The 57671-nt window shown below is 41.4% G+C and carries 50 protein-coding genes and 1 pseudogene (2 of these 51 running past the window's edge); 43 read left to right on the top strand and 8 right to left on the bottom strand.

Features of this window, described 5'->3' with window-relative positions; genetic code table 11:
- The 8 genes from CZ434_RS11985 to CZ434_RS11950 form a co-directional block, all read left to right on the top strand.
- A protein-coding gene (locus CZ434_RS11985) for an ABC transporter substrate-binding protein (RefSeq protein ID WP_077625172.1) crosses the window boundary here: on the top strand, positions 1–670 show its 3' portion. 635 nt of this gene lie to the left of the window's left edge; 670 of the gene's 1305 nt are visible here — the last part of the coding sequence; its start codon lies beyond the left edge, outside the window; it ends in the stop codon at positions 668–670.
- Between the two features lie 71 nt (positions 671–741).
- A complete protein-coding gene (locus CZ434_RS11980) occupies positions 742–1605 on the top strand; it encodes a carbohydrate ABC transporter permease (protein WP_077623358.1) in 864 nt (287 codons plus the stop codon).
- Complete coding sequence (locus CZ434_RS11975; protein WP_077623357.1) at positions 1602–2528, top strand: carbohydrate ABC transporter permease; 927 nt, start codon at positions 1602–1604, stop codon at positions 2526–2528. Before CZ434_RS11980 ends, CZ434_RS11975 begins: the two co-directional genes overlap by 4 nt.
- Positions 2529–2784: 256 nt before the next feature.
- On the top strand, positions 2785–3615 hold the full coding sequence (locus CZ434_RS11970; protein ID WP_095742919.1) for a sugar phosphate isomerase/epimerase family protein: 831 nt from the start codon (positions 2785–2787) through the stop codon (positions 3613–3615).
- Positions 3609–4628 carry a Gfo/Idh/MocA family protein gene (locus CZ434_RS11965; RefSeq protein ID WP_077623356.1) on the top strand — a complete coding sequence of 340 codons (1020 nt, stop codon included), beginning with the start codon at positions 3609–3611 and terminating at the stop codon, positions 4626–4628. The genes CZ434_RS11970 and CZ434_RS11965 overlap by 7 nt, the downstream gene beginning before the upstream one ends.
- Positions 4625–4993, top strand: a complete 369-nt coding sequence (locus CZ434_RS11960; RefSeq protein ID WP_077623355.1) for a sensory rhodopsin transducer — start codon at positions 4625–4627, stop codon at positions 4991–4993. Before CZ434_RS11965 ends, CZ434_RS11960 begins: the two co-directional genes overlap by 4 nt.
- Before the next feature lie 33 nt (positions 4994–5026).
- Positions 5027–5944 (top strand): AraC family transcriptional regulator, encoded by a 918-nt coding sequence (locus CZ434_RS11955; RefSeq protein ID WP_077623354.1) that lies wholly within the window; start codon positions 5027–5029, stop codon positions 5942–5944.
- Between the two features lie 13 nt (positions 5945–5957).
- Positions 5958–7355, top strand: a complete 1398-nt coding sequence (locus CZ434_RS11950) for a sulfatase family protein (protein ID WP_077623353.1) — start codon at positions 5958–5960, stop codon at positions 7353–7355.
- Between the two features lie 299 nt (positions 7356–7654).
- Here the strand turns inward: CZ434_RS11950 and CZ434_RS11945 are convergent, their stop codons facing one another.
- The 4 genes from CZ434_RS11945 to CZ434_RS11930 form a co-directional block, all read right to left on the bottom strand.
- A complete protein-coding gene (locus CZ434_RS11945) occupies positions 7655–8164 on the bottom strand; it encodes an NUDIX domain-containing protein (RefSeq protein WP_077623352.1) in 510 nt (169 codons plus the stop codon).
- A gap of 115 nt (positions 8165–8279) precedes the next feature.
- Positions 8280–9677, bottom strand: a complete 1398-nt coding sequence (locus tag CZ434_RS11940; RefSeq protein ID WP_077623351.1) for a sulfatase family protein — start codon at positions 9675–9677, stop codon at positions 8280–8282.
- A 103-nt stretch (positions 9678–9780) separates the two neighbouring features.
- Positions 9781–10410: a YesL family protein gene (locus CZ434_RS11935; protein WP_077623350.1), complete on the bottom strand. Its 630-nt coding sequence runs from the start codon at positions 10408–10410 to the stop codon at positions 9781–9783.
- Between the two features lie 132 nt (positions 10411–10542).
- A complete protein-coding gene (locus tag CZ434_RS11930; RefSeq protein WP_077623349.1) occupies positions 10543–11802 on the bottom strand; it encodes a C40 family peptidase in 1260 nt (419 codons plus the stop codon).
- Between the two features lie 261 nt (positions 11803–12063).
- Here CZ434_RS11930 and CZ434_RS11925 point away from each other — a divergent pair, with 261 nt between their 5' ends.
- From CZ434_RS11925 to CZ434_RS11820, 22 genes and pseudogenes are all read left to right on the top strand, one after another.
- Entirely contained in the window at positions 12064–12825 is a 762-nt protein-coding gene (locus tag CZ434_RS11925; protein WP_077623348.1) for a YveK family protein, read from the top strand.
- On the top strand, positions 12800–13492 hold the full coding sequence (locus CZ434_RS11920) for a CpsD/CapB family tyrosine-protein kinase (RefSeq protein WP_077623347.1): 693 nt from the start codon (positions 12800–12802) through the stop codon (positions 13490–13492). Before CZ434_RS11925 ends, CZ434_RS11920 begins: the two co-directional genes overlap by 26 nt.
- 180 nt (positions 13493–13672) lie before the next feature.
- Positions 13673–14434, top strand: a complete 762-nt coding sequence (locus CZ434_RS11915; RefSeq protein WP_077623346.1) for a tyrosine-protein phosphatase — start codon at positions 13673–13675, stop codon at positions 14432–14434.
- Positions 14435–14626: 192 nt separating this feature from the next.
- Entirely contained in the window at positions 14627–15394 is a 768-nt protein-coding gene (locus tag CZ434_RS11910) for a tyrosine-protein phosphatase (protein ID WP_077623345.1), read from the top strand.
- Between the two features lie 270 nt (positions 15395–15664).
- Positions 15665–16543 carry a UTP--glucose-1-phosphate uridylyltransferase GalU gene (galU, locus tag CZ434_RS11905; protein ID WP_077623344.1) on the top strand — a complete coding sequence of 293 codons (879 nt, stop codon included), beginning with the start codon at positions 15665–15667 and terminating at the stop codon, positions 16541–16543.
- A gap of 17 nt (positions 16544–16560) precedes the next feature.
- On the top strand, positions 16561–17886 hold the full coding sequence (locus CZ434_RS11900) for a UDP-glucose dehydrogenase family protein (RefSeq protein WP_077623343.1): 1326 nt from the start codon (positions 16561–16563) through the stop codon (positions 17884–17886).
- Positions 17887–17949: 63 nt separating this feature from the next.
- Positions 17950–18606, top strand: a complete 657-nt coding sequence (locus tag CZ434_RS11895; RefSeq protein ID WP_245831069.1) for a sugar transferase — start codon at positions 17950–17952, stop codon at positions 18604–18606.
- Between the two features lie 41 nt (positions 18607–18647).
- Complete coding sequence (gene pssD, locus CZ434_RS11890; protein ID WP_077623341.1) at positions 18648–19121, top strand: PssD/Cps14F family polysaccharide biosynthesis glycosyltransferase; 474 nt, start codon at positions 18648–18650, stop codon at positions 19119–19121.
- Complete coding sequence (gene pssE / locus CZ434_RS11885) at positions 19118–19603, top strand: PssE/Cps14G family polysaccharide biosynthesis glycosyltransferase (RefSeq protein WP_077623340.1); 486 nt, start codon at positions 19118–19120, stop codon at positions 19601–19603. The genes pssD and pssE overlap by 4 nt, the downstream gene beginning before the upstream one ends.
- A gap of 10 nt (positions 19604–19613) precedes the next feature.
- On the top strand, positions 19614–20618 hold the full coding sequence (locus CZ434_RS11880; protein ID WP_077623339.1) for a glycosyltransferase: 1005 nt from the start codon (positions 19614–19616) through the stop codon (positions 20616–20618).
- 232 nt (positions 20619–20850) lie between these two features.
- Positions 20851–22365 (top strand): O-antigen ligase family protein, encoded by a 1515-nt coding sequence (locus tag CZ434_RS11875; RefSeq protein ID WP_077623338.1) that lies wholly within the window; start codon positions 20851–20853, stop codon positions 22363–22365.
- On the top strand, positions 22346–23356 hold the full coding sequence (locus CZ434_RS11870) for a polysaccharide pyruvyl transferase family protein (protein ID WP_077623337.1): 1011 nt from the start codon (positions 22346–22348) through the stop codon (positions 23354–23356). Before CZ434_RS11875 ends, CZ434_RS11870 begins: the two co-directional genes overlap by 20 nt.
- 13 nt (positions 23357–23369) lie before the next feature.
- Positions 23370–24869 carry an oligosaccharide flippase family protein gene (locus CZ434_RS11865; RefSeq protein ID WP_179107256.1) on the top strand — a complete coding sequence of 500 codons (1500 nt, stop codon included), beginning with the start codon at positions 23370–23372 and terminating at the stop codon, positions 24867–24869.
- Between the two features lie 102 nt (positions 24870–24971).
- A complete protein-coding gene (locus CZ434_RS11860) occupies positions 24972–26339 on the top strand; it encodes a sugar phosphate nucleotidyltransferase (RefSeq protein ID WP_077625170.1) in 1368 nt (455 codons plus the stop codon).
- Between the two features lie 76 nt (positions 26340–26415).
- Positions 26416–27114, top strand: a complete 699-nt coding sequence (locus CZ434_RS11855) for a triple tyrosine motif-containing protein (protein WP_179107255.1) — start codon at positions 26416–26418, stop codon at positions 27112–27114.
- Positions 27115–27355: 241 nt separating this feature from the next.
- Entirely contained in the window at positions 27356–29032 is a 1677-nt protein-coding gene (locus CZ434_RS11850; RefSeq protein WP_077623334.1) for a hypothetical protein, read from the top strand.
- A gap of 418 nt (positions 29033–29450) precedes the next feature.
- A pseudogene (locus CZ434_RS22740) lies at positions 29451–29943 on the top strand (UDP-glucose 6-dehydrogenase family protein); the annotation flags it as partial.
- Between the two features lie 244 nt (positions 29944–30187).
- Entirely contained in the window at positions 30188–30916 is a 729-nt protein-coding gene (locus CZ434_RS11840) for a MurR/RpiR family transcriptional regulator (protein WP_179107254.1), read from the top strand.
- 133 nt (positions 30917–31049) lie between these two features.
- Entirely contained in the window at positions 31050–33017 is a 1968-nt protein-coding gene (gene mngA / locus CZ434_RS11835; protein WP_077623332.1) for a PTS 2-O-a-mannosyl-D-glycerate transporter subunit IIABC, read from the top strand.
- Between the two features lie 16 nt (positions 33018–33033).
- The gene (mngB, locus tag CZ434_RS11830; RefSeq protein WP_077623331.1) at positions 33034–35652 is read left to right on the top strand and encodes a mannosylglycerate hydrolase; all 2619 of its coding nucleotides are present in this window, start codon (positions 33034–33036) and stop codon (positions 35650–35652) included.
- 69 nt (positions 35653–35721) lie between these two features.
- Positions 35722–36852, top strand: a complete 1131-nt coding sequence (locus tag CZ434_RS11825; RefSeq protein ID WP_077623330.1) for a glycerate kinase — start codon at positions 35722–35724, stop codon at positions 36850–36852.
- Positions 36853–37117: 265 nt separating this feature from the next.
- On the top strand, positions 37118–38398 hold the full coding sequence (locus CZ434_RS11820; RefSeq protein ID WP_179107253.1) for an Nramp family divalent metal transporter: 1281 nt from the start codon (positions 37118–37120) through the stop codon (positions 38396–38398).
- Positions 38399–38521: 123 nt separating this feature from the next.
- Here CZ434_RS11820 and CZ434_RS11815 read toward each other — a convergent pair whose 3' ends face one another.
- A complete protein-coding gene (locus CZ434_RS11815; RefSeq protein WP_077623329.1) occupies positions 38522–38707 on the bottom strand; it encodes a hypothetical protein in 186 nt (61 codons plus the stop codon).
- A gap of 424 nt (positions 38708–39131) precedes the next feature.
- On the opposite strand from CZ434_RS11815, the gene CZ434_RS11810 reads away from it, so the two are divergent.
- The 10 genes from CZ434_RS11810 to CZ434_RS11765 all read left to right on the top strand — a co-directional run bounded on the left by CZ434_RS11810 (position 39132) and on the right by CZ434_RS11765 (position 50227).
- Positions 39132–40199, top strand: a complete 1068-nt coding sequence (locus tag CZ434_RS11810; RefSeq protein WP_245830978.1) for a TRAP transporter substrate-binding protein — start codon at positions 39132–39134, stop codon at positions 40197–40199.
- 83 nt (positions 40200–40282) lie between these two features.
- Positions 40283–40780 (top strand): TRAP transporter small permease, encoded by a 498-nt coding sequence (locus CZ434_RS11805; protein WP_077623328.1) that lies wholly within the window; start codon positions 40283–40285, stop codon positions 40778–40780.
- Positions 40781–40791: 11 nt separating this feature from the next.
- Positions 40792–42069, top strand: coding sequence for a TRAP transporter large permease (locus CZ434_RS11800; RefSeq protein ID WP_077623327.1), 1278 nt, complete (start codon positions 40792–40794; stop codon positions 42067–42069).
- An 11-nt stretch (positions 42070–42080) separates the two neighbouring features.
- Entirely contained in the window at positions 42081–43691 is a 1611-nt protein-coding gene (locus tag CZ434_RS11795) for a PucR family transcriptional regulator (protein ID WP_077623326.1), read from the top strand.
- Between the two features lie 100 nt (positions 43692–43791).
- Positions 43792–45045, top strand: coding sequence for a Zn-dependent hydrolase (locus CZ434_RS11790; RefSeq protein WP_077623325.1), 1254 nt, complete (start codon positions 43792–43794; stop codon positions 45043–45045).
- Complete coding sequence (locus tag CZ434_RS11785; RefSeq protein WP_077623324.1) at positions 45042–45824, top strand: dihydroorotate dehydrogenase electron transfer subunit; 783 nt, start codon at positions 45042–45044, stop codon at positions 45822–45824. The genes CZ434_RS11790 and CZ434_RS11785 overlap by 4 nt, the downstream gene beginning before the upstream one ends.
- The gene (locus CZ434_RS11780; RefSeq protein ID WP_077623323.1) at positions 45821–46735 is read left to right on the top strand and encodes a dihydroorotate dehydrogenase; all 915 of its coding nucleotides are present in this window, start codon (positions 45821–45823) and stop codon (positions 46733–46735) included. The genes CZ434_RS11785 and CZ434_RS11780 overlap by 4 nt, the downstream gene beginning before the upstream one ends.
- 18 nt (positions 46736–46753) lie before the next feature.
- Positions 46754–48175 (top strand): allantoinase AllB, encoded by a 1422-nt coding sequence (gene allB, locus CZ434_RS11775; protein WP_077623322.1) that lies wholly within the window; start codon positions 46754–46756, stop codon positions 48173–48175.
- Positions 48172–48918: an oxygen-insensitive NADPH nitroreductase gene (nfsA, locus tag CZ434_RS11770; RefSeq protein ID WP_077623321.1), complete on the top strand. Its 747-nt coding sequence runs from the start codon at positions 48172–48174 to the stop codon at positions 48916–48918. The genes allB and nfsA overlap by 4 nt, the downstream gene beginning before the upstream one ends.
- 25 nt (positions 48919–48943) lie before the next feature.
- Entirely contained in the window at positions 48944–50227 is a 1284-nt protein-coding gene (locus CZ434_RS11765; RefSeq protein WP_077623320.1) for a CapA family protein, read from the top strand.
- Between the two features lie 79 nt (positions 50228–50306).
- On the opposite strand, the gene CZ434_RS11760 is transcribed toward CZ434_RS11765, so the two are convergent.
- On the bottom strand, positions 50307–50747 hold the full coding sequence (locus CZ434_RS11760; RefSeq protein ID WP_077623319.1) for a hypothetical protein: 441 nt from the start codon (positions 50745–50747) through the stop codon (positions 50307–50309).
- Positions 50748–50976: 229 nt separating this feature from the next.
- Here CZ434_RS11760 and CZ434_RS11755 point away from each other — a divergent pair, with 229 nt between their 5' ends.
- Together CZ434_RS11755 and CZ434_RS11750 are read left to right on the top strand one after the other, a co-directional pair.
- Positions 50977–51789, top strand: a complete 813-nt coding sequence (locus tag CZ434_RS11755) for a coiled-coil domain-containing protein (RefSeq protein WP_077623318.1) — start codon at positions 50977–50979, stop codon at positions 51787–51789.
- Between the two features lie 309 nt (positions 51790–52098).
- Complete coding sequence (locus tag CZ434_RS11750) at positions 52099–53343, top strand: metal-dependent hydrolase family protein (protein ID WP_077623317.1); 1245 nt, start codon at positions 52099–52101, stop codon at positions 53341–53343.
- A gap of 49 nt (positions 53344–53392) precedes the next feature.
- On the opposite strand, the gene CZ434_RS11745 is transcribed toward CZ434_RS11750, so the two are convergent.
- Entirely contained in the window at positions 53393–54691 is a 1299-nt protein-coding gene (locus CZ434_RS11745) for a Zn-dependent hydrolase (RefSeq protein WP_077623316.1), read from the bottom strand.
- A 72-nt stretch (positions 54692–54763) separates the two neighbouring features.
- Complete coding sequence (locus CZ434_RS11740; protein ID WP_077623315.1) at positions 54764–55951, bottom strand: hypothetical protein; 1188 nt, start codon at positions 55949–55951, stop codon at positions 54764–54766.
- A 1359-nt stretch (positions 55952–57310) separates the two neighbouring features.
- On the opposite strand from CZ434_RS11740, the gene CZ434_RS11735 reads away from it, so the two are divergent.
- Positions 57311–57671, top strand: the 5' end (the start) of a protein-coding gene (locus CZ434_RS11735) for a LacI family DNA-binding transcriptional regulator (protein ID WP_077623314.1). The gene runs 728 nt beyond the window's last position; the window shows 361 of its 1089 coding nt (coding positions 1–361); its start codon is at positions 57311–57313; the stop codon falls past the right edge of the window.

The raw sequence follows: 57671 nt of genomic DNA, 5'->3' as shown, positions 1-57671 counted from the left end.
AGAGGTGCCGACATTTGCTGAAGAATATACGGCAGGTGAAGCAAAATATGCTACCACTCCAGAGGCTTTGAGAGGGTTTGAAAGAATCCAGGAGCTTAGTGAAAGAGGTTTTATGAATGAAGATTATAATGTAGCTTCCTATGACCAGGGCATGAAGATGCTTGCCGAAGGAACAGGTGTCCATTACCCGATGCTAACACAAGTCCTTCCAGTCATAGCGGAGAATCATGGGGAGCTGGTCAATGATATCGGTGTATTCCCGCAGCCGAGCGATTCTCCAGACACGAACGGTCTGACTGCATGGATGCCCGATGCGATCATGATCAACAAAGAAAGTGAAAATGTCGACGCGGCTAAAAAGTGGTTGGAGTACTTCATTTCTGATGAAGCGATCGAACTTTATACGGCTGAAGAAAAAGCGATCGGGCCATTCGTTCTGGAAGGTGTGGAACTACCGGAAGATTCTTATCCGGCGGTAAAAGAAATGGCTGCATACTTTGAAGAAGGCAACGTGGCACCGGCATTGGAATTCGTATCGCCAATCAAAGGGCCGAACCTTCCGCAAATTTGTACATCGATCGGAAGCGGTACGATGAAAGCCGATGAAGCCGCCAAAATGTACGATGAAGATGTCGAGAAGCAGGCGAAACAGCTCGGCCTCGACTGGTAATCCGACTAAAAAAAGAGAAGAACTCTGTATAGAACGGATACAGGGTTCTTCTTCATAAAGGAGCGTAGCCGATGATCAATTCGAGAAAAATGTATCCTCTTTACTTTTTGCTGCCAGCCGGTATTATCTATTCTGTCTTTTTCCTTGTGCCGACAGCGATGTCTTTCTTCTACAGTATGACTTGGTGGACGCTGGATGACTGGGAGTTCATCGGGTTTGATAACTTCATCCAATTCTTCCAGGAACCTTCGTTACGGATCGGGTTTCGCAATACATTGATTTTCGCTTTCACGACAATGGGCGGTAAGGTGGTTATCGGCCTGCTCTTGGCCGTCTTTCTCTGTTCCAAAATCCGGAATAAAAATTTCCTCCGGTCGGTCGTCTTTTTTCCTGTTCTGCTCAGTACGATTGCTGTCGGTGTCACCTTCAAAACGATGATGCACCCGACAACAGGATTGATCAACACGGCATTGGCCAAAATCGGCATCACCGGGCCGAACTGGCTAGGTGACTCAAGCATCGCCCTTTTGTCCGTCGCCATGACAGATATTTGGAAAGGCGTCGGAATCGCGACTGTCATCTTTATCGCCGGAATCATGGCGATTCCGGGCCACTATTATGAAGCACTCAAAATCGACGGCGGAAATGCTTTTCAAGGCTTTTGGCATGTGACCCTGCCGCTTTCCCGTCCGGCATTGAACACGGTCATCATCCTTGCCTTGATCGGCGGCCTCAGGACATTTGATTTGGTATGGGCGATGACTGGAGGGGGTCCAGGTTTCAGTACAGACTTGCTGGCATCGATTGTTTACAAACAATATGCGGGCGGTTTTTATGGACTGGCTACAGCAGGAAACGTTTTGTTGTTCTTGTTTGTCGGACTAATTGCCTTTCCGATCTTCAAACTGCTTAACAGGAAAGAGGTGGACCTATGAGTTTGAAAAACGAAGGAAGCAATGCCCTGAAAGATTCCCAAGTGTACCCGGCTAAACCGGAAAGCGAAGCAAAACCGCAAACAAACAAAAAGAAGAAAAAGAAAAATCCCGGACTGCTTGCGACTGAAATAGGTGCCGTACTGGCCGCCATCCTGTTCTTCGGCATCCCGTTTTACTTCGTCATTGTCAACTCCTTCAAAACGAGCGGGGAAGCTGCAGCGATGAATATCTCATGGCCGAGCACCTTCCAGGCAATCGAAAATTACCGGGAAGTGCTGACCTTGAATGACGGGGTGGTCATCCGGGCGTTTATCAACAGTACGATCATTACGGTTGGAGCCATTATCACCCTGATTATCATCTGTTCGATGGCTGGATTCGTCTTGCAGCGCCGGCAGGGACTATCCAAGAAACTGAACTATGTCATTCTGGCCGGACTGATGATTCCGCCTTCCATCGTACCGACGATCTGGGTTTTGCAAACAATCGGTGTGTTCAAAACAATGCCCGGCATCATTTTTCTTGAATCTGCTTTGCATTTCTCATTTGCGGCGCTACTGTACACAGCCTTTGTGGCCACGATACCGAAGGAGTTGGACGAAGCGGCCCTTATCGATGGTTGCGGCCCGTTCAGTTTGTTTTTCCGGATTATTTTTCCGTTGTTGAAACCTGTGACATCGACCGTTATCGTGCTGTCGTCGATCCAGATTTACAACGATTTCGAAAACATGCTTTATTTCTTCCCGGGAGCAGACAACGCTACCGTGCAATTGACGCTTTACAACTTCACCGGCCTGTACGGGACTTCTTATCATCTGTTGTTTGCCGATGTGATCATGATTTCGATCCCGCCGCTCATTTTGTTCATTTTCTTCAACAAAAAGATTGTTGCAGGAATGACAGCCGGCGCGGTGAAAGGATAATAACCAGGAAAAGCGAGGGAACGGGAAAAAGCTTTATGCTGTGTTCCCTTTGCTGCTTTTCGGGTGTCTGCACACATTTTTGTCCCAATTGGCTATGCAGTGGGCTCAATGGACAATGAAGGCGGCTGCGTGAACATGCTATGCTAAACAAAAATAACCAGAGGGAGGGAATGTAAAGTCCATCGCGCTATAATAATCCCAAAATTGTAAGCGCTTAACAAATATTCGGAGCTACCAAAACGAGGAGGAGATTGGATTGAAATTAGGAGTGAATTCGGTTTTATTCGGGGGATATGACTTGGCGACAGCTGTGGAATATATCAAGTTTTCCGGTTACCAGGGGATCGAGCTGGCCTCGATCGAAAACATGGCCGTCCATTTAAGCGATACGGCAAGCGATGAAGAATTGGCGGACATCCGGAAATCGGTGGAAGAGGCAGGACTTGAATTTTATTGTGTCGAAGCGGCAACAGACATTTTGGTCCCGGAAAATCGGGAGCGGACGAAACGGGTCTTTGAGCGGGCAGCCAAGCTTGGCATCCCGATGGTGACATCCGGCAGTGCCGGCGAGTCGGACAACGAGGAGAAAACGGAAGCTTCCATCCTTGCGATTGAAGAGCTGGCCCAGGCAGCAGGGGATGTCGGCATTAAATATGCACTGAAACTCCATTACGGCCAAAGCATATACAATACTGCAACCGCCAAGCGGCTCGTGCAAGAAGTTACCCATCCGGCATTGGGATTGAACTTTGACGCCACCCACGTCAGCCGTGTGGGCGATGATCCGGTCCGGGCAATCGAGGCATTACAGGACCATATCATTCATACCCACATCCGCGATACATTCATCGAACAGTTGAAAATAGCTGCACCAGAATACCAGATTGCCGGAAGAGGCACCGTACCGTTGAAAGACGTTGTCAACAAAATGGTCGAAACCGGTTATCAGGGTGCGACCGTGCTGGAAATCATCGGTGCCGGTAGCTATCCGCTGCCAAAGGTGACAGCGATTGCTGCCGAAAGCCATGGCTATTTGAGCCGTTTATTCCAGGAAGCCAATGAAAGAAAGGAGCAAGTTCAATGGTAAAAGTTGCAGTCGTAGGGGTTGGGAACATTGGGAAAATCCACTGCCGGTATTACAGTCAAAACCCGGATGCTGAGCTGGTGGCAGTATGTGATTTGATCGAAGAGCGCGCACAGGCGATGGCCGATTTATACGGTCCGAGAGCTTATACCGATATGGAAGTCATGCTGCAAAAAGAAGAAATCGATGTGGTCAGCATCGCCACTGCCGGAAAAGAAAACGGCGGCGACCACTTCGACCCGGCTGTCATCGCCATCGAAGCCGGAAAGGATGTACTCGTCGAAAAACCGATCTCCAACAATATCGAACAAGCACGGGAAATGGTCCGGCTGGCAGCAGAGCGCAACGTCCGCCTTGTCAGCAACTTGAATCACCGGTTCGTCCCGGCAGCCTACAAAGGCAAGGAGCTTATCCAAAAAGGCGATTTGGGATCCCTGCTGTTTTTGAATATGAAACTCACCATCCAAAATCCGAATGAAACGAGCCCATGGTTCCACCTCCGGGCCTTGCATCCGCATTCGGTCGATGTGCTACGTTATTTTGCCGGCGATATCAAGCGTGTCCAGGCGTTTATGACGAAAGCGCCGGGAAGGGAGATCTGGTCAACTGCTTCCATTAACTTGGAATTTGCCTCCGGTGCTGTCGGCCATTTGACCGGAAGCTATGACATGGCCGGACGCCACCCGATCGAATATTGCGAGGTCGCGGGTGATAAAGGCCGCTTCACGATCGACAATGTCTATGAAAATTTCACCTTCTATCCGCATGAAAGCGACGAACTGGTTGTGCTGCGCAATTCGATCATGACCGGTGTCGGCAGCTTCCAGGAAACGTTCAAAAACAGGATCGATCACTTTATTAAACAAGTAAAAGACGGAGTGGCACCAAGCGAGATGGAAGCCTCCGGAGCAGACGCCCTGGCCGGCCAGGAAGTTATCGAAGCAGCCATCCGTTCCCAACAGGAAAATGGAGCTGTCATTGATGTTCCAGCGGTCAGCAAGGAAATTGTCTTATGACCGGGAAGAAGAATTGGATCATCCCGGATGGTTTCCTACAGCCTAAAAGCCTCGGCGATCAAGTCAGTCATGAAGCGGTCTGTGTCCTGAATCTGACCGAAGAAGCGGCGGACATCAAGCTTACTTTCTACTTTGAAGACCGGGAGCCGATGGACCAATTCGTCTCAAGCTGCGGGGCAAGAAGGACCCATCACATTCGCCTTGATAAAATCACTGACAAGACAGGCGAGGAGGTGCCACGGGGAGTTCCCTATGCAATCAAGGTCGACAGCAGTGTCCCTGTCGTCGTCCAGCACAGCAGACTGGACACTTCCCAGGAAGCTTTGGCTTTGTTCACCACGATTCCATATTCTTTGGAAGTGTAGAAAGCTCAGAAGAAAAGGAAGGGCGGAGGTTCCATGAAGTTAAGAAGCAGCGAGTTTATGAGCGAGAAGAAATTCCCTTTCTGTATAAACCGCAAAATTCATACACAGCGAAACTTACCGCCGGTTCACGGCCATGATTTTATCGAATTGGTCTATGTCCTAGAGGGAAAAGCGGAACACGTTTTTGAAGGGGAAGGCTACGAGATATCTGCGGGCGATGTGTTCATCATCAATCCAGGCGAAGTTCATACGTACCGGATTGAACCAGGCGGCAGGTTCGAGATCATCAACTGCCTGTTTATGCCGACCCTGTTCGACGAGGGCTGGCTGAGAGGTCTCGGAATCTCGGAATCGATGGACTATTTTTATGTCCATCCTTTCCTTACGACGAACGACCGGTTCCATCACTGTCTCAATTTGCGCGGGGAAGATGCGATGACTGTCCTCACCTCGTTTGAAGGGATCATCGAAGAGTTCGATGAACGGCGCAGTGATTACATGACTTTGATCCGCTTGAAGCTGGTTCAGCTCCTTCTGCAGTTATCCAGGTATTACGGGGAACAGGCTGTATTCCCGTGCCAGGCCAAGCGCCGCAAGCAGGAACGGAAAATATTCATCCAGCGGATTTGCGGCTATATCGAACGCCATTATAACCAAAAACTGTCGCTCGCCATTTTGTCCGATTTGTTCAATATCAGCTCCCGGCACCTGAACCGCATCTTTAAAGAAGAAACCGGAAAAACGGTGATCGAATACGTCCACCATGTCCGCATCACCAATGCCAAGAAGCTGTTTAACGATACAAACGAAAAAGTCCTGACGATCGCAATGGAAGTAGGCTATGACGACCCCGCCTTTTTTACCAGATTATTCACGCGGGAAGTCGGCTGCTCACCTGGCAAGTTCCGCGATTTGGATCAGGAAGATCGACTGCTTGTAAAAGAACATTAAAGGAGGAAGGAAGATGGGAAAGAAACCTAATGTGATATTGTTCGGGATTGATAGTTTGCGAAGGGACATCATGAGCAGCTACGGCTATCACCATCAAACCACCCCGCATATCGATAAGTTTGCTGAAGAGGGGGTATTGTTCGAAAAGCATTTCAGCCCAAGCATTCCGACGACGCCTGCATATGCCTCGATGCTGTCTGGCCGTGACTGTTTCGGTACGGATGTCGTGGCGCTCCGCCATCAAGGCCCGATGGGGGAAGGGATGAAAACACTCGCTGAAATACTGGGGGAAAATGATTACAACACGACTTGTGTCGGCTTCTCCAACAATCCATCGTCACGCGGCTTCCAGAAATACTTGGATTACGAAGCATGGCTGCCGGACGAGACAGGCAGATGCCCGAAAGCCCAAAACTTGAACGATGTAGCAATCCCGGAATTGAAGCGCTTGGAAGCGGACGACAAACCATTCTTCCTGTTCCTGCGCCATATGGATCCGCATTCCCCGTACCTGCCGCCGCGCCCGTTCGAGCGGATGTTCTATGCAGGTGATGAAAAAGATCCGGAAAACAAATCGATGGAACCTGTCTATAACTTCAAGCCGCACGCCGACTTCATGAAATCGTGGATTCCGGAAGGCGTGACGGACAAAGATTACGTTATTGCCCAGTACGAAGGCGCTGTTGCCTATATGGATGCCTGTATCCAAAACATCTTCGCCCAAGTGGAAGAGCTCGGAATTGAAGAAGAAACATTGATCGTTGTCACCTCCGACCACGGCGAAACTTTATATGAGCACGACTGCTTCTTCGACCATCACGGCATGTATGACAACTGCCTGGTCGTCCCGCTTATCTTGAAGTATAAAGGGAAGCTGCCGGAAGGAAAACGATTCTCAGATGCGACGTTGATCCAGGATATCACACCGACCATCCTTGAACTGCTCGGCATCGAAGCAGACCTTGAATTCGAAGGGCGCAGTCTCGTCAACATGATCAAAGGAGATGCACCAGTACCGGTTTCCGAATTTTACATTACCGAGTGCACATGGATGCGCAAGCACGGCTGGCGCACACCTGAGTGGAAACTAATCCAGGCCCTTGAGCCTGACTTCCACTTCAAACCGGAAATCGAGCTTTATAACCTTGTAAAAGATCCAGGTGAAAATCATAATGTCGCAGAGGAAGAGCCGGAAGTCGTGAGCTTGCTGCAGAAACGGATGAAGGATTATATCGCGAAGAGAGAGCAGCAGACAGGCAGGGTGAACCCGATTTACACGAACACCGATTACCATGGGCATGGCGATGAGCCGTTGAAGGATTCGCAGCAGGCGTATGATACGCTTTATTTGGGATCTATTACGAATGCGAGAGGTTTGCAGGCGGATGATAAGAAGAAGACTGTTAAATAGAGGAGGCCGGACCCTGGGTGGGTCCGGTTTTTAAGTGCAGCGGGTTGCCAAAGCATTATTCATCCATCTTCTGCTTTCCGCAAATAATGCACTTGCCTGTATAATAATTGTATCGGTGCTTCTTAAAGATACGGCAATCAATCCAGTGTTTAATCTTTTTCATCTAATCACCTGTTTCATTTGCATATGTGGATAGTTTTCCCTTTTTAATGTAGCTATTATGCAAGTGATATAGGATATTCGTATGAATTCGGCTGGATATGTCGGTGGTTTATAAAACTTTTGATTTAAAAAAGCTTCTAATTATTAATTAATCCCTTTATTTTTCTTAATGCATAGGTTTCCCGGACTAGCCATTCATTATGGCCGGGCCGGCTTAAAATCTTTTCATTTTGTTTTATAGCTTTATCTATAGAAACCCAGTGAGGCTGAAATCCCTGCGAAGCCTCATAATCGTCTAAGTATAGATCAGTCTTGTTTTCATTCTTTAAATCACATAAATAATAATCGGAGACCATTTCAAACATAGCTGTTTGATCGAATTCATCTCTTTTTCTTTCTATTATTCTGCCTATTTTTTCTTTCCCGATTCCATTTATATATCCAGTTTCTTCTCTTATTTCGCGAAGTAATGCATCATAGGAGTCTTCTCCATCAACTCCTCCTCCAGGCAATTTATAATCACATTTGTTAGAGAGAATTAAGAGGATTTTGTTTTCTTTTAATAAAACCCCACGTACAGCTATCCTTTGAATGATTTTGCCATTACTATCTTGCGCACTCTCCGCAATAAATTCTTTATAAAACAAAAATTAACACCTACCTTAACTACTAAATATACTCCAATAGGATAAATCCTGAAAACTTATTGCAAGCTTAATTAACAAAAAAACAGACCGCAGCGCAGTCTGTCCCTAATCATCACTATGTTTGCAGCAAGAGTGACTCCAGCCTCTCCCTCGAAGGATTCTCCTTCCACTCATCCCAGGTAAGACCTACTCCATTCAATATCTTCTCGATCCGCTTGCGGAAAGGCAGGCCTTCCATTTTCAACTGATGCATCATCGGATCTTCTTTTCCCTGCAAGATACTATCCACCCATGCGTTCAGCTCGTTTTCAAATTGATGAGCCAGCTCGGGTGAAGTGTCAGCTAGATTGTTTGTTTCTTCCGGGTCGGCCTTCAAATCATATAGTTCTCTAGGTGAACGGGTGAATGGGCCGCTGTCATAGTTGCGGATGAATTTGTAGCGGTCAGTCCTAAGACCGCGGGCTGCCTGCCAGGCGCATTCGCTTAAGTACACTCTTGACTGTGTACCGTTTTCCTGACCATGTATAGTAGGCCACAGGCTTTTTCCATCGATTCCCTCTGGTACAGCAATTTTCTTGCCGTCAGATGCTTCGATTGCTTCCAGAATCGTCGGCATTAAATCGACTTGCTGAACAAATCCATTCACACGTTTTCCGGCCGGAATCTGATCAGGCCAACGCAAAATCAACGGAACCCTGACCGTCTGTTCATACAGGCCGCAATGATCCCAGTAAATATCATGTTCCGTCAAGCTTTCCCCGTGGTCTCCGAACAGGACAAGCAATGTATCCTCTTTGATGCCGAGTTCTTCTAAATAATTATCGATCTCTTTCAATCTATCATCCAAATAACGAACCTCTGCGTCATACAGGGCATTAACATATTCAGCATCTGTCACAGGGCCGATCAGGTCGAAGTGATGGTGTTTGAAAAATGGATAAGCCAAATGATTGTAAGCATCGTCCATGCTTTTATTGTTCGGATCATACGGATTTCCGCTTCCTTCATAAAATTGTTTGTATTCATCGGGTGGCAGGTAAGGGGTGTGAGGATCCCAATAATGAAGAAACAAGAAAAAGTCCTCATCCTTATGGTCACGAAGCCACGGCTTGGCCAGTTCATTGACCGTTTTGCCATCAATCCAGCGATTATCGCCGACACTATTGATGTAATAGCGGAACCCTCTGGCAAACCACTCTTTCAACTGGTAGAGATTGTCTACAGCGCCAGTGGTAAACCCACTCTGACGCAGCATATTCGGCAGCCACTCGGTTGTTCTTGGAAGATGGGTAAGCGTTGAACCGTGGGAAACAATCCCTGTGCGGAGGCCGATTTTCCCGGTAAATATCGAAGTATGGACAACTTCCGTAGGTATGTCTTGTGAGTAAGCGCTTTCAAACAATGCGCCTTCAGAAGCAATTTTATCTATATAAGGGCTTGTCGGTTTAGCATATCCGTAGCTCCCTAACCGGTCAGCTCTCAGGGAATCAAGTGAAATCATGATTATTTTCAATTGAAATGCCTCCTTCAATGGGGGAGTAAATTACTGTTATTGTACTAATCGGCAAAAGTTTTCTCGATACCGATTAAGCCAACTTTATGGTCAATCCGGACATTCAGGAAGCGGTCTTGTAGGTCTTATTTTTCCGGTCAATATTCTGAAAGGATATATACGCCGACGACATGGCCAAAAAGGAAACAAGACTCGCTCCGAAAATAGGAAGAAACCCCGGAAATTTGAGAATGACAACATAAAGGATGATCGTACCGGCAATCATCATAATCGTTGATAGCGGGGAGACAATCATCACGAATAAAGCTGTTTTCAATACTTGTAATACATTTAATTCATAATGGACGAAAACCGGAAAAGCATATAAAAGCGTTAAGATATACATGGAAGTGAGGATCAACAGCAAGTAGTGAAGCCAATGGAAAGTGCCGACGCCGGCCTGGTCAAGAAGCTGGTAGTCTAAATATAATGTGTAGCCAACAGCGGTAAGGATAAAGCCCAGTAGGTTGCTCTTGATGAAGTCCTGTTTGTAAAATCGCCAGAAGGTGGGTAGTACTGGGGTATCTGCCTCACCCAATAGCCACTTTCGCACAACAGCAAACATAGCTGTTGTAGCTGGAAATAAACCGAAAATGATGCCTCCCAGCAGGGAAAAACAAACCCATAACAGGTTCACATAAGCAAACTTTACGATCCATTCCGGAATTTTAAGAAATCCAAGTCCAGATTGCATATTAAACCCTCCGATTCAATTTTGTAAGCGTTTAACATATTATATCAGACTGCAGGTGGTTACTGAATAGCCTGGCAGCAACTAAACGAAAAAACCGGCCAAGACAGATTGTCCCGACCGGTTGATGCTTGATTAGTATAAACGTTTGTATCCTTCAAAACGCTTGCTCCAATAAGAGCTGTTGCTTAACTTTGTGATCTGTACCCCGCTTGACGCTGCATGGATGAATTGGTCATTGCCGATATAGATTCCCAAGTGAGAGATGCCGGAGCGGTATGTACCCGAAAAGAAAACAAGGTCGCCTACCTGTGGATTGTTCACATAATAGGAACGATTGTAGTATCCGTCACTTGATAATCTACCAATGCTTTTACCCGCTTTGTTGTACAAATAATAGATGTAACCGCTGCAGTCAAACCCGGTCGCAGGACTTGATCCGCCCCAGACGTATTTCTGCCCGAGGAACTTCTTCGCTTCATTTACCAGGATGGTAGGGTTATAGTCGACTTCCTGGGATGCGACCTCTTTATTAGGAGTCTCTGTTTTAGAACCGCTGGAACTTCCGTTTGCATTCACCTTTAATGTTTGTCCGGCGTATATCAGGTTGGAAGAAAGTCCGTTCCATTTCTTTAAATCGCTGACAGAGACACCGAACTTAGAAGCAATCTTGCCTAGGTAATCACCTGAAACTACTTTATATGTAGTGGCCTTCGAATTTGTATTCGAATTAGAGGTAGTTTCCTTTTTCTCATTAGAAGAACTCGAGCTACTGCTGGCATTCACCTTCAACGTTTGGCCGACATAAATCATGTCAGAGGAAAGATTGTTCCATTTTTTTAGATTGCTGACGGAAGTGCCGAACGTCGAAGCAATTTTTCCTAAGTAGTCACCGGAAACTACTTTATATGTAGAAGTACTTGAATCCGAACTTGAACTGGAAGAGCTTTTCTTTTGATCTTCCTGTTTCGGTGCAGAACTCGTAGACTTGGAGACTTTAAGAACATCTCCAGGATAGATCAATGTTGTGGATAGATTGTTCCACTTCATTAGGTTCGTTAAAGATATGTTATGTTTGGCGGCAATCTTGCTGAGAGAATCACCGGCTTTAACCTTATATGTATCGGATTTGGAAGTGCTTGTTTCTTTCTTTTCGGATGTATCCTTCTGTTTTGAATCAGAGGAACCGTCTACTTTCAGTACCTGGTTCGGAAAAATGATTTCGTTGTTCAACTTGTTCAGAGACTTCAACGTATCGACCGTCGTATTATTTTTCTGGGCGATGGTCCATAACGAATCCCCCCTCTGGACGGTATAGGATGCTGCATCTACTGTTGCGGCATATGATGTAGCAATGACTGCAGTGGCAGTAATCGAGAGTACTGTCTTTTTCATTCACCATTCCCCTTTTTATGTGATAAATTACTAGATTCATTGCTGTTTTGTATCTTTTCGTAGAATTTCAGATAATTATATCACATGTTACAAACAACCTCGGTATTTGTAATATAATTGTAATGTTTAAACGATATATTTCTCCCTTTCCAACAAATTACCTGTGTCACCAATTGTAAAATTGTGTTATAATTTCGAAAGTGTTAACAGACAAGTATGAATTAGAGAAAGTCAGTATAATAAACACCCGGGGGGAAAGACATGGAGGAAACCATATCTCTGAAGGAAATATTTGAGGTCTTACGCAAAAGAGCGTTAATGATCATTTCCTTAATAATAGGAGCAGCGTTGATTAGTGCCATCATCAGTTATTTTATTATCACACCTACCTATGAAGCCAGCTCTCAATTTATCGTCAATCAAAACAATCAAGATGCCGAAAGTGTAGAAATCAACGAGATACGTTCCAACGTGGAATTGATTAATACATACAACGTTATAATAAAGAGTCCAAGAATATTAGGCGGCGTTGCCGAAGAATTAAATCTCAATTTGTCTGCTGAGCAGTTAAGCGAAAAGATACAAGTTTCAAGTGAAGAGAATTCCCAAGTAGTATTGGTTACTGCATCTGACATCAGTCATGTCACTGCAGTGGATATAGCCAATACAACAGTAGAGCTATTCCAAGATGAAATACCCGATTTAATGAATGTTAACAACGTCAATATCCTTTCACAGGCAACTGTCACAGCCGACCCGACACCAGTTAGTCCTAAGCCATTATTGAATATTGCAATTGCAGTAGTGCTTGGAGCCATGGTTGGAGTGGGAATCGCATTCTTGCTAGAATACATGGACAATACCATCAAAACAGAAACAGACATCGAAAAGAAATTAGAACTGCCGGTAATTGGCGTTATATCCCATATTACAGAAGAGGATTTGGCGGCAAGTGCTTTTGGAAAGTCAGCTACTCCACGAGGAAGGGGACAAATAAATGGCCAAAAGAAAAAAACAGTCTAGAAACAATATAAGACACCTGATTACAAAGCTGAATCCCCGTTCCCCGATTTCGGAACAATACCGCACCATCAGGACGAATTTGCAGTTCGCTGCAGTAGATGACGATTTGAAAACTATGTTAGTCACGTCTTCTGGTCCATCAGAAGGGAAATCCTCGACAGTGGCTAACTTGGCAATCGTGTTTGCCCAGCAAGGGAAACGAGTTTTGTTAATTGACGCCGATATGAGAAAGCCTACCATGCACTATACATTCCGTCTCGACAATCGACGTGGACTCAGTAATGTCCTGGTTGGTGAACAAACATTGGAAGATAGCGTTGTTGGAAGTGATGTTACAAACCTTGACTTGCTGTCATGTGGCCCGATTCCGCCAAACCCATCAGAACTTCTAGGTTCGAAAGCAATGGAAAGAATGATCAGCGAGGCAAAAGGGATATATGATCTGATTATCTTTGATACCCCACCTGTTTTGGCTGTTACAGACGCCCAAATTCTTGCCAATATTTGCGATGGTGCGCTGATTGTGGTGCGAAGCAAGCAGACCGAATATGATGCGGCAGAAAAGGCAAAAGAATTATTGTCACCAGCCAAAGCTAAGCTCCTAGGCGTAGTTTTGAATGACAGAGAAGAAAAGAAAGGTCATTATTATTATTACGGTACCAATTGAGAGAAACCTCTTCCCGAGTGGGGAGAGGTTTTTTTACAAGCAAAGTCAACATTATGAGTGAAATAGAACCTACTAAAATTCCAAAATACGACAAAAGTTCTTATTCAAAACTCCAATTTATGCTGATATACTTGTCATATCGATAAAAAGACCTACTATCATGTCTGAGGAGTGAAATTATTGATCGATATACATTGTCATATATTGCCTGGGATAGATGATGGAGCAAAGCATATGGAAGAAAGCATATCGATGGCAAAAAGGGCTGTAGGAAATGGCATTCATACAGTGATGGCTACACCTAGAATCCAGGAGTTAACCAATAGCCTTCAAAAAGAAATCGAGGAACGGGTATTATTATTGAATGAGCGTCTTATCCAAGAAAAAATCCAGTTGGGAATCATTCAAGGTCATATATTAAGCCTCGATGAAAAGTTAGTCGATACCGTGTCAAAGGGAAACTTGTTTTCATTAGGTTCAGCTGGTGGATACCTGCTAGTAGACTTGCAGGAAAATGCGGATCCAGAGCAATCCAATCAGTTCATTTACAATATTCAAATCCATAACAACACACCAATCATTTCACAAGTAGACAAATCAACCCTCCTGCAAAATAACCCTAACTTTTTATATGAGTTTGTGAAAAATGGCGCATTGGCAGAAGTGTCTGCCAAAAGTATACTTGGAAAAAACGGCAAGAAACTGCAAAAGCTGACGGATATCTTAATAGACGCTAACTTAGTTCATTTTGTTTCTAGTGGAAATAAAGACTCTAAAGAAGAAATCTATTTAACCGAGGCTTATCATGCTATTGGAAAAAGGCACGGACAGGATATTACAGAAGAATTGAAGGAAAACGCACAAAATGTAATAAAAGGAAAGCCTGTTATAAGCCGCGAGCCGAACCGGGTGAAGAAAAAGAAAATATTCGGTTTTATCTAATGTTTACACTAGGTTAGATATAGCGGCAATGAAAGCGTTTTTTGAAATTACTGGAATTGTAAAATTCTAGCAATATGCCAAAAAACGACAGGATTTGCTGTTTTTTTTCGCTATAAAGCCTGCTATAATAGGAAAAGCGAATGAAAGAGAAAAAAGTCCTAAAATTATGGCAGGAACAGGGGAATGAGATAAATGATTGATATACATTGTCACATATTGCCAGGCGTTGATGACGGAGCGAAAACGCTAGAAGATAGCTTGGATATGGCAAATGAAGCTGTCTCTCAAGGAATACATACGATTATCGCGACACCTCATCACCTTAACGGGAAGTATGATAACTATAAACAAGAAATCATCGAACAAGTTGACCTGCTAAATGATAGAATACAAGCTGAAAATATTCCTCTTACCATACTCCCCGGACAGGAAACACGGATAAACGGTGAAATGATTAATCTCTTGGAAGAAGGGGATCTGTTGCCTCTCAACCAGACGAGCGGCTATTTATTCGTGGAACTGCCCTCTAATCATGTTCCTCGATATACCAAACAACTACTTTTTGATTTGCAAGTGCAAGGCTACAAGCCAATCATCGTTCATCCTGAACGAAATAAAGAGTTGATACAAAGCCCTGATCAGCTGTATGAGTTTGTGAATAATGGAACACTCACGCAGATCACAGCGGCTAGTGTTGTAGGGAAGTTTGGGAAGGAAATCCGAAAATTTTCGCATCAATTGATAGAATCTAATCTAACACACTTTATTTCCTCTGATGCACATAATACAACTACAAGAGGATTCTGTATGCAGGATGCTATGAATGAGATACAAACAAGCTATGGGTATTCAATGACTTATTTCTTAATGGAAAACGCTCAATTGCTTCTTGAAGGAGAGACAGTTGTTGGGGATGTTCCTGAAAGAATTAAAAAGAAAAAATTTCTAGGGTTGTTTTAAGGTTAATACTTTCCACCTGGTGTTATATGGCTCCTACCTTAACACCACATACTTCTATAAACCTAACGGACAGACCTCTATCCTTTTCTTATGGATTCGAGTATAACAGTAATTTTGCGGAATTAGTAAAATTTATCCTTGAATTTATTATTTTAATCTAATAAAAGTAAATAATTAGTAAAAAGGTGCTTTTGTTAAGTCTATAACTTTATACTAGTTATTTCCTGTACTATATGATCTTATATTCATCGTTAACTGGAGGAGAGCAACTTGAAAAAAGTAAAAAAAGCTATTATTCCTGCAGCTGGATTGGGTACCAGATTTCTACCAGCAACAAAGGCAATGCCAAAAGAAATGTTGCCAATAGTCGATAAACCAACTATTCAATATATTGTGGAAGAAGCAATTGCGTCAGGAATTGAAGATATACTTATCGTAACTGGGAAAGGTAAGCGTGCAATTGAGGATCACTTTGATAATAATTTCGAATTAGAAGATAACCTTATTAAGAAAGAAAAGTTTGACTTGTTGGAAAAAACAAAGCAACCTGGACAAGTAGATATTCACTACATAAGACAGAAAGATGCAAAAGGGTTAGGGCATGCTGTCTGGTGTGCGCGTAAATTTATTGGTGATGACCCATTCGCTGTCTTGCTGGGAGATGATATTGTTCAAAGCGAAACACCAGGTTTGAAACAGTTAATTGACCAATATGATGAAACCCAGTCATCTGTGATAGGCGTCCAAACTGTAGATGATAATGAAACCCACCGTTATGGCATTATTGATCCAATTGGTAATGAAGGTAGAAGATACAAAGTAAATCGCTTTGTTGAAAAACCGGAACCCGGTACTGCCCCTTCTAATTTGGCTATCATGGGTCGTTATGTTTTAACTCCAGAGATTTTTGAATTCTTGGATAAACAACAGATAGGCGCAGGTGGCGAAATTCAGTTAACAGATGCTATTCAAAACCTTAATGAATTACAAAGTGTCTATGCTTATGACTTTGAAGGCAAGCGATATGATGTGGGCGAAAAGTTAGGTTTTATTAAGACAACGATAGAGTTTGCTTTGCAAAATGAAGAGTTTGGCAAAGAAGTAGAAGCAATGCTTAAAGAACTTCTACCACTAAAAGCAGAAATCTAAAAGTGGAGGTCAAAAAAATGAAAATTGCAGTTGTAGGAACAGGTTATGTCGGTTTAGTTACTGGTGTCAGCCTATCTGAAATTGGCCATACTGTTACGTGTATTGATATTGACCAAGCAAAGGTGGAAAAGATGAGGAAAGGGATTTCTCCTATTTACGAACCAGGCCTTGATGAATTAATGATGAAAAATTTAGAAGCAAATCGGCTGTATTTTACCAATAGTCATGAAGAAGGATTTGAAGATGCTGATGTGATCTACATAGCGGTAGGAACCCCGGAAAAAGAAGATGGTTCTGCCAACTTAGTATTTGTAGAACGGGTTGCAAAGGACATAGCAACTCATATCAAACAAGATACCGTAGTAGTTACAAAGAGCACAGTTCCAGTAGGCACGAATCATAAAATCAAACAGATTATCAATGTGAATCTAGTTCAGAATGTGAATGTGGAAGTCGTATCTAATCCTGAATTCTTAAAAGAGGGTTCTGCTATCTATGATTCTTTTAATGGTGATCGAATTGTGGTCGGAGCAGACAGCGTAGAAGCTGCTAATATAATAGAAGATATTAATCAGCCATTTGGTGTCCCTGTGTTTAGAACAGACATTAGAAGTGCAGAAATGATTAAGTATGCTTCCAATGCTTTCCTTGCTACTAAGATTAGTTTCATTAATGAAATTTCTAACATTTGTGAGCGTGTAGACGCTAATGTGGAAGATGTAGCAAAAGGAATGGGAATGGATAAGCGGATTGGCGACAAATTCTTAAATGCCGGTATTGGATATGGCGGTTCCTGTTTTCCAAAAGATACAAAAGCATTAATTCAAATTGCTGGTAACGTAGAGTATGACTTTGAATTATTAAAAGGTGTAGTAAATGTTAATAAAAAACAGCAGGCTTTGCTGCTGGATAAGTTGGCCGATCGTCTGCCTTTAATAGAAGGAAAGAAAATTGCCGTCTTAGGTTTGGCGTTTAAGCCTAACACTGACGATATGCGGGAAGCCGCTTCTTTAGTTATTACAGAGGAATTGGTAAAGAGCGGTGCAGAAGTAGTTGCTTTTGATCCAATTGCTACAGAAAATGCTAAAACACTTTTAAACGATAAAGTTCAATATACAGAAAATGTAGCAGAAGCTGTTCAAAATAGTGACGCTGTTCTTATTTTAACTGAATGGGATGAAATAAAAGGTGTAAATCCTAAACTTTTTACCACAATGAAATATCCTCTGGTTATTGATGGAAGAAATTGTTTTAGCATAGAAACAATGAGAGAACATCGGGTAGAATATCATTCTATTGGTAGACCTTCATTAAACAATAATTTTAGCAAAGTGACAATATAACTTTTAATCTTTTAGAAAGTTGGTGAACTATTGCCAGTGTCAACTTCTAACAAAAGCACAGTAATACAAAAGAATAGAGAAATACCACTTCAGCAAGTGCAGGTAAGTGATAGTAAATTTTACTTAGCTATGAAAAGAATGATTGATATCATAGCTGCTGTTCTAGGAATAGTTATCCTTTCTCCTCTGTTTATCATTATTGCACTAATGATAAAAGTGGAAGATGAAAAGGGTCCAGTTCTATTTAGTCAGGTACGCATTGGCAAAGATGGTAAGAAATTTTCAATGTATAAATTTCGGTCGATGGTTTCCAATGCTGAAGAATTAAAGGCTTCGTTAATGGAACAGAATGAAGCGGAAGGTCCTGTCTTCAAAATTAAAGATGATCCAAGGATTACCAATATAGGGAAATTTATAAGAAAGACTAGTATTGATGAATTGCCACAATTATTTAATGTATTAAGAGGTGAGATGAGTCTTGTTGGACCGAGACCACCGCTACCCAATGAAGTTGCTCAATATACGAGTTATCAAAAGCAAAGGCTAAAGGTCGTTCCAGGCCTAACCTGTTACTGGCAAGTGAGCGGGAGAAGCAATATAGGATTTGATGAGTGGGTTGAGTTAGATTTAAAGTATATTCGTAAAAGAAATATGGTTATAGATTTCAAGCTGATATTTAAAACTGTATTAGTACTATTTGGTTCTAAGGATGCGTATTAAAAACTCAACATACTAATCATTTAAAAGAAGGGCGAAATATTATGGGAAAAGTGAAACTGTGTCTTGCTAGTTCGACAGGGGGACATTTAACACAGTTGTTACAACTAGAAGAGTTGTCAGGAAACTATGATACTTTTTGGGTTAGTGAAAAAAGCGAAACTTCGAAGAATTTATTGAAGAACAAGAAGAAGTATTACTTTATTCAGCAAGATAGAAAGCAAAAAGCTTTTATTTTTAAATTCTTATTTAATATCTTTAATGCAATTTTTATTCTCGCAAAGGAAAGACCTAACGTAATCATTACTACTGGTGCAGGAGTAGTGATCCCTTTATGTGTTTTCTCAAAGCTTATTAACTGCAAGGTGATCTTTATAGAAAGTTTTGCAAAAGTTGATTCTCCTACTATAACTGGAAAGTTGTTATATAAATTGAAGGTTATAAATAAAACATATGTTCAATCTGAAAAGATGCTTAAACATTATGAAACAGCTGTTTATAGGGGGACTCTATATTGATCTTTGTAACTTTAGGAACACAAAAGTTTCGGTTTGATAGATTAATTAATACGCTAGATAACTTAGTGGATAATGGAATATTAAAAGAAAATATTGTAGCTCAAGTTGGTGAATTCAACTACAATGTTAAAAATATAAAACTGCATAGTTATATTACACCAGAAGAAATGAACAGATATATACTTGAGAGTAAAGTTATAATAACTCATGGAGGAACGGGTTCTATAATTAGTAGTGTTAAAAATAGTAAGAAGCCAATCGTAGTTCCTAGACAAAAAAAGTTTAAAGAACATGTTGATGATCATCAAATTGAAATTGCAAATCTCTTTGAAGAAAAAATGTTAATAGAACCTGTGTATAACATTGATGACTTAACAACAGCGATTCAACGAGTAAGAGAGAATCCCAATGTCAGTTATGAATTTGATAATGGTGTAAATATTTCTGAAGACATAAACAAATATATTAGTAGTATTTTTTAAGGGGAATATAATGAGTAAAGTAAAAAATATTTTTTTAATATGGCATCAGTCTCAAGCTAGAGTAAATTCTATGGAACAAGACTTTGATTACAAACCTTTTTATATAATGTCTGGAATAAAGAAAAAAAAATTGATACTTATTGATTACTTAATAAAGCTCTCTAAAACTATTCAGATATTATTTCGTCATAAGCCACATACAGTTTGGGTACAAATACCTCCTTCTGTTATACTTTTTGCAGTTTACATTTATAAATTATTCTATCCTAATACTGTGGTGGTATCTGATTGTCACAATGGGCAATTTAGAGATCCTTGGCTTAATTTCCCATTTGCAAAAAAAATAATAAATAAGTGTTCAAATTTAATAATTGTGCATAATGAAGATATCTATCAGCAAGTGCTCTCAATGAAGATATTAGATGAATCTAAAATTTTTATATTAGAAGATAATTTGCCTGATCCAGATTTAAATAATGAAAGAGTAATTCTAGATACGGACAGAGAAATAGTTTTATTCCCAGCATCGTTTAAAGATGATGAACCTGTACAGGAATTATTAAATGCAGCTAAACAAATCCCCGACACCGATATCCTTATAACCGGAAATATTAGTGGTGAAAAGTTAAGAAAACATTCTTTAACAGAAAATGACATACCTAGTAATGTTAAATTCACAGGATGGGTTTCCAACGAAGAATATAAGGATTTAGTTGTTAAAGCTGACTTGATGTTAGGCTTAACACTTTACGATTATATTCAGTTGAGTGTGGCAGTTGAAGGTGTTGGATATGAAAAAGCAATGGTTTTGTCAAATACTAATACATTGAGAAAGTTGTTTAGTAAAGGAACCATATTTGTGGACAACAATGCTAATGATATAGCAAAGGGAATAAAAGAAGGTCTCGCTAACAAAAAAGAGTTAGAAGAACAAATGAAGTTATTTAAGAAAGAAAAGAAAGATAACTGGAAAGAAAAGGCAAGGGGAATAAAAGAGATCATTGATTCCATTTAAGTAACATAGGGACTTACATTTTAAATTTAGTGGATCAATCTTTTTTATAATACGAACAAATTATCCTGCATAAGTGAGTTTGTTGTATTAGCTTATAAAGAGTCATTATAAATTCATTTCTATTTTGATGTGCATTTAAAAAATATAAAAAATATTTTATTTAAATACTAAAGCTAAAACTTCGAAATAGTTAGCCTCACTCATGTTAATTCTCTGATTCAAGGAGGCAGTGATGTACAGCAATGATGTATTAAAACAAACTTCAAAAGTTTTTTTGATTTTTATAATAAGTGTAGTAATTGGGATAGTAAGTGTAGTTTCGGAACAAATTGACTTGTTCGGTTATAATCTCGGATTATTCCTTGTACTATTTTCTTTACTATCTACTTTATTAGCAATTATAGTAATATACTATGGCTTAATACCTGTATTAGGTCTACTTTTGTTTTTGACATTGTCATTCAACATTGAAGTTCCCTTAATAAGTCAAGGAGAATATGGTTATTCTGCTAATCATCCTACTGGCTTAAGAGCGGCTGTTGTGATAAATCAGTTTTATGTAATTATCATAGTGTGGTTTTTAGCTTCTTTATTAAGTAGAAAATTTCACAGTTCCAACAACGAGTTTAAAATAACATTAGAATTTATTTTATTTGCTCTAATGGGTATATTTGGTCTTGTTTCTTTGTTATTAGGTGAAAACAAGTTAGCTTCTTTTTATCCATTATTAAGACTTTTCTTTATATTACTGCTGTTTTATTCATTTTCTACACTAAGTTTAGAAAAGATATGGAAGTCTCTTATTTCTTCAGCAGTGTTTATTGTCATTTTTCAATTTTTAATTGGTGTAATACAAATATTTACTGGAAGAGCAGTGGGTTTGGAAATTCTTGGAGAGAGTAGTGAGCCATTTAGAGCAACTAGTTTAGTAAGTATAAGTGAGCGAGGAATGAGTGGTACTTTAGAGCATCCAGGTGTCTTAGGATTATTTATAGTTTTAGTATTTACTTTTATTTTTTCTTCTTATTTAAATTTATCTAATTCAAATAATATGATCATCTTATTTACTATATTTCTAAGTTTATCTACGGTTATTTTAACTAATGCTAGAACTTCAATGGTTTTGCTTCTAGCAAATTTTTTAATCCTCATAATAGGTAGTCTTTATATCAGAAAAAGAAATGGATACCCTGTTAAAAGGCTTTATTATACGATTGCTACTGGATTTATAGCTTTGACAGCATGTATCATCATCGCGTTTGATTCTTTATATAATAGATTTGGAGATTCGGATTTTATATATCAAATCTACTATAGAAGTTATTTAAGTCAAATGAGCTTAGATATTTTTACCGATAATCTAAAAACTATTTTCTTTGGAATAGGATTGAATAATTATACTGATGTAGTTTCAAAATTAGGCGAGGGTTTTGAATATAGCAACCCTGTTCATAATCTTTACCTTCTTAATTTGGTAGAGGGTGGAATATTATTTTTCCTGGCTTATTTACTACTATTAATGACAGTAATTTTTAAAATGATTACGGTTATATTTAAAGGGAATTTTAAACATGCAATAATGGCATTATGTGTGTTATCTTTCATGGCAGTTTTGTGTGTTTACAATTTTACTGGATGGTCTGGGTATAAAAATCAAACATTTATCTTTTTCGCTATTAATTGTATAGTATCCTCAAAAATATACTGGGAATTTAAAAATAATTGGAGTGAGAAAAATTATTACTGACAGATTAGATACCATTTTAAAACAAACAAAAGAAGTAACTTTAATAGGGTACTATGGAAGGAATAATTTTGGCGATGATTTAATGTTAAAGAATATTACTGATACTTTTCAGCAGTATAATCTAAAAGTTAATGTAATAGCATTTGGTGAAATTCCATGGCTAGATAATAGTGTGAACGTCCACCAATGGGGAGAAAATAAGTTAGAAAAGTTTAAAACATTCCAAAAAGCAACTAAAAAAAGTTCTTTAATAATTTTTGGTGGAGGAACATGTTTTACTGACGAAGATGGGGATGGCTTTTTTAAATTTATGTCATTTGCGAAACTTATCCGCAAAAAAATAGCTTATATCGGTATAGGTATCGGCAACCTTAAAAGAACATCCAGAATGCTAAAAACAAAGTTTTTAATAAATTCATCAGAATATTTATCATTTAGAGATAGACATTCATATGATTTAGCAAAATCATGGAAAAAAAATAATTTGGATAAAATTGAACTAGTGGAAGATCCGGCAGATAGTCTACTCGCAAGCTATACAGGTCTTAACCAAGAAAGTGCTGCAACAGGATTAGTTGTTGCATGGAGAAACTTAGAGAGATACACTCAAACAACAATAGGTAATGATTTAAAAAAAGTAGCTCAGCTATCTGTTCGTTTATTTGAAAAGTATAATTTGAAAACTATTACTATCATCGATACTGATTCCTATTTTGACAAGAAAGTTGGACAAGATTTACTATCCTTATTAAAATCTTACAAGGATGTACAGGTCAACTATATGGAGAGTAAGTTGTATGAAGAAAAATTAAAGGTGTTACAGAAAAGTCAAGTTATCTTGACATCCAGGCTACATGTTGCTGTCGCAGCAAAACATTTTAAAAGAAAATGTTATGTATATAATTATTCCCCTAAAATAGAGTATTACGTTAACAATGCTAATAATGAAAAAATTGAAATTTTTTCAAATTCTGTATTTGCAGACGCTTAAGACTGGAGATTTTATGAGTATTAAGAACAAAAGAAAAAATAATCGTGCAGTAAAAGATGTTTCTTTTTTATGGATATCACAATTAATTGCAGTATTCTTGGGCTTTGTTACGCAACTAATTATGGCCCGCTTTTTTGATGTGAAGGAGTATGGAGCTTTATCTACTGCTTTAACGTTAACAACTATACTAGGTTCCTTCGCTGCATTAGGAGCTGGGCAGAACTGGCTTAGAAATTTTGGGAAAGAAGGATGGCAAGCACTAAGATGGGTTAAGCCCACCATCAATATTAATATAATTGCAATAATAGTATCTATTATACTTGGTCTTATAATAACACTTTTAACGGATATCTCCGAAATGACTAAAAGTTTTTCAATCCTCTTCTTCACTATTATTATAAGCCGAGGACTTTCTAACATAGCTGAAGCGGTATATCAATTAGAGGAAAAATATAGTAAGTTAGCAGTATTAAAATCTCTTCTCCATCTTTTTAGATTTCTAAGTGTTGTAGTAGTTTGTCTTTTTGATAAATCAATATATCATGTGGCAATTGGTTATGCAATTTCTTCTATTCTCTTAACATTAGTGTACTGTTATCTAATAAGGAGAATGTGGAAGTTCGAAGTCAATTTAAAAGGGCATAAAGAAAAAGATGAAGCGTTAATTTTACAACTCAACAATAAGTCTATTAAATCAACATTTATTTATATGATACCCTTTTCAGCTGCTTCTCTATTCTATATGGTATATTTTCAGGGAAATGTTTATATTGTGAATGCTGTGCTTGGGGATATAGATTCCGGTATTTATTATGTAGCATTTTCGGTTATGAATGTAATTTACTTATTCCCAACTACCTTTTACCAATCATACTTAATTCCTAAGGTTCATAGATGGATTGGAAAGGATAACAGTAAAATAAGCTTTATTTTTAACTTAGGTTCCAGAATTTCTATTCTTCTTGGAATAATAATGATGAGCTTTCTTGCTGGTCTTTCCACTTATGCGGTTCCTCTCTTGTTTGGTAATAAATATACATTGTCAAGCATGTTACTGGTGCTACTTTCTTTAACTATACCTTTGCGTCTTTTAAGTAATAATATGGGAAGTTTACTTGTAACTGAAAAGCATGTATCAAAGAAAGCCTATTATCAAGGTATAGGTGCCTTATTCAATATTATTACTACAATTCTGTTTGCGAATTATTACGGTTTATATGGTGTTATAATAGCAACATTGCTAACAGAGGCACTGATTACGATGCTTTTTTATATAGGAGTAAAGAATAATGTAAAAGAGGTTAAAAGAACTAAGAATAACAAAAATTTCTCTTACTTAATGATTACCCTATTATCATGCAGCATAACTATTTTATTTTTCTATCTATTATACACCTTTGAAAATAATGTAATGTATAGTGTAGTAATGTTACTTGTACAGTTATCGCTCTGTTTCTTTATATTTAAAAATGTTATGAAAGATTTTAAACTGATAAAGAGCAAAAAAGGTTAAGTCGAGTTGTCGAGAAACAAAAACTTTATCTAAGCCCACATTATTTAATTTGGGCATCTTAGTAAGGTTCTTTAAAGAATAATAAGCTAGGAAGTGATTAAACTGAGGTTAGTTCTATTGTCAGGTGGTTCAGGTAAGCGTCTTTGGCCATTATCAAATGATTCTAGATCAAAACAATTTTTGAAAGTTTTAAGTGATGAAGATGGTAATAAAGAATCTATGGTTCAACGGGTATGGCGACAGCTAGAGAAAAATAATTTAGCTAATAATTCTGTGATTGCAACCAGTAAGTTGCAGGTTGAAATGATAAATAGCCAGTTAAGTTCTGAGGTATCGATTGTAACAGAACCTGAAAGACGTGATACATTCCCGGCAATTGCTTTAGCTGCAGTTTACTTGTATTCTATTCAAGGATGTAGTTTAAATGAAGTAGTGGGAATGCTTCCAGTTGACCCATACGTTGAAGACCGCTTTTTTAGTAGGGTTAAAGATTTAGAAAAGGTGCTGGTAAATTCAAATGCTGACTTGGCATTAATAGGTGTAACACCTACTTTTCCTTCTGAAAAGTATGGTTATATTGTTCCTCGAAATGATATTGAAAGTAATGAATATATAACAGTAGATACATTTAAAGAAAAGCCGGAAGAACAGGAAGCAAAAACTTTGATTAAAAATAATGCTTTATGGAACTGTGGAGTTTTTGCTTTTAAACTAGAATATATTATCAATCTTTTAGTAGAAAAAGGCCTTCCTATTCAGTATGAAGAATTGTTAAATCAGTATGATAGTCTTCCAAAGAATAGTTTCGATTATGAAATCGTTGAAAAGGCAAAGCATATTGTAGCTTTATCTTATGATGGGTATTGGAAAGATTTAGGGACATGGAATACACTAACTGAAGAAATTGCCTATAATGTAACGGGAAAAGGTGTCATTGACAAAGAAGTAAAGAATTCTCATATTGTAAATGAACTAGACATCCCTATTACTCTATTGGGTATAGAGAATGCAGTCATTGCTGCAAGTCCTGATGGAATATTGATTACTGATAAAAAGTCAAGCCCTAAAGTTAAAGAGTATATAAATAATGATAATGATCGGCCCATGTATGAAGAACGTAGATGGGGCTGGTATAGAGTACTAGAGTATACTAAGTACAAAGAGGGTAGTGAGGTATTAACTAAACGTATTGGTATTAGTGCAGGAAAGAACCTAAGCTATCAAATGCACTATAAGCGGAGTGAGGTGTGGACAGTTATAAAAGGTGAAGGAGTATTTGTACTTAACGGTCAGCTAACTCATGTTCGTGCAGGGGATGTAATCGAAATTCCTTTAGCATCTAAACATGCTATAAAAGCCACTACTGATATGGAAATCATTGAGGTACAAACAGGAAGCGAATTAATTGAAGAAGATATTTTGCGCTTTGCTATGGAATGGGAAGAAATTATTGATCTAATTGAGGTTTAACTTAAATAACTTTTATTATAAGTAAATACCCCAGCGTTAAGTACGTTGGGGTATTTAACATATGGAGAGAATAAAATTGAAAAAAATACATATCTATATCTTTTCTTTGGTAAGTGTCTTGTTTCTGTTATTTCCAGATAGTATTTTAGCAGACGGAGAGGGCCCTCTTCTTGAAGAAGTAGAAGTGACACCCAAAATAGTACATGTAGGAGACACAGTGGAAGTAAAGGCGAAAGTCACTGATGCGAAATCTACCGTTACCCATGTGGAAGCAATATATGAAAACCCATCAAATAATCGATACCTTTTCATGAATATGGAGTATGATATCTCAACAGGCTTATGGATTGGTAGGTACACTGTGACATCCAGTGATGAAGCAGGTATATGGACCATTGATCACTGGTTTTTACAAGATAGTGCGAAAAACTCTTCAGGTGTCTATGATTCTGGACCAGAAGCTAATTTTGAAGTGAATGGTAAAGTAAAATCCCTATTACTAGATTTAAGCAGTCCAAGCCCAGAAAAAGCCGGAACACCTATTGAACTAACAGCTACTTCAACAGGGAGCAACACTCCGGAATACCGATTTTTTGTGCGGAATGAACAGGGAGAATTATCTCTCTTGCAAGAGTATGGAAGCAATGGAATCATAAGCTGGACTCCTGAGATACCAGGGAAGTATGAGATTATTGTGCATGTGAAAGATAATAGCAGAGATGGCTCTTACTATTTCTATGAGGTTCGAGCAGCTATAGTATATGAAATACACTAATAGGACTTTATTTATTAAATGCTTCTTAGCGTTGAATAATGTCCACTTGATTTTACTAATTTTATAATTTAGCAGATAAGAAGAAGTACATATAAATATGGCAATGTGCTTCTTCTTAAACAGGAGGAAGGTTTATAGTGATGGAGGTTATGAAACCATATTCCTAAAAGTACTTCATAGTACTCAATAAACTAATACTTAATATAAGTACGTCAAATATAGTTTTAGAGAGGCGATGCTCATGAAGCGCAGAAACTTTTTATCTAATTTATTACTTTGGATATTAGTTTTCTTTTTTGGTTACACATTTAAGAAGGAGGACAGCCTGTCAATTTTTGAAGAAACAGAGGGGGAAACCTTTTTTGGGAAAGAACAAGACTCAGTTGATAAATTAATGAAAATTAAAAAAAGAACTGCTGGCTTTGTAAGTATTCTGGAATATGAAAGTTATAAGGTAGCCACTTCAAATGGCTGGGATTGGACGCCGGCTTTTCAAGAAGCAATCAAATATATTATGACCAATGGTGGCGGGACTTTAATTGTCCCTCCTAATGATTATGAAATTGTTGGTTCTATATATACTCATATGGATGAGTATGATGAGGACGATATTTATTCTCCATTGACAATTATGGGATTGACGCCTTTGTTTTCTGATTTATTTAATTCTAAGTCTAAACATGTGGCTAGATTTATAAAGAAAAATAAAGGGAGTATATTTGTTACCAATCATACTCAATTACAAGAAATTGTATTACCAAAACCATCAGTGTATCGCAATCTTAAAATTTCTGGAATAGCTTTTTATGGCACAGGAACAAATGATGCCACTTATCCCAAAATTTCTGCGTCAACAAGGGCTATATCAGCCATAAAAATGTATCGGACAAGTATTACTTTAGAGAATTGTCTTTTTTGGAAATTAGCCAAAGGTGTAGAGCAACCCGACTTTGTTAATAGTACCGATAACTACTGTGATCAATCTGTATATAGAAGGTTACATTTTAGACATATGGGAACGGGATGGCTTGAGATACAGCGAGGAGACGTTTCAACTTTTGAAAATCTGACAGGATATGACATGGCAAGAACATGTGAATATGGTGTGAAAGCAAGAAAAGGAGAGTCATTTAAGGTAAAAGATATACTAGTAGCTGGAAAAGGGATGCATCTTTGTAAAGATTTCAAGTTAGTAGATTTTGAGCATGTTAATAGTGCCATGATTGAAAATCCTTACTTAGAAAATGTAGAAGGATTGCTTGCCAGATTAAATAATTGCAGTAATATTACAATTAATTCAATTGGAGTACGTCATTATGCTCAAACTCTAATTAAGGGAGAACATAGCAGGAATATTAAAATAGATGGTATATATGGTTTGGTAGAAGAAGGAAAAGTATTATCTGCCAAAGATACTAACTTTACTCAATACAGTAACGTTACTCTGCCACTTGACTTTGATTTTGATTCCACTTGCTATAATATTGAAATTGATCATTTTTTGTATAGAAATGGATTTCATAAAAAAAATGGGACATTTAAAGAAACTAGTTTAAGAATGTTCCCTAAAGTAAATAAAGCAGCACATAATGAAAGAGGCCAAGAATTCAACCTTGTTATTCAATACAATGGAACAGATATAGTGGCAAGTTCAAATGGCAAGGTTGTTAGTTGGTCTTATTTATTGGGAACAGAAGCTCCTACTTTTAATAAAAAAACAGGAGAAATAACTTTTAAGGCTACTGGAATATTTGCTAATAACCCATCTGTTGTAGTATATAGTAGACAATCCCTAACAGAAATCGTTAATGTTCCTGTTGTCATATCAAATCAACCTTTAAAAGTAAGATTGTATAAAACAGATTATGCTTTTGTTGATTTATCAGACATTGCTTTTGGATTAAATGTGAAATTTTAATAAACAAGCAGATATATGATAAATCATTATTTATCAAGTCACCCAAATGGATTGAAAAGTAACAAAATCAAAAAGAATATTCTATCAAACAAAGACTGTTCAACCAATTAGCAGTCTTTTTACGATATTAGTTACAATATAAAAGATTGGTAAAAAATTTGGAGTTTAACATTATTATTTTTAATGGATAATAGAGAAGTAGGATTGGGGTATAAATGATTTTTAGAAACTGGAGGCAGTTATGGAAGAAGAAAAAGAATATTCGCTAGCAGATATAAACTACTTACTAACCGTCAATTGTTTTGGGTTTTACAGTTGATAATAAACGATTTCCCTTGTTACTTTTTAAAGATGGATCATCAATCGTTTTGTTAAAAGTTCAAAACTTGTTCGTTCATATATGGTGAAACTAGAGGCTTTAAATATGAAACAAATTATTGATGGAGTTGGAGTGGATCCCCGTCGGTAGCCACTACAATAATCTTTCATTTGGTTATGGAGGATATTGTCTCCCTAAAGATACGAAGCAATTTCTGGCTAACAATAAGGATGTTTCAAATAATATCCTGGCAGCAATTGTAGATACGAATAGAACAAGGAAAAATCATATTGCAGACATGATTATAAAACGAAATCCATAGTTTGTGCGGAATCTATCGACTTAAGATGAAAATGGACTCTGATAATTTCAGACAGTCAGTTACTCAAGGTATGGTGTTGCGTATCAAGGCTAATTGAATTGAAGTCGTTGTGTATGAGCCGGCAGGAAACATTCTTAAATCCAAAAGTAATAAATGATTTTAAAGAGTTTAAGAAGGTTTCGAATGACATCTTTTGCAAACAGATTGTCTGATAATTTACTGGAAATAGAAGATAAAGTATATACTAGGTATATACTTAGTAAAGATTAATTGTTTGACCCGCTAGGCTTTGGCTTGGCGGGATTTTCATGTTATAAGGTCTCTGTTCCGTAGGGTGTATTGTTTTACAAACAGCTTCTTATTTCATTGGCTATTCCCACAAATATATTTTCCACAATATTTTCAATCCATAAACAGATAAATGATTATCCCCTTTTTATTAATGTATATTATAATGAAAAGGCTTTTTTTGTTGAATGCTGTAGTTTGTAGTGAAAGCAAAGGGAGGAAGAACATGAATTTAAAAGAACGGGCACACAAATATGAATATAAATTAAATGATACAGATGATCAGATTATTGACTATATTGTTGAAAATAAGCAGGAAGTAACAGGGATGTCTATCCAGTCGCTGGCGCGCAATTTATTTACCGTTCCCAATACCATTACCAGGTTGTCGAAAAAGCTCGGCTATGATGGATTTTCTCAACTTAAGAACAGTTTGAAAGAAGAAGTGCAGGAATCCGATCCGATACAGGAAACCAATGTTGAGTACAATTTAAAACGGTCCATCGAACTGGTGGATCATACTATGCTTCAGCAGGTTTCCAATAAACTTCACGAGGCAAGGCGTATATATGTCTTTGGAGTAGGAGATACATTGCCATTTTGTGAAATTTTATCCACCCACCTGAAGATCGGCGGTAAATCTGCAGAATATTTCCTTCACCGTCATGATGCTGTTTATGCAATGAACCATGCCAGCAGCCAGGATGTTCTGTTTCTTATTAGTATGTCTGGTGAAACACAACAGGTATTGGAAATGGCAGACTTGGCTAAGGAAAAACAAGTGCCTGTCATTTCCTTGACCCATTTCAGTCGTAATTTCTTACAAAAAAAAGCAGACATGAATCTTTATTTTTATTCCCCTAAGAAAAAGCTGGAGAATTATAATGTTTCGGATAAGACACCGGTTATGCTGATGCTGCAAATGCTGTCTGATACTTTCTGGCAAAAAACATAGATGTGTATAAATACACATGATAACGCTTTCTGGACGGGTGTCCGTGTAAATATACGAATAAAAGCAAACGCTTTCCTGTGGTGTGCTAGGATGAGGTCAAGGTAAGAAATACAACCATGAAGGGGGAAGACACATGAGACTACAACATCTGACCTCAACTGACTTGATTAATACGAATCTTACTTTTGAATCCAAGGATAAAGCGATTCAATATTTAATCAATCAGTTATGGGAAGCAGGTAAGTTGGACTCGAAAAAAGAATTCTATCAAGCCGTCATGGACCGGGAAGCCTTATCTGCTACCGGATTTGAAGGCGGTCTGGCTATTCCGCACGGCAAGTCGACAGCTGTTAAGGAAGCATCTTTCGCGGTTGCGACTTTGAACACTCCTTTGGAAGATTGGGAGAGCATAGATGAAAACAATAAAGTAGAACTCATTATTCTTTTAGCTATACCTGAGGCAGAGGCCGGATCCACACACCTTTCCTTGCTGTCGGAATTGATGACGCGAATGGCTGATCCGGCTTATAAGGACAGGCTGTTAAAAGCAACATCGAACGAAGAATTGTATCAAGCGTTAGATGGTGAAGAGAAAGTGGAGGAGGAGAAAAAAGCCCCTTCTTCCGGAAAGACGGTACTAGCCATTACGGCATGTCCAGCCGGTATTGCCCATACGTATATGGCTGCTGAAGCGCTTGTCCGAGCTGGTAACGACTTGGGCGTTGAAGTACTTGTCGAAAAACAGGGGGCCAACGGGATAGAAGATCGTTTTACGAAGTCCCAATTGTCGAACGCAGATGCAGTGATTTTCGCTGCAGACGTGGCGGTGAAAGACAAACAGAGATTTTCCCGTTTGCCGAGCATAACGACTTCGGTAGCAGCTCCTTTAAAGAACGCAGATGGACTGATGCAGGAAGCGTTGGAAAAATCGAAACACGCACCTGAACGTGAGGAAATAGTTACAGACGAAGAACCGGACGACGATGGTTCTGAAAAGAAGCCTTTCAAAGCAGAGATTAAAGATTCCATCATGACTGGAATTTCTTATATTATTCCAATCATCGTGGCCGGGGGAATGACACTGGCTTTCGCTGTCCTTGTGTCACAGGCTTTTGGCCTCCAAGAGGTTTATGATACAGAAGGTTCATGGCTATGGCTGCTGCGTCAGTTAGGCGGCAACATGCTTGGTACGTTAATGGTTCCGATATTGTCTGCTTACATGGCCTATTCCATCTCAGATAAACCGGCATTAGGACCTGGATTTGCAGCCGGTATTTGTGCCAACTTGATTGGAAGCGGTTTTTTAGGTGGTATGCTTGGGGGTTTCCTAGCCGGTTATATCATTAAGTTTCTTAGACAAAAAGTACAGACAAAAGGAACTTTCTCCGGGTTTGTCAGCTTTTGGCTTTACCCGGTATTAGGTACCCTGTCTGTCGGATGTATCATGTTGTTTGTCGTTGGTGAACCATTAGCAGCCGTGAACAACGGTTTGATCGGCTGGCTGGAAGGCTTGTCTGGTGGTAATGCAATCCTACTAGGAGCGATTCTTGGAGCAATGGTTTCCTTTGACCTGGGCGGACCTGTAAACAAAGCGGCATACACGTTCTGTATTGGGGCGATGGCCAGTGGGAACATCATGCCATATGCTGCATTTGCTTCTGTTAAGATGGTGTCTGCTTTTGGTGTAACAGGCGCCACGATTATCGGTAAAAAGTATTTTACGAAGCCTGAACAAGAGGTCGGAAAGCAAACTTGGCTGTTAGGATTGGCAGGAATTACAGAAGGTGCCATTCCGTTCATGATTAATGACCCACTGCGCGTGATCCCATCCTTGATTGCCGGATCAGCCGTTACCGGTGGAATTGTCGCATATTTTGATATCGGATTGAATGTTCCGGGTGCAGGTATTTTCTCCCTTGCATTGTTAGAAGGACCCGCCTTAATTGTGGCAGCGAGTGTATGGTTTGGAGCAGCACTGATCGGAGCATTTATTTCCATGGTTCTCCTGATCTTGACGAGAAAAAACAAACTGAAGAAACAGACTAACACCGTTGAGGAACAAGAAAAAGCACAAATGCAAACAGCTACGAATCAATCATAATCGAGGAGGGGAAGTCATGAAACAAGTACACATCGTACCCCATATGCACTGGGACCGGGAATGGTATTTTTCCACAGAGGAATCACGTATTTTGCTTGTGAACAATATGGAGGAGATCATGGATCGTCTAGAGAACGATCCTGATTATCCCTACTATGTACTAGATGGACAAACGTCTATTTTGGAAGATTATTTCGCGGTGAAGCCGGAAAACCGGGAACGTGTGAAGAAATTGGTCCAGCAAGGGAAGCTTATTATCGGACCTTGGTACACGCAAACGGACGAAATGGTTGTCGGTGGAGAATCGATTGTCCGAAATCTTCTTTACGGCATAAAAGACAGTAAAGAATTCGGGAGCCCGATGATGATCGGCTACCTTCCCGATTCTTTTGGACAGAGTGCGCAAATGCCGCAAATTCTGAATGGTTTTGATATCGAATACTCCATCTTTTGGAGAGGAACTTCCGAACGGCACGGCACAGATAAAACCGAATTTTATTGGGAATCCGATGATGGTTCCAAAGTGCTGGTCCAATTACTGCCGCTAGGATACGCAATTGGAAAATACCTTCCGGAAGATGAAGAGGCACTCCAAAAAAGAATGGAAAAGTATTTTTCCGTACTGGACCGGGGAGCGACAACCGATCATTTGCTTGTCCCGAACGGCCATGATCAAATGCCGATTCAGAAAAATATTTATACCATCATGGAAAAGCTGAGAAAGCTTTACCCAGATCGTGAATTTTTCCTGAGTAGATATGAAAATGTGTTAGCTGAAATAGAAAAGCAAGAAAATCTTCCGGCATTATCCGGAGAGTTTATAGATGGGAAATATATGCGAGTCCACCGCAGTATTTTTTCGACCCGTATGGATATCAAAGCGGCGAATACCCGTGTAGAAAACAAACTGACAAGCATTTTGGAGCCGCTTGCCTCCATGGCATATGATTTAGGCTTTGAATACCATCATGGGCTGATTGAATTGATTTGGAAAGAAATCATGAAAAATCATGCACATGACAGTATTGGCTGCTGCTGCTCTGACAAGGTCCATCAGGAAATTGCCAGCCGATTGTTTATCGCTGAAGAAAAGACCGATCAACTGATCGAATTTTATAAACGAAAAATCGTGGATGCAATGGAAACAGACGGGGATGACGACAGGTTGACCGTATTTAACTTCCTTCCATACGAACGGGAAGAAGTTATTACGACAGAAGTCATTTCCAAATATAAATCCTTCCAATTAATCGACGAAAATGGAGAAGAGGCTGATTTTGACATTCTCCATCAAGAAGAAATCGATCCAGGGCTGATTGACCGGCAAATTGTCCACTATGGCAACTATGATCCATTTATCAAGTACCAAATTCAGTGGAAAGAATCGGTACCTGCCATGGGTTACAAGACTTTCTTTGTGGTCGAGCAAGAGGAGACGAAACAGACACTGGATAGAAACTTCGTTGATATGATCGATACTGATTTCTATCAGATAAAAATAAATAAAAATGGTACGTTAACCATCAAAGATAAGCAGACGGATCAACAGTTTGACGAAGTCCTTCTGTTAGAGAACAGCGGTGATGATGGGGATGAATATGACTATTCTCCATTGAAAAATGAACAACCGATTCTTAGCGGTGATGTAGAAGCTCAAGTATCTGTCAGTCAAAATAAGTCGGAAGGATTCATTGATATCAGCTATGATTTGGATGTTCCGGAAGACCTTGAGAGCCGGAAACAGAATAAAAGAAACAGCAAAGTCGGGGTTCACTTCCAAATCCGGATACCGAACCATAAAAAGGTTATTGAAGTGGACTGTGAATTGGATAACCATGCCAAAGACCACCGGCTCCGTGCACTCATACCAACAGGCATTGCTTCCGATTTATCAACAGCCGACAATCAATTTGGCTATATAGAGAGAAATGTTTATGATCCTGCATTAGATGTCTGGAAGGAAGAAAACTGGAGCGAACGCCCTGACACCATCTATCCAATGCTGAACTTTGTCGGCTTATCGAATGATGATTATGGAGTAAGCGTGTTGACGAACAGTACACGTGAATATCAAATCATCGGCGATAATTATGAAACTATTGCCATTACCCTTTTCCGCAGTATTGGTGTTCTGGGGAAAGCGGAACTGGAACGGAGACCGGGACGTCCTTCAGGTATTAAGCTGCCGACTCCTGATTCGCAAATGCTTGGCAAATTAAAACTGGAGTTCGGGCTGCTACTTCACGAAGGTTCTACTCTAGAGGCAAATGTGGGCAGAGAAGCGAAAGAATATGTAACCCCTGTTCATACGTATAATAAAATTCCGCATAACGCCATGAAGTTGAATGCGTCTGAGGTGAAAACACCGACTTCTTATCGATTATTAAAAGAACAAAGTTCGGAAGTCGTGCTAAGTACCCTGAAAAAAGCGGAACAGGAAGACGGGCTCATCCTGCGTACGTTCAATCCGACTGACCATCAGGTGCAGGCTGCCTTTACATTGCCGGACAATTATCAGGAAGTTTACCAAACAAACTTGAATGAGGAAAAGCAAGCTTCAATAGAGGTTACAAAGAGCTCTGTTGAAACAAAGGTTAAATCTAATCAAACACAAAGCCTTTTAATCAAACGATAAGAGGAATGGTGCCTGCGAAACGTGCAAAGGTTTCTCAGGCACTATTTTTTCATAAGAAGGAGTGGAGACATGAAAATAGTATTGGCACCTGATTCATATAAAGGAAGCCTCTCTTCTATAAGGGTATCTGAGGTAATGGCAGATGCTGTTCATTCCATTGACTCAAACATCGAAACGATCGTAAAGCCAATGGCAGATGGCGGGGAAGGGACACTGGATGCTTTGTTAAAGGCAACAGCAGGTAAAAAAATCTCCATCGATTGTAAAGGTCCGCTTGGTGAGGAATCACAAAGCTGGTATGTGGAGTTGCCGGATAAAACAGCCGTAATCGAAACAGCCAATATAGCCGGTTTGCAGCTTCTTTCGGAACAAAATAAAAATCCGGATTTAACAACTACCTATGGAATCGGAGAAGCGATTCTGGATGCATTAGACAGAGGTAACCATACGATTATCGTTACTCTTGGCGGAAGTGCGACGAACGATGGCGGACTGGGGATGCTGCAGGCACTTGGCATGAAAGCGTGGAGTGCAACCGGCCGGGAAGTCGGTATTTACGGGGAAAGCCTGTTTTCTGTAAATAAAATAGACATACGTTCCCTCGATAAACGACTGGAAAATGTGAACATCAAAATTGCATCTGATGTAGATAATCCATTAACCGGAACAAATGGGGCAAGCCATGTTTATGGAATGCAAAAGGGAGCCAATGGCTCAAGGATAATCGATTATGATCAAGCACTTGAGAAATATGGCCCTCTAGTGGAGAAGGCCTTTGATAAACAGGTGATGAACAAAAAAGGGGCAGGGGCTGCTGGCGGACTCGGCTTTGCCTTATTGGCACTTGGAGGGGAACTGCAATCGGGAGCTGATTTGGTGGCAGAAACAATTGGTTTACGGGAAGCCATACAGGACGCAGACTTTATTTTCACTGGAGAAGGTCAAAGTGACAGGCAGACCTTGTATGGAAAAGCGCCTGGACATGTAGCCAAGATTGGTAAAGAGAGCAACAAACCGACAATTCTACTTTCCGGAAGCCTTGATGGTGATTTATCAAAGTTAAATGAGCTATTTGTTGGGTGTTTTTCAATTGTTTCAGGACCGAAAACGCTAGAGGAATGCATTGATAATGTGGAGGATTTATTATTTGAGACTACCAGGCAGGTAACGAATGTTTTGAAGGGAGTAGCGGGTTCTTAGTTTATCCTAATTGTGTATAATTTAACGTTTCATACAAACTATTGGCCGAGTAATAATCCTAACCAAATAATCCACCAACTCTACTAACTTATAGGTTGGTGGATTAGAATTCTACTAGATGCTATTTTCCGCCTTCCTAGTACAAAAGTAGCGAAAATCCTCCATGCATGGATAATGATTGTTTAGAATTATCAAAACATTTTATAATGGATTTATGTTATTTTACATAATCTTGTATCCACTTATATGAAGGAGGGGGCGCGAAATGGAAGAAAAAGCGACAGAACAAGGTTTTCATGGGCAGAAGTCATTTACACCAGTTCCACCCGCTACGTTTATTGGTAAACTAAAAGCTGTTGGACCAGGTTTTGTAACCGCTGCCACAGGTGTGGGGACAGGAGACTTGATTGCCGCACTGGTAGCTGGGGTTAGTTTCGGGACGACTTTGATCTGGGCAATTGTGTTAGGTGCCATCTTTAAATTCTTCTTTACAGAAGGAATGGGACGCTGGCAGCTTGCGACCGGTCGCACGATCCTTGAGGGCTTTCACTCACTCGGGAAATGGGCAACAGGGTACTTTGGAGTTTACTCGATTCTTTGGGGATTAAGTTATGGAGCAGCTGCAATGTCCACCAGTGCGATCATGATGGTGACGATGTTTCCCATTATGCCGCTGTGGGCGTGGGCGATCATTCACGGAATTGCGGGAATGCTGCTTGTTTTAACAGGAAGGTACAAGCTATTTGAACGTGTCATGACCGTGATGATTGGAATCATGTTTATTACGGTCGTCGGATCGGCAGTCATTCTGTTTCCTAGTATCGGAAATATTCTAAGCGGATTTGTGCCGAGGACAGGGGATGGTTCATTATTGCTCGTGTTGGGGTTGTTAGGTGGAGTAGGCGGAACCATTACCATGGCTTCCTATGGTTACTGGATCCGGGAAAATAAGTGGGAAGGTCGAAAATGGCTTCCGATGATGAAATTAGACTCTGCTGTAGGCTACACGATTACAGCCATTTTTACCGTATCGCTTCTTGTTATTGGGGCAGAATTTTTATATGGTACGGGCATTGAAATTGATGGAGAAGAAGGCCTCGTAACGCTTTCCAATATGTTCAGTGATCAATTCGGTGAGCTCGCCCGCTGGATGTTCCTGATTGGTGCATGGTGTGCTGCCTTTTCTTCTTTATTAGGTGTATGGAATGGAGTACCTTATTTATTCGCCGATTTCATCAGGATTGTCAGAGGGAGAAATAATCATAAAGTAACAGAAAAGGATCCGGCTTATCGTGCATATCTTTTATGGTTGACCTTTCCGCCGATGATTTTATTGTTTACCGGCAAGCCAGTGTTCCTTGTCATTTTATACGGTGCCCTCGGTGCGTTTTTTATGCCGTTTTTGGCGATTACGTTGATGTGGCTGTTAAATTCCAATCGTGTTGAAAAACCGCTTAAAAATGGCTGGGTGGCGAATACGGTTTTGGCTGGCTGTGTTTTAGTCTTTGGGTACTTGGGATTAGTGGAATTGATCAACATATTTTAAACATAGCAAAAACACCTTCAAATGAGGAAGTTATCTCGATTTGAGGGTGTTTTTTCTTTTCTCATATTATTGAGTCGCTCTAGGAAGCTTCCTTCCAGCATGGGGTTTTTGTCCAGTTACTGCTTAAAGCTGCTCCAATTCGAAAGTGCTTTTGAACTCCTCATAATCCAAGTCTAGTTGTTCGCAGTAATACTTTACATTTTCGAAAAAGTCGAAGTCAGGATCGACTGGCTGGTCACGATTCTCTGAATAATAAACTACTAAATTAAATAATTCCTGGAAAGCTTGAACTCTGGTTAATTGTTCCATCTCCATCATTCCTCTACTTTTGATTCCGGAAGAACTCCCGTCTTTCTATGGGTATCAGTATAACCTATAAACAAGTCCGCTGGCAAAAGTTGAAGGATTGTCTTGGTGAAATGCATATTGTCAAAATAGACAATAGTTTTTTTGCTTATTTTTGGTTCTAATTGATTTTTTTTATCATTATTTAGCTCTTTTCATTCCAATAGCAGGTTCTAAAAATACTGATATGACAATTGTTAGAAGTTTATTGACTTTTTATGTTAAGAAACTTAACATAAAATTATTGGTTAATTATCAAGTTTCATCATTGGTTTTAATGAAGTTCATTGAATACTTTTGGTCCAAACAGACAAAGAAAATGTCTGAATTTTTTTGTAAAATAGAAAACAAGGGTAAAATTTTTCAATTTAGAAGGGGCGAATGTGAAGTGTTTAAGAAGAAGAATCTAGCAATGCTCATTTTTTCTATTCTATCACTACTGGTTCTGGCAGCTTGTGGTGGGAATGGCTCTAGTTCAGGAGAAACACAGGAATCCGGTGGGGAAGAAGGGGACTATGATCCGATTACGATAACTTTCAGTCATAACCAACCGGTAGATAGTCCGGAACATGAGGGTGCGCTGAAATTTAAAGAAGTGGTCGAAGAAGAGACAGACGGCAAAGTGACGGTTGAACTTTATCCGGCATTGCAGCTGGGCAGTCTTCGCGAGCAAGTAGAAGGGACACAGATTGGTGAAATCGATATAACGATGCAGCCATCTGCTGTTGTATCTCCTTTTGTTGATGATATCAAAGCGGTGGACTTGCCGTATCTGTTCCCTACGGAAACAGAGAAAATGTATCAAGTGCTTGATAGTGAGGTAGGCGATGAACTTCTCGGCACACTTGAACAAGGCGGATTTAAAGGGCTTGGTTTCTGGCCTGGTGGATATAAATTGTTCACTACCAACGGAGTGGAAATCCATCAGCCATCTGATTTCGATGGTGTCACGATGAGAACGATGGAATCGCCGATATTGCTTGCTCAGTATGAAGAATGGGGCGGCAACCCGATTCCGGTTCCATATGCAGAGCTTTACAACGCTTTGCAGCAGGGAGTAGTAGATGGACAGGAGAATCCGCTGCAGACGATCTTCTTAAACAACTACCATGAAGTACAAGATACAATCATCGAGAGTCATCATGGATTGATGGCTTACGTGCTGCTTACCAACCAGTCTTGGTTCGAAGGGCTGCCTGCTTCCGTGCAGGAAACCATTATTGCAGCTGAAGAAGCCGGGCGCACAACAGCAAGAGAAGCGCTGGCTGATACGGAAGACGAGTATCGTCAGAACATCATTGACTCAGGTGTTAACTATTATGAACTCACTGATGAAGAAATAGCGGCATTCCGGGAAGCGTCTCTTCCAATTCATGAAGAGCATTATAACACTCCGGAACAACAGGAACTGCTGCAGAAAATTTATGACAAGATTGAAGAAGTGAACAATCAGTAATAACAGGATTTTAAGGGGCTAGCCTGCATGGTAGTCCCTTAAAACCATATTGTTTACATTTAAACGGGAAGGAGCGTGTACATATGAAAGTGTTGAAAAAGATAGAGGAGACCAGCATTGCGGTCGGATTGCTGGCGGTAACGGTTTTGCTGTTTGTCAATATTATTCTCCGTTATGTATTTTCGGCAAATACGACATGGGCAGAAGAATTTATCCGTTATGTCATGATCTGGATTACTTTTGTCGGGGCAAGTGTCTGTTTCCGGAAGGGGTTGCATGTGGGAGTGGATTTTGTCCTCGATCTTCTGAAAGGAAAAGTGAAAAAAGGGTTGCAACTATTCATTTCCCTTGCTTCGATGGCGTTTATGATTCTTTTGATTTGGTTCAGCATAGAATTGGTAATGTTTACAAAGCAGACAGGCCAAATTACGCCGTCATTGCAAATTCCGCTATATTGGGTTTACCTGGCCATCCCGGTGGGGGCAGCGTTGTCCTTGCTGCATTTGATCGTCAGATTCGTGAACATCATCCTGAATAGACCGCATATAGAAGAAACTTCAAGAGACATTATACAAGAATAGGGGTATCGATAATGGTTAGTTTACTATTGGTTTTGATTATGATTTTTCTCTTTTCCAGCACCCCGATTTTCGTTGCTCTGGGATTATCTTCCTTTCTGTCGGTCATCCTGTTGAGCGATATTCAGCCGATGATTTTAATTCAGCGGCTTTTCGGTGGTCTGGATCAATTTGCGTTAATGGCATTGCCTTTTTTCATTCTGGCGGCGAACATCATGGATGTCGGCGGACTGTCAAAACGGATTCTTCGCTGGTCGCGTGCTTTAGTCGGCCATATAACAGGCGGTGTGGCGATGACCACCCAGGTGTCAAGCATGTTCTTCGGTGCTTTATCCGGTTCCAGCCCGGCTACGGTCATCGCAATTGGAAAGATTATGTACCCGGAATTGCTCCGGAAAAAGTACGATAAATCATTTGCTTCGGGATTGTTGGCGTCTTCAGGAGCCGTATCATTGATTATCCCTCCGAGTATTACTTTGATTATATTTGGATCGGTGACAGGCGTTTCAGTCGGCAGCCTCTTTATCGCAGGTATCGGGGCCGGGGTTATTTACGGTCTGTCTTCGATTGCCTACATTTACTTCTACGCCAAAAAAAATAACCTTCCAAAGGACAAGCGTGCCTCCGGCAAAGAGGTGGTCGATGCGACTGCCAAGGCTTTCTGGGCGCTCTTAATCCCGGTCATCATTCTTGGAGGTATTTACTCCGGGGTTTTCACTCCGACAGAAGCTGCGGGAGTTTCGGCTGTATATGCCCTTTTTGTAAGTGTTGTCATTTACAGAGAGATGAATTGGAAGAGTTTTTATCATACACTGGTCGATTCGGCAATCACGACCGCGCAAGTATTGGTGCTCGTGGCAGCCGCTCAGGTGCTCGGCTGGATTTTGACACGCGGAGGAGTGCCTCAGCAAATCGCCGGCTATATTGCGCAAAATATCGATTCTGTCGTTCTTTTCCTTCTATTAATTAATATCGTCCTGCTTATATTGGGGATGTTTATGGAAGGGGTGGCTGCGATTACTATTTTAGCTCCGTTGATTTATCCGGCTGCATTGTCGATGGGAGTGGATCCAGTCCATCTTGGTGTGATCATGATCGCCAATCTGGCTGTCGGTATGTACACCCCTCCGTTTGGTATCAATATTTTTGTTACGCAGACAATCACGAAATTGAACATGGTCGAAATGCTGCCAGGTTTGATGCGTTTCTTCCTTGTAAATGTTATCGCGCTTTTGATCATCACATATGTGCCTGAAAGTTCTTTGTTCCTGGTAGAGTTACTACAAGATTAGGTGGGATGTAAATGGCAATCACGTTAAGACAGGCGATGAAAATCGGTGGGTTGAAACAGTGTACGGTCATCGCCGGCAGTAAGGGGCTGGACCGTTCGCTTGATTATGTGACGATTATGGAAGTACCGGATATCGTGCGCTGGTTGAAAGGAAAAGAGCTCATGCTGACCAGCCTTTATCCGATCAAAGACGATATGGAAGCGATCAACAATCTGGTTAAAGAACTCCATGACAAAGGAACCTCAGCTCTGGCGATCAAGCCGCACCGGTTCATTGATGATATTCCGGAGGTTATTTTGGCTGAAGCAGATAAATATGATTTCCCAATTTTGACGATTCCGGAAAACGTCAGCTACCTCGATATCCTATCGCCTGTCATGAATGTCATTTTTGATGAAAAGGTCGTCATCCGGGAAGATTTGGAATTGGCATACCGCCTGCTCGATGAAATCAAAAACAGCAAAGGCGGCATCAGTCAACTGGCCGAAACACTGGCCAACCTGATGAAACATGAGATAAGGATAGACAGCTTTGTTCCTTATCTGAAGATTCCGTCCGGGGATGACGGTCTGAGCCCGCTTACCGGGGATCAAAAGAAAGAACTGGAGATGGTCCAGCGTCCGGTCAGGATGTCGAGATGGAACGAGAATGTCAAGGCAGAACAGGACTGCCTGATTGCTCCTGTCATCATTGAAGGCCAGGTGCTCGGGGCGATCACCTGCATCGGCGTGGCATCCGACTTTTTGGAAGTGGATCTGGCGATTCTGGAGCGGGCCGATACCATTTTGTCGTTGGAGTTCATGAGGAAAAAAGCTTCCTATGAACTGGAACAGCAATACAAAAGCCACTTTTTCAAGGACTTGTTGTTTTCCCAGATCCAATACGAGGCGGCCATGCTGGAGAAAGGCAAGATGTACGGCTTTGATGTCGACAAGCAGTATATTTTCACGACAATCGAGTTCACGAAGCGGGAAAAAGGGATTACGTTTATTTCCGATATCATGAACCGGCTCGAGTTGATTTGTGCCCGGATTGATGACGACATCATCATTGGGGCTGTCCAAAACGGTCTCTATCTCCTTTATCCGTCGGCAGGGAAAAAAGCGGAAAGAATCGATGCCGACCTCCAGGCCATCCTCGGTGAGATGCAGAGCGGGGTAGCCGGGGATATTTATATAGGTGTCAGCCGGGCTGCCAAGAACATCGGCGAGATAAGAGATGGTTATGAACAGGCCCAACAAGCTGTGTTGTTAGGACGTAATCTATACAAAGACAAACATATCATCTACTATGAAGAGCTTGGTTTTTACCGGCTTCTGGCAGAAATCGATAATGTCTCAGAAGTGAGGAAATTCTACAATGAATCGATCGGAAGCCTGATCGAATATGATAAAACGCATGATTTGGAACTGGTCCACTCGCTGACCACGTATTTCAACAACAACGAATCTTTGTCAAAAACGGCAAACGAATTATACATCCATATCAATACGATGAAATACCGGCTGCAAAGAATCAAGATGATCACCAACCTTAATGTGAAGAATACCGAGGATAAACTGAACTTACAGATCGGCTTGAAAATTCATAATTTTACGAAAAATGACTATCGGTTTAGATGAAAAATGAAGAACTTTTATGTCCTTCCAGACAAAGAAATCCCCTCCGTTCTTTGGGAAAATAAAAGTAAGGTGAAGAAAAACCAAAAAAAGGATGAGGGATATGGATTCGAAACAAAGAATTCAAGCTACACTCAATGCGTTTAATTCGATAGGGGATACTGCTGACGGCATGCAGCGGCTGGCCTATACAATAGAAGAAAGACAAGTGCAGGACATGTTTGCGGAGTATTGTGCCAAAGAAGGCATGCAAATAAGGGTGGACGAAGCCGGGAACGTGATCGCCAGACGAGAAGGGCGGTTCAAGGATGCACCTGCTGTTGCGGTTGGTTCCCACCTCGATACGGTGTACACGGGAGGAAAATATGATGGTGCGGGCGGAGTAGCTGTCGGACTGGAAATTATCCGCCGCTTAAACGACAAAAAAGTGGTAACAGACCATCCGGTTGAAGTCATCGCTTTTGCTGCAGAGGAATCGTCCAGGTTCGGCATGTCCACGATCGGCAGCAAGGCAATGGCCGGCATGCTGACTGCAGAGGCTGCTAGAAGGTCAACAGACAAGCAGGGAATCAGGCTTGCGGACGCCATGAAGGAAGCGGGATTCCCTATTTCGAAATTAGCCAACGCCAAGCGGCAAAAAGAAGAACTGCATGCTTTTCTTGAATTGCATGTCGAGCAGGGACAGGAACTGGAACAGACAGGCAAGAAGGTGGCGATTGCGACCGGGATTGCTGCTCCAACAAGGCTGCAAGTGACGGTAGAGGGAATGTCAGCGCACTCCGGAACGACTTCCATGGAATTGCGCAAAGATGCATTGACCGCAGCTGCTAAGCTGGTACTGGCGGTTGAGGAAGCTGCCAAACAAGAGAAAATGGATAAAACGGTTGCGACTGTCGGTGTTTTCGATGTCTTTCCAGGAGCCATGAACGTTGTCCCGGGAAGAGTGGAATTCAAAGTAGATATCAGAGGGTTGGATGTTGCCTCCAAACAGCGGGTCGTCACAGCGATCGAGTCAGAAAGCAAACAGCTTGAAGCAGAAAAACAGGTTAGCGTGTCGATTGATGTGTTAAGTGAGGAAAAACCGATTTTGCTGGACGACGGAGTTCAGGAAACTTTGGCGGCTGCTTGTACAGACTTAAACATTGAGCCACTGTCCATTCCAAGCGGGGCAGGCCATGATGCAATGAACATGGCTGCGATTTGCCCGACAGGCTTACTCTTTGTTCCATCCTACAAAGGCATCAGCCACAATCCGGCGGAATTCACTTCAATCGAGGACTTTGTCATAGGAGCGGATGTTTTAGAACAGGCCGTCATGAAGCTGGCCGGTGTTAAAGAGGAGAAGGCATGCTCATGAAACAATACAAGGCACCGGTACTTTCCAATCGGCAGGTCAGCGAACGCTACTGGCACATGGTCGTAGACACCTCGATGATGTCGTGCGCTGTTGAACCAGGCCAGTTTTTTCATATCCGTTGTGCAGATAACTATAGCCCGTTTCTGAGACGTCCGTTAAGTGTTTACCAAATCCATGAAGATACCATCGAATTTTTATATTTGGTCAAAGGCGAAGGAACGACGGGAATGACCCGGATCCAGGAAGGTGACACCCTCGACATGATGGGGCCGCTTGGAAAAGGGTTTGAACTTTATAAACAGGCCGGGACGATCCTGCTTGTTGCACGCGGAGTCGGCATCGCGACATTGGCGGCAGTGGCCCAGGCTGCCTTCCTGCAGAACACCCATTGTGTGGCCGTACTATCGGCCCGGACAAAAGAAGACTTGCTGGCTGCTGAATATCTCGAAGAATTTGGCGCAGATGTTTACAAAGTGACAGAGGAAGACGGCACAAGCGATGTAGAGAGCGTCCGTCATATCATCGAAACGAACATTCTCCCAAATCACAAAATTGACAGCATGTACACTTGCGGGTCGCGGAGACTTTCCAGGCTGTCACAAACGATCGCCGAAATCCATGGCATACCTGGGGAGATTGCCCTGGAGGAACATATGGGCTGTGCGATGGGGGCGTGTTATGCCTGTGTCTGCGATATCAGGGAAAATGATGCACTGAAATCTGTGCGCGTTTGTATCGACGGACCGGTTTTCCCGCTTGATAAGGTGGTGATCGAATGATCGAGTATAAAAACATGGAAGTGAAAATTGGAGGACTGACACTGAAAAATCCGGTCATGCCCGCTTCGGGGGCATTCGGCGCCGAAATGGAGCAGGCCATCGATTTCAATAAAATTGGAGCGATTGTCCCGAAAAGCATTACCAAATATCCACAGCCGGGCAATGCGAAACCCCGCGTGTGTGAAACGAATGCAGGGATGATCAATTCGATCGGTATCCAGAGCAAGGGGTTGGATTATTACCTGAAGCATACAATCCCCGCTTTTGAAAAATACGATGCCCCGCTGATTGCTAGTATTTCGGCAGAGTCGGTCGAAGAGTTCGCAGAGATGTCCTCCGTTCTGGGGAACCATGACAGTGTTGCGGCACTGGAGTTGAATATTTCCTGTCCCAATCTGAAAGGTAACGGACAGGCATTCGGAATGGATGCAAATGTGACCCGTTCGTTAATTGCGGAAACAAGGAAAGTGACGGACCGGCCTTTGATTGCCAAGCTTACTCCGAACGTCACCAGCATTCAGGAAATCGCGCTGGCGGCGGAAGAAGGGGGAGCCGATGGACTGAATGTGGCAAACACGCTGTTGGCGATGGCGATCGATGTAGAAACAAGAAAGCCGAAGATTGGCAATGTGATGGGCGGGTTTTCCGGACCTGCGGTTAAACCGATCATTGTCCGGATGATTTACCAGGTCGCACAAGTCAGTTCACTGCCGATCATTGGCTGTGGCGGCATCATGTCCGGCAAAGATGCGATCGAAATGATAATCGCCGGGGCAAGTGCGGTCCAGGTGGGAACGGCGAGCTTTATTCAGCCGACTGCTTTAACCGATATTCTGGCAGAGATGCAGGATTATATGGATGAACATGGGATAGATGACATCAATGATTTGATTGGATCAGTTTTGATATAAACGGCAGGAGGAGAAGCTATGACTTGGGATGTTAAGATCATCAACGGAAAAGTAGTAAGCAATGGAGATGTATTTGAAGCAGATATTTATGTGAAAGATGAGAAAATCGGGGCGGTCACCACCGAAACCTTAGAAGGCGAATCGGCACAAGTGATCGATGCCAAAGGCAAGTATGTAATGCCGGGTTTGATCGATACCCATGTCCATTCACGTGACCCCGGCCCGACTTACAAGGAGGACTTTGCCCATTCTACCCGCGCAGCCGCAGCTGGCGGTATCACCTCAGTATTTGAAATGCCGAACACGACTCCTCCGGTTAATAGTCCGGAAAATTTTGATCTTCAGCAACAAAACCTTCAGCAAAAAGCATACGTTGATTTCGGGCTGTGGGGGATTTGCCTTGGTTCTTTAAACTTGGAACACATCCAGGCACTAAATGAAAAAGGCGTGATTGGGTTTAAATTTTTCTGGGGCTATGCGGTCCACAAGGAAACCTTTCAGTTGATGTACAATTACAAGCCTGGAATGGAGAATGTGATTCCGCCATTTGATGACGGCGATGTTTACGAAATGATGGAGGAAGTGGCTAAGACCGGAAAGTTGTTTGCCGTTCATGCGGAAAATAATGACTTAATCCAAAAGCTCACCAACCGTGTTGAAGAACAAGGCGGACGCACGTATGAAGACCTTGTCGCCGGAAGACCGAATCTAGCCGAACTGTTAACCGTCAACACGGGGATCGAGATGGCGAAAGCGACAGGGGTGCGTTTCCATGTGCTGCACGTCAGTTCCGGAGAAGCACTCGAATCAGTCCGGACAGCGCAGGCCGGCGGATACCCTGTCACGGTCGAAACATGCCCGCATTACTTATTCTTATCCAATGAGGATTACCCGGAAGTCGGTCCGCAGATGAAAGTATATCCCCCGGTCAAATATAAGAAGGACCAGGATGCGATTTGGGGCGGCATCACAGACGGAACTATTTCCCATGTGTGTTCCGACCATGCACCACATACCGAAGAAGAAAAAGACGGCGACCTCTGGTCGATCCCAGCCGGCATGTGCGGCGTAGAATCGATGGCGCCATTGATGCTCAATGCGGTCAATGAGGGGAAAATAACGATTACGGATTTCGTCCGACTGATGGCGGAAGAACCTGCCAGACTGTTTGGGGTCTATCCGCAAAAAGGCTCCTTGCAAGCCGGCACGGATGCCGATATCACCATTGTTGATCTGGACAAGGACATGGTGATCAAGCGGGAAGACCTGCACAGCAAGAGTAAAGTGACAGCATTTGACGGGTTTGCTGTGAAAGGTGTGCCGACGGAAACAATCGTCCGTGGAAAGGTCGTCATGAAAGATGGCGAAATTACAGGCGAACAAGGTTATGGCAGGCTGATCAAGCCCGTAGCAGAAAAGGCTGGTCAGACTCAGGCATGATCACTTCACCGGAAGTCAGGACATTAATACAGAGCCACCGCTCGATCAGGCGTTTTGAGGACAAACCCGTTCCACAGCAGGTCATCGATGATCTCGTCGAATCTGCCCGCTGGGCTCCCTCTTCGCACAACGTGCAGGCTTACAGTATTATTTGCATCCGTAACCAGTCAACCAAAGACAAACTTCAGGAATTATGCGGCAACCAGCGCTATATTGGCCAATGTCCGGTCTTCTTCGTGTTTGTGATGGATTTTTACCGGCATGCGGTGATCAGTGAACAAAACGGATCAGCCTTCGAAGTGGAAGAAATCGAAAACCTGCTTGTCGGTTCGGTCGATACCGCTTTAGCTGCAGAAAACTTTCTGCTTGCCGCCCGTTCTTACGGGCTTGGCGGCGTCATGATCGGCGGCATCCGCAATGAAGCTGCGGAGGTCGCCAAATTGCTGAAACTGCCCAAATGGACCGTCCCTGTAATGGGAATGTGCATCGGCTATCCAGACCAGCAGCCATGGCAAAAACCGAGAATGGTTAAACAGGCTGTCTACCATGAAGAATACTACCAGACGGATGAATTGGAATCGCAACTAGCTGAATACGAACAAATATCAGCTGATTACTATACGAAACGGACGAACGGCAAAAGAACAGACGGCTGGGGAAAACAGATGTCGGCATATTTTGCTAAAAAAAGAAGAGCCAATTTGACCGACTTTATCAAACGGCAAGGTTTCCCTTTAAAATAGCGTGCCGTCAGATGGAGGCAGAAACATGAAAATGATGATGACCGGGGATAGTTTCATATCCCGCCGTCTTCCGGACAGGGATGCCCGTGCCGCCGGGTTGAAACAATGGCTGGCAGATAGTGAAGTCCGGTTTACCAACCTGGAGATTACCACACATGACAAGGAAGGCTATCCATCTCCCTTCAGTGGAGGTACCTGGGCAATGGCACAACCGGCAGTGCTGGATGATCTGCGATATTACGGATTCAATCTATATAACTGGGCAAATAACCATACGATGGATTATTTATACGGCGGTTTGACAGCGACGGAGAAAGCAATGGACGAGCGGGACATGGTACACGCTGGAGCCGGACAGACACTCGCTTCCGCAGCCGAACCGCGCTACATAGAAACGAAGGATGGCAGGGTGGCTTTGATCGGAGCAACTTCCACTTTCCGCGATTTCTGGATTGCCGGAAATGGCAATCACCATGTACAGGGACGGCCGGGAGTCAATCCGCTCCGCTTTGAAGAAGTAATCCACATAAAACAAGAAGAGCTTGACGTCTTGATCTCCGTCTCCGACGAGACACACCTTGACGCGGCGGAGGAATTGGACCGGAAAGAAGGCTTTTCGACGGCCGGACAGGATGATGTGTTCTTATTTGCCGGCAGGAAATTCAAAGTGGCGGACAAGACGTATAAAGAACGGTGGCCGCATCCGGATGACATGGCCAGACTGACTAGGGCTGTCGAGGAAGCGAAGCGGCAGGCTGATTATGTTCTTGTCAGCCTTCACTCCCATGAGATGGAAGGGTTAGACAAAAACAAACCGGCAGACTTTTTCCAGGAAGCATCCAGGCGCTTGATCGATGCCGGTGCCCATTGCATCCTTGGCCATGGGCCACACGTTGTGCGCGGCATCGAAATGTATCAAGGCAGACCGATTTTTTACAGCTTGGGTAATTTTATTTTCCAAAACGATTCCGTCAGCCATCTCCCCCGCGATTTCTTTGATAAGTACGGATTAGACGAAGATGCCTCTGTTGCAGACGGTTACGATGAACGAAGCGCCGACGGTACCAAGGGATTGGGCGTCAATCCGTTTGTCTGGGAGTCGGTGATTGCCAAAATCGTCTGGTCCGGCGACCGCGCTGTCCAAATCGAGCTGCAGCCAATTGATTTGGGCTTCGATGAACCGAGGTATCGGAAAGGCTGGCCTGAATTATCGGGAAACGAAACTGTCCTGGAGCGGATTCAGAAGTTGTCGCAGCCTTTTGGGACGGAAATCCGGATTGAGGATGGGAAAGGATATGTTTGTTTGTAGGAGTTAGAGTGCGTGTGGAGTTTTTCTCATTTATTAGGAAGATTGTGAAGTGAAGGGATCAATGTCGGAAGAGCAACGCTTATTGTTTAGCGTTGCTCTTTTTAATGACAAGATTTTCAATGCCGTTTTGGTCGAATTCCGTTTCATACTTTCCTTCTTCTTCAAATATTCGCTTAAGCCGGGTATTTGGGTCCATCAGCTTTTCCCCTTGTTTAGCCACATCTCTTTTGGCCAGACGCTCGCTCAGCTGCAGCCAGAATACCGCATCATCATTTTCATCAATCAACGGCTGAAGCTCTTCTTCATACTGCTTTGTCGGGTAGTATTTATCAAATGTCTTGTCAAACGTAATGATATCATCATAGCCAAAGCTTTTGGCAAAAGAACAGACGTATTGTAACATTTCTTCATACTCTTCCACTTGGTCCCCTTTTCCTTTAGAAGAATTAGCCAACCAGTCACCTAAATAGAGCATGTCCAATAAATGCTTGTACTGCTTTTTGGTAAAGTTGATTTTCATGACATTTTTCCCTCCAGAGCTTTTTTTCTATTCTATCACAGTCTGTATTTGGTTAGTGTTTTCGGTATATGGTCTAAAGGTCCTGGTTAAAGACATAAATTTATGTAAGCGGTTGTTTGGTCGCGCTGTATAGATTCTCTTTCTAAGGAAGCGCTATGTTAACCTACATGCAAAAACTCCACGTTGCTTGCTGCTGCAGAAGAACTATATGGAAAAGGGGAATAAAAAAATGAAAAAGTTCTTTGGATGGAAGAAGCTTTTAATAGGTGTTGGAGTATTGGTTTTTTTGTTTATTTTCTTTATTGTCTCTTTTTTGATGGGTGGTACAGGGGCTAAGGGAGCCTTAGATGGAGAGATGGTCAGTTATGAAGAATTAAAGGTTAAAGTACAAGACCTTGAAGCTGAAGTGAACGAAAAAGAAAGTGAATTGAAACAGGACGAAGACGAATTAGCGATCCTGAAAGAATCAATAAAGGAAGAAGAAGCTAAGTTAAATGATAAACAAAAAGAGATAGAAGAAACGATGAATTTAATTGACGAACGAGAAGGTATTGTCAAAGAAATAGATGAGTTATCTAAGACATTCAAGGATCAAGAAGCACAACTAATGAAAGAGTTTGAAGATGAAAAGAAGAAACTGGCTGGAAAAATGGAAGAAGAAAAAGCTGAATTAGAATCGTTAAATGGCGACCTATCCAAACAGGTAGATGACAAAAAAGCTGAATTAAAATCTTTAAGTGCGAAAGTGGAAGAGAAGGAAACGGTACTTGAAAAACTAACTAAAGGGATAGCTGAGAAAAAAGAAGAGCCTATTGAGCTCCTGGCCGGTCAATTTTTGGTAGGTCACGATATTCCGGAAAGCAGGTATCAAGTCACAAATGTAGGGGATGGTTCAAACTTTGTCGTGTACAGTGAAGATGGCAGTTTAAAAGTCAACACTATTTTAGGGGATGAATATGGCAGTGGGGATTATGTTTTCTATGCGGAAAATGGTGACTATATTGAATCAGGAGCCAGGGTAAAGCTCATTCCGGTCGAATAATCCGTTCATGAATATTTTGTTGACGTAAAGAATTTATGAACATAAACTGTCTGAACAAGTTTATATAAGTTCCCTGATCGAAGGCGTATGGGAAGCAGCCCTACGCCTTCTTACTTATTAAATGGTTATTTAAACTAGATATTCAACTATCATAGAATTGCTTCAGTTTTTCACTACCATAGATTTATAAGAATTCTCTTCTTGGCCAGTAGAACCGAATGTTCGAGTCAAATAGACAGAAATTTTCAAAGTTTGCTATAATTGTTAAGTTGAATGAATTTATACATATAGCATACTAGGAGGAAGAAAATGTCTATAAAGATTATAAAAAATGGCTTATTAATAGACGGCAATGGCAGGGAACCACTAAGAGACCAGATTGTGGTAGTGGAAGGAATGAAGATTTTATACAAGGGTCCAGAATCCGGCTATGAAACTAAAGGCAGTGAAGAAATAATCGATGCCCAGGGAGGAACGATTTTGCCTGGCCTGATTGATACACACGTACATATGATGATGGAATATCATCCGGTTGCCCAGAAGTTAGAAACGCCTTTTTCCTATATGTACTACAAAGGTGCGGAGTACTTGAAAACGACTTTGAATGCTGGCATTACTTCAGTAAGGGACGCACTCGGCACAGACCGGGGCGTGAAAAAAGCGGTCGACGATGGATTGATTCCCGGTCCACGGCTGCAGCTCAGCATTAATGCCTTGACGACGACAGGAGGTCATGGCGATGGTTATACCGTTTCAGGCAATGTCGTCGATCTACTCCCGAATGGTTATCCGGGTATGCCGAATGGAATTTGCGACGGGGTGGAAGAGGTCCGGAAAAAAACGCGTGAAATGCTGCGGGCAGGTGCAGAAGTCATTAAGGTCCATGCGACAGGCGGCGTATTGAGCGCTACCGATCATCCGGAATTCACCCAGTTTTCCCTCGAAGAGTTGAAAGTGATTGTTGAAGAAGGGAAATATCGTAAAGGGGTCAAAGTAATGGCCCATGCCCAGGGAGCAGAAGGCATTAAAAATGCGGTCAGAGCAGGGGTTCATTCGATTGAGCATGGTATTTTTATTGATGACGAAGCGATTGAACTGATGCTGGAGAACGGCACCTATCTTGTTCCTACTTTGCTGGCACCGGTTGCCGTACTGGAAACAGCAAAAGATGTCGGGATGCCTGACAGCGCTGTGGAACAGTCCAGAGAAGTGATTGAATACCATAAAGCAAGCTTCACCAAAGCTTATCAGGCAGGCGTGAAAATCGCCATGGGTACCGATGCCGGCGTGATGAAGCACGGCACGAATTTAAGGGAACTTGGCTTAATGGCTGAAGCCGGTATGTCGCCGATGGAAACGATCGTGGCTTCCACCAAAACGGCTGCCGAATGCCTGGGCTGGGAAGATAAGCTAGGCACCATTGAAGAAGGCAAGCTGGCAGATCTCATCATCGTAAAAGGGAATCCGCTGGAGGATATTTACTCCCTTGCTGATCATGATACCATCCAGGTTGTCATCAAAGATGGAAAAGTGGAGAAAAATTTAATCGGGTAAAGTGGTCTAAAAAAGCAGCCGTCCAATTATGGGCGGCTGCTTTTTATGATTATTGGTTCATCGCTTGTTCAATGAAATCTTTTAACACATGAACTCCCATTACACAGTCATTCAAAGAAGACCATTCGGCCGGGTTATGGCTGATGCCGTCTTTACTTCTGACAAACAGCATCGCTACCGGGATGGTACGGCCGAGAATCATGGCATCATGACCGGCTCCGCTCGGAATGCGGATCGGTGCAATGTCATGTTTTTCTAACGAAGCCGCAAGCATGTCCTGGAATTTTTCCGGAATCGGGACAGGGGCAACATCTGTGTTTTGTTTACTGGTAACTTGCACGCCGTGCCGTTCCGCAATGGCGTTTGCTTCCTGGACAAGGCGGTCGAGTAATTCATTTCTGGTTGTTTCCTGGATGTCCCGGACATCGACATGTAAAGTTACTTTTTCCGGAATGACGTTGATGCCATTCGGTGAAACATCCAGTTTCCCTACGGTTGCTACAGCCGTATCGCTAAATTGCCCTGGGAATTCCGGTACTTTATGGACAAATTCCCCGGCCGCGACAAGCGGATCTTTTCTGCCGATCATTGGGGTGTTTCCTGCATGTCCTGCTTTTCCGGTAAATTCGATTTCAAGCCAGGCCGGACCGGCGATTCCGCTGACAATGCCTACGGGCTGATCAGCTTGTTCCAGTTTCAATCCTTGTTCGATATGCACTTCCACAAAAAGCTCAAGCTCGCTGACATCACGTTTTGCTTGATTGAATGCTTCAAGCGAGCTGCCGTAATGCTCGAGGACTTGTTCCAGTGTTTCGCCATTATAATCACGAAGCGACTCTTGCTCTGCGTCACTGACAGTTCCTGTCATCGCCCGGCTGCCGGTCAAACCGCTGTTGAACCGGGAGCCTTCCTCGTCTGAAAAGATGATCATTTCAAAAGGTTTTTCAGGGGTATAATTGGTTTCTTTCCAGGACTCCACTACTTCCAAGGTGGATAAAACGCCAAGGGGTCCGTCGAAATGCCCGCCATTCAGAACACTATCAAGATGGGAGCCGGACGCAATCGGTTTGGCGTCGTTGTTTTGACCGTCAAGCCGGCCGGTAACATTGCCGGCACCGTCTTCTGTTACCGTCAACCCTGCTTCTGTCATCCATTTTTTCACCAGCGTTTTGGCACGTTTTTCTTCATCGGAGTACCCCGGGCGTTTAACTCCGCCTAAATCGGTGAAACCAATTGCCGATAATTCGTCTAGGCGCTCGGCCATCCGATTGCCGTTCACTCCTGAATGGGTCAATTTATTGTCGAAATCTTTCATCAATTTATCATAAAATGATGTCTCGTTTGTCATTTTTGTATTCCTCCTGTCGGTGTTCATGCATGTAAATGTGAGTCGTAATCGGTTATTGCTAATAGTTTATTTTTATAAGAAGCCGACAAAAATTCCGGCCAGGATAACGGAAACAATCGTCACCGTCACAAATCCTGCCACAAGCATCGACGGCAGCATATGACTTGTCAAGACTTCACGTTCTTTTTCATCATCTGTCAGGGATTCGATTACTTCCTGTGTGATGATGTAATCGGCAGGAAAGCCGTATAAAGCAGTTAAGGAAACAGCAAAAGCCATTTCTTTGCTGACTTTCAGGATTTTTCCCATGATAAACGAAAACAGATACATACCGATAATCCCAATCACGATACAGGCGACTAGCGGATAAAGGATCTCTAGCATCATTTCCGGAGTAGCCCGTTTTAGCCCGTCGAAAATATAAAGCAGCAATGCCATGATGGCAAAACCAAAACCGTTTGCTTTTTGAAGCGGGTGACGTTCCAAGAAGCCAATGCTCCGGGCGATAATACCAAAAAGTAAGCAAAGCACAAAAGGACTGATTTCAAAAAGCGGTGCAACTAATGTGGAAACCAGGTAAGCCAGGTAACCGACTAAAGCAAGCCGGAAAAACTTGAAGAACTCTGTGTTATATTGTGCCGGTAATTTAGAGAACAACTTCAATTCCTGCTGTTCATCAGGCTGTTCTGTTGCAGCCATTTTTTTCTCGGTCAATTCGTTGTTTCTATATTTGCCAAGCAGCCGTCTGCCCTCTTTTTTCAACATGATGGATGTTAACGGATAGCCCGCAAACCCCTGTACGACGTAAATAACCACGGCGAACACAGACAATGTTGTCAAACCTGCAGCTGAGGCAGCATCAGACATAAGCAAAGCGGATACGATTCCACCTACTAAAGGCGGGATAGCCACGACGACCGTTTCAAAACTGAACAGCAAGGTGCCGATCGCGAACAAAATCACGACTACACCAAGTATTCCCGCCAATGATATCAGCACGGTACGCCATTGTTGTTTTAATTCCCGTATAGACAATAATGTTCCCATGTTTGTAATCAACAGATAAATCAACATCGAAGCCACTACAGGCGGGACTCCCGCAGTCGCCACGATTTCAGTCGGGAAGAATGTCCAGTAACCAATCAGAAATAATAATCCACTAATAAATATCGAAGGAATCCAAGCCTTCGTACGAATTGAAACAATTTCCCCTATAAAAAGAATCAATATAATAAGTGCTAAAGCCAGCATCTGCGCCATAAAATCTTCCTCTTTTCTCTTTTGTAAGTTTTCCTATCTAGTTGTAAATTGCAGATATTCCTCCTTCTAGTAATAAAAAGACTTTGTCATATTAACACATTTTTTGTGTGAATTGAACAAATTTATAGATAATTTCGAATGTTAATGTCGATTTTTGTTGAATGGCATTTGTTCTGTAGGAAGGGAAGCTTGTCAGAGCTGGCAGGAGCTAGAGTGAATGAATAAATCTTTCAACTCAGGCAACGATAAAAAAACTGGTTCAATTAGTATTTTTAATGAACCAAATCCTTATTAGGCTGGAGGATTCACCATGTCTGAGGAACATAGAAAGAAGAATTTTGCCCCAACAAACCCAAGTAAAAAACGCCCGGATGAGCAAAGAAGGGGTGGGGCTAAATCTAATTCTCGAGGTAAGGCTAGGTAGTGGAAGGGAAAGGGGACTTATGTTCCCTTTTTCTATGAGAAGTGTAATTTTTTCAGGAAAAGTAGCAATGATTTTTGAGTAAGAGAATAAATATCAGTATTAAATGCTAAAACACCGAGTCTTTCATATAAATCTAATCAGATAAACAAGAAAACAATAAAAACTTCCAATAAATTAAAGAGGCAGAAAATCTTTAATATATTTTAGAGATATTAAAAATTGCTTAACATGATAGCCCCTTTTAAACTAATTTTGTTTAAAAGCTTAATTTTTTATGTCGAGAACTTTTTGCATTAAAATCGATAATTCGACAAAGTTACGTTGCTGTTTTTCTACAAACATCATAATATTTTGCGATAACAATGAATAGAAGAATTAGGGGATACTCTTTACAGACGTGCCATAGTGATTACATTCGTTTCCTTCAAAAAAGATAGTATTGTTCAATCTCAAGAAAGCCAGGTAGAAGGGGATAAAGGGTTTTTAGATGTTCCCCAGTGAGTATGATAGAAGTTCAATATATAAGAACCACCATGGTGGACGGAGAATTATACTAGAAGATCTACTTCGAGTCTCAATACTCGTTTTTTGTCGAAGCACAATATTGTATTTTATTTCAATAAGCTGTTGACACTGGGTACTTAATAAATTATATTGGTCATAACAATTTTGTAAGCGTTAACAAAGTGAGTGTTTTATTAGAAGAGCGAAATAAAAGGAGGTTTTTTTTAGAATTAGAATAAACACGTGTTCACACTAAAATCTAGAATGAACCTGATGTAAACATAAAAACAACAAATTTTTTTACAACAAAATAAACACGTGTTCATAAATGTAAAGTCCCAATCCTTAAAATGTGTCTGGCTTACAAAATTTTTTAGTTAGTATAAACGCGTGTTTATGAAAGTTATCATCTTAAAGCCGGGGGAGAAAAAATGAAAGAAATAAACAGTACAGAAATTGCAAACTTAGCCGGTGTATCGCGGAGTACGGTTAGTAGAGTGATTAACAATTACCCGAATGTGCCGCATAGCACGAGGCAAAAAGTACTCAAAGTAATCCAGGAAAATAATTATTATCCCAACTTATACGCCCAGGCTTTAGCAGGAAAGAAGACGGGCACCATTGTATTGATCTTGTTGGATAATGGCCATATCTCGAATGATGCCATTACAAATTTTTTAATTACCAATGTGATTGAGAGCGCCGCTGATTATGGTTATTATGTCTTGACTGTAGTGATTAGAGACATTGATTATCCAGACTCCAGAAAACAAGTGAGAGAAATTTTTCATC

The sequence above is a fragment of the Sediminibacillus massiliensis genome, assembly GCF_900156915.1.
Taxonomy (GTDB): Bacteria; Bacillota; Bacilli; order Bacillales; family Amphibacillaceae; genus Sediminibacillus_A; species Sediminibacillus_A massiliensis.
This window is presented reverse-complemented; position numbering and strand designations above follow the sequence as displayed.

Bases quoted from the DNA above. Each gene is read 5' to 3' on its own strand.
- CZ434_RS11880 (WP_077623339.1), top strand. From the start codon at position 19,614: ATGAGTAAAGTAAAAAATATTTTTTTAATATGGCATCAGTCTCAAGCT.
- pssD (WP_077623341.1), top strand. From the start codon at position 18,648: ATGGGAAAAGTGAAACTGTGTCTTGCTAGTTCGACAGGGGGACATTTA.
- mngB (WP_077623331.1), top strand. From the start codon at position 33,034: ATGAAACAAGTACACATCGTACCCCATATGCACTGGGACCGGGAATGG.
- CZ434_RS11825 (WP_077623330.1), top strand. From the start codon at position 35,722: ATGAAAATAGTATTGGCACCTGATTCATATAAAGGAAGCCTCTCTTCT.
- CZ434_RS11795 (WP_077623326.1), top strand. From the start codon at position 42,081: ATGGCAATCACGTTAAGACAGGCGATGAAAATCGGTGGGTTGAAACAG.
- nfsA (WP_077623321.1), top strand. From the start codon at position 48,172: ATGATCACTTCACCGGAAGTCAGGACATTAATACAGAGCCACCGCTCG.
- CZ434_RS11850 (WP_077623334.1), top strand. From the start codon at position 27,356: ATGAAGCGCAGAAACTTTTTATCTAATTTATTACTTTGGATATTAGTT.
- CZ434_RS11930 (WP_077623349.1), bottom strand. From the start codon at position 11,802: ATGAAAAAGACAGTACTCTCGATTACTGCCACTGCAGTCATTGCTACA.
- CZ434_RS11920 (WP_077623347.1), top strand. From the start codon at position 12,800: ATGGCCAAAAGAAAAAAACAGTCTAGAAACAATATAAGACACCTGATT.
- allB (WP_077623322.1), top strand. From the start codon at position 46,754: ATGACTTGGGATGTTAAGATCATCAACGGAAAAGTAGTAAGCAATGGA.
- CZ434_RS11960 (WP_077623355.1), top strand. From the start codon at position 4,625: ATGACCGGGAAGAAGAATTGGATCATCCCGGATGGTTTCCTACAGCCT.
- mngA (WP_077623332.1), top strand. From the start codon at position 31,050: ATGAGACTACAACATCTGACCTCAACTGACTTGATTAATACGAATCTT.
- CZ434_RS11955 (WP_077623354.1), top strand. From the start codon at position 5,027: ATGAAGTTAAGAAGCAGCGAGTTTATGAGCGAGAAGAAATTCCCTTTC.
- CZ434_RS11820 (WP_179107253.1), top strand. From the start codon at position 37,118: ATGGAAGAAAAAGCGACAGAACAAGGTTTTCATGGGCAGAAGTCATTT.
- CZ434_RS11745 (WP_077623316.1), bottom strand. From the start codon at position 54,691: ATGACAAACGAGACATCATTTTATGATAAATTGATGAAAGATTTCGAC.
- CZ434_RS11965 (WP_077623356.1), top strand. From the start codon at position 3,609: ATGGTAAAAGTTGCAGTCGTAGGGGTTGGGAACATTGGGAAAATCCAC.
- CZ434_RS11740 (WP_077623315.1), bottom strand. From the start codon at position 55,951: ATGGCGCAGATGCTGGCTTTAGCACTTATTATATTGATTCTTTTTATA.
- CZ434_RS11925 (WP_077623348.1), top strand. From the start codon at position 12,064: ATGGAGGAAACCATATCTCTGAAGGAAATATTTGAGGTCTTACGCAAA.
- CZ434_RS11805 (WP_077623328.1), top strand. From the start codon at position 40,283: ATGAAAGTGTTGAAAAAGATAGAGGAGACCAGCATTGCGGTCGGATTG.
- CZ434_RS11765 (WP_077623320.1), top strand. From the start codon at position 48,944: ATGAAAATGATGATGACCGGGGATAGTTTCATATCCCGCCGTCTTCCG.
- CZ434_RS11755 (WP_077623318.1), top strand. From the start codon at position 50,977: ATGAAAAAGTTCTTTGGATGGAAGAAGCTTTTAATAGGTGTTGGAGTA.
- CZ434_RS11785 (WP_077623324.1), top strand. From the start codon at position 45,042: ATGAAACAATACAAGGCACCGGTACTTTCCAATCGGCAGGTCAGCGAA.
- CZ434_RS11865 (WP_179107256.1), top strand. From the start codon at position 23,370: ATGAGTATTAAGAACAAAAGAAAAAATAATCGTGCAGTAAAAGATGTT.
- CZ434_RS11900 (WP_077623343.1), top strand. From the start codon at position 16,561: ATGAAAATTGCAGTTGTAGGAACAGGTTATGTCGGTTTAGTTACTGGT.
- CZ434_RS11750 (WP_077623317.1), top strand. From the start codon at position 52,099: ATGTCTATAAAGATTATAAAAAATGGCTTATTAATAGACGGCAATGGC.
- CZ434_RS11760 (WP_077623319.1), bottom strand. From the start codon at position 50,747: ATGAAAATCAACTTTACCAAAAAGCAGTACAAGCATTTATTGGACATG.
- CZ434_RS11975 (WP_077623357.1), top strand. From the start codon at position 1,602: ATGAGTTTGAAAAACGAAGGAAGCAATGCCCTGAAAGATTCCCAAGTG.
- CZ434_RS11980 (WP_077623358.1), top strand. From the start codon at position 742: ATGATCAATTCGAGAAAAATGTATCCTCTTTACTTTTTGCTGCCAGCC.
- CZ434_RS11935 (WP_077623350.1), bottom strand. From the start codon at position 10,410: ATGCAATCTGGACTTGGATTTCTTAAAATTCCGGAATGGATCGTAAAG.
- CZ434_RS11800 (WP_077623327.1), top strand. From the start codon at position 40,792: ATGGTTAGTTTACTATTGGTTTTGATTATGATTTTTCTCTTTTCCAGC.
- CZ434_RS11780 (WP_077623323.1), top strand. From the start codon at position 45,821: ATGATCGAGTATAAAAACATGGAAGTGAAAATTGGAGGACTGACACTG.
- CZ434_RS11875 (WP_077623338.1), top strand. From the start codon at position 20,851: ATGTACAGCAATGATGTATTAAAACAAACTTCAAAAGTTTTTTTGATT.
- CZ434_RS11840 (WP_179107254.1), top strand. From the start codon at position 30,188: ATGAATTTAAAAGAACGGGCACACAAATATGAATATAAATTAAATGAT.
- CZ434_RS11910 (WP_077623345.1), top strand. From the start codon at position 14,627: ATGATTGATATACATTGTCACATATTGCCAGGCGTTGATGACGGAGCG.
- CZ434_RS11790 (WP_077623325.1), top strand. From the start codon at position 43,792: ATGGATTCGAAACAAAGAATTCAAGCTACACTCAATGCGTTTAATTCG.
- CZ434_RS11950 (WP_077623353.1), top strand. From the start codon at position 5,958: ATGGGAAAGAAACCTAATGTGATATTGTTCGGGATTGATAGTTTGCGA.
- CZ434_RS11815 (WP_077623329.1), bottom strand. From the start codon at position 38,707: ATGGAACAATTAACCAGAGTTCAAGCTTTCCAGGAATTATTTAATTTA.